The 43,315-nt window shown below is 38.1% G+C and carries 46 protein-coding genes and 1 tRNA gene; 26 read left to right on the top strand and 21 right to left on the bottom strand.

Features of this window, described 5'->3' with window-relative positions:
- Positions 1-112 precede the first annotated feature (112 nt).
- Positions 113-991 carry a succinate--CoA ligase subunit alpha gene (sucD, locus tag ACO1O5_RS14710; protein WP_486271473.1) on the top strand — a complete coding sequence of 293 codons (879 nt, stop codon included), beginning with the start codon at positions 113-115 and terminating at the stop codon, positions 989-991.
- A gap of 90 nt (positions 992-1,081) precedes the next feature.
- Here the strand turns inward: sucD and ACO1O5_RS14715 are convergent, their stop codons facing one another.
- Both ACO1O5_RS14715 and ACO1O5_RS14720 read right to left on the bottom strand, forming a co-directional pair.
- On the bottom strand, positions 1,082-1,738 hold the full coding sequence (locus ACO1O5_RS14715; RefSeq protein WP_486271475.1) for a heme exporter protein CcmB: 657 nt from the start codon (positions 1,736-1,738) through the stop codon (positions 1,082-1,084).
- A gap of 42 nt (positions 1,739-1,780) precedes the next feature.
- Positions 1,781-2,356, bottom strand: a complete 576-nt coding sequence (locus tag ACO1O5_RS14720) for a thymidine kinase (protein WP_486271476.1) — start codon at positions 2,354-2,356, stop codon at positions 1,781-1,783.
- A gap of 128 nt (positions 2,357-2,484) precedes the next feature.
- Between ACO1O5_RS14720 and ACO1O5_RS14725 the strand changes: the two genes are divergently transcribed.
- Complete coding sequence (locus ACO1O5_RS14725; RefSeq protein ID WP_486271478.1) at positions 2,485-3,225, top strand: hypothetical protein; 741 nt, start codon at positions 2,485-2,487, stop codon at positions 3,223-3,225.
- Here ACO1O5_RS14725 and ACO1O5_RS14730 read toward each other — a convergent pair.
- Positions 3,198-4,460: a 3-deoxy-D-manno-octulosonic acid transferase gene (locus ACO1O5_RS14730; protein ID WP_486271479.1), complete on the bottom strand. Its 1,263-nt coding sequence runs from the start codon at positions 4,458-4,460 to the stop codon at positions 3,198-3,200. The two genes, ACO1O5_RS14725 and ACO1O5_RS14730, sit on opposite strands and share 28 nt — an antisense overlap.
- A 115-nt stretch (positions 4,461-4,575) precedes the next feature.
- On the opposite strand from ACO1O5_RS14730, the gene ACO1O5_RS14735 reads away from it, so the two are divergent.
- The 21 genes from ACO1O5_RS14735 to ACO1O5_RS14835 all read left to right on the top strand — a co-directional run bounded on the left by ACO1O5_RS14735 (position 4,576) and on the right by ACO1O5_RS14835 (position 26,210).
- Positions 4,576-5,706, top strand: a complete 1,131-nt coding sequence (locus ACO1O5_RS14735; protein WP_486271481.1) for a DegT/DnrJ/EryC1/StrS family aminotransferase — start codon at positions 4,576-4,578, stop codon at positions 5,704-5,706.
- Positions 5,707-5,709: 3 nt separating this feature from the next.
- Positions 5,710-7,056, top strand: a complete 1,347-nt coding sequence (locus ACO1O5_RS14740; RefSeq protein ID WP_486271483.1) for a UDP-glucose dehydrogenase family protein — start codon at positions 5,710-5,712, stop codon at positions 7,054-7,056.
- A gap of 33 nt (positions 7,057-7,089) precedes the next feature.
- Positions 7,090-8,073, top strand: coding sequence for a UDP-glucuronic acid decarboxylase family protein (locus tag ACO1O5_RS14745; RefSeq protein WP_486271484.1), 984 nt, complete (start codon positions 7,090-7,092; stop codon positions 8,071-8,073).
- A 74-nt stretch (positions 8,074-8,147) separates the two neighbouring features.
- A complete protein-coding gene (locus tag ACO1O5_RS14750) occupies positions 8,148-9,437 on the top strand; it encodes a nucleotide sugar dehydrogenase (RefSeq protein WP_486271486.1) in 1,290 nt (429 codons plus the stop codon).
- A gap of 12 nt (positions 9,438-9,449) precedes the next feature.
- Complete coding sequence (locus tag ACO1O5_RS14755; RefSeq protein WP_486271488.1) at positions 9,450-10,454, top strand: SDR family oxidoreductase; 1,005 nt, start codon at positions 9,450-9,452, stop codon at positions 10,452-10,454.
- A 15-nt stretch (positions 10,455-10,469) separates the two neighbouring features.
- Positions 10,470-11,030, top strand: a complete 561-nt coding sequence (gene rfbC / locus ACO1O5_RS14760) for a dTDP-4-dehydrorhamnose 3,5-epimerase (protein WP_486271490.1) — start codon at positions 10,470-10,472, stop codon at positions 11,028-11,030.
- Between the two features lie 8 nt (positions 11,031-11,038).
- Positions 11,039-11,938, top strand: a complete 900-nt coding sequence (rfbD, locus tag ACO1O5_RS14765) for a dTDP-4-dehydrorhamnose reductase (RefSeq protein ID WP_486271492.1) — start codon at positions 11,039-11,041, stop codon at positions 11,936-11,938.
- 97 nt (positions 11,939-12,035) lie between these two features.
- Entirely contained in the window at positions 12,036-14,846 is a 2,811-nt protein-coding gene (locus ACO1O5_RS14770) for a M16 family metallopeptidase (protein WP_486271494.1), read from the top strand.
- Positions 14,847-14,980: 134 nt separating this feature from the next.
- Positions 14,981-15,307 (top strand): MmcQ/YjbR family DNA-binding protein, encoded by a 327-nt coding sequence (locus ACO1O5_RS14775; protein ID WP_486271496.1) that lies wholly within the window; start codon positions 14,981-14,983, stop codon positions 15,305-15,307.
- A 79-nt stretch (positions 15,308-15,386) separates the two neighbouring features.
- Complete coding sequence (locus ACO1O5_RS14780) at positions 15,387-16,478, top strand: LptF/LptG family permease (protein ID WP_486271498.1); 1,092 nt, start codon at positions 15,387-15,389, stop codon at positions 16,476-16,478.
- Between the two features lie 127 nt (positions 16,479-16,605).
- Positions 16,606-17,931 (top strand): citrate (Si)-synthase, eukaryotic, encoded by a 1,326-nt coding sequence (locus ACO1O5_RS14785; RefSeq protein WP_486271500.1) that lies wholly within the window; start codon positions 16,606-16,608, stop codon positions 17,929-17,931.
- 50 nt (positions 17,932-17,981) lie between these two features.
- Positions 17,982-18,058, top strand: a tRNA-Ala gene (locus ACO1O5_RS14790).
- 455 nt (positions 18,059-18,513) lie between these two features.
- Positions 18,514-19,059, top strand: coding sequence for a YHS domain-containing (seleno)protein (locus ACO1O5_RS14795; RefSeq protein WP_486271502.1), 546 nt, complete (start codon positions 18,514-18,516; stop codon positions 19,057-19,059).
- Positions 19,060-19,199: 140 nt separating this feature from the next.
- Positions 19,200-19,913 carry a YHS domain-containing (seleno)protein gene (locus tag ACO1O5_RS14800; RefSeq protein WP_486271504.1) on the top strand — a complete coding sequence of 238 codons (714 nt, stop codon included), beginning with the start codon at positions 19,200-19,202 and terminating at the stop codon, positions 19,911-19,913.
- A gap of 53 nt (positions 19,914-19,966) precedes the next feature.
- On the top strand, positions 19,967-20,437 hold the full coding sequence (locus ACO1O5_RS14805) for a GlcG/HbpS family heme-binding protein (protein WP_486271506.1): 471 nt from the start codon (positions 19,967-19,969) through the stop codon (positions 20,435-20,437).
- A gap of 71 nt (positions 20,438-20,508) precedes the next feature.
- Positions 20,509-22,167 (top strand): SMP-30/gluconolactonase/LRE family protein, encoded by a 1,659-nt coding sequence (locus ACO1O5_RS14810; RefSeq protein ID WP_486271508.1) that lies wholly within the window; start codon positions 20,509-20,511, stop codon positions 22,165-22,167.
- Between the two features lie 45 nt (positions 22,168-22,212).
- Entirely contained in the window at positions 22,213-22,902 is a 690-nt protein-coding gene (locus tag ACO1O5_RS14815; RefSeq protein WP_486271510.1) for an SDR family NAD(P)-dependent oxidoreductase, read from the top strand.
- Positions 22,903-22,968: 66 nt separating this feature from the next.
- Positions 22,969-23,679 (top strand): CPBP family intramembrane glutamic endopeptidase, encoded by a 711-nt coding sequence (locus ACO1O5_RS14820; RefSeq protein WP_486271512.1) that lies wholly within the window; start codon positions 22,969-22,971, stop codon positions 23,677-23,679.
- Between the two features lie 56 nt (positions 23,680-23,735).
- Positions 23,736-24,671: a CPBP family intramembrane glutamic endopeptidase gene (locus ACO1O5_RS14825; RefSeq protein WP_486271514.1), complete on the top strand. Its 936-nt coding sequence runs from the start codon at positions 23,736-23,738 to the stop codon at positions 24,669-24,671.
- Positions 24,672-24,780: 109 nt separating this feature from the next.
- On the top strand, positions 24,781-25,479 hold the full coding sequence (locus ACO1O5_RS14830; protein ID WP_486271516.1) for a phosphopantothenoylcysteine decarboxylase domain-containing protein: 699 nt from the start codon (positions 24,781-24,783) through the stop codon (positions 25,477-25,479).
- An 8-nt stretch (positions 25,480-25,487) separates the two neighbouring features.
- Positions 25,488-26,210 (top strand): hypothetical protein, encoded by a 723-nt coding sequence (locus ACO1O5_RS14835; protein ID WP_486271518.1) that lies wholly within the window; start codon positions 25,488-25,490, stop codon positions 26,208-26,210.
- 9 nt (positions 26,211-26,219) lie between these two features.
- On the opposite strand, the gene ACO1O5_RS14840 is transcribed toward ACO1O5_RS14835, so the two are convergent.
- The 6 genes from ACO1O5_RS14840 to ACO1O5_RS14865 are packed head-to-tail and all read right to left on the bottom strand — an operon-like array spanning position 26,220 to position 31,027.
- Positions 26,220-26,771, bottom strand: a complete 552-nt coding sequence (locus ACO1O5_RS14840; protein WP_486271520.1) for an NADPH-dependent FMN reductase — start codon at positions 26,769-26,771, stop codon at positions 26,220-26,222.
- 32 nt (positions 26,772-26,803) lie between these two features.
- Positions 26,804-27,634, bottom strand: a complete 831-nt coding sequence (locus ACO1O5_RS14845) for a hypothetical protein (RefSeq protein ID WP_486271522.1) — start codon at positions 27,632-27,634, stop codon at positions 26,804-26,806.
- Positions 27,631-28,701 carry a Rieske 2Fe-2S domain-containing protein gene (locus tag ACO1O5_RS14850; RefSeq protein ID WP_486271523.1) on the bottom strand — a complete coding sequence of 357 codons (1,071 nt, stop codon included), beginning with the start codon at positions 28,699-28,701 and terminating at the stop codon, positions 27,631-27,633. Before ACO1O5_RS14850 ends, ACO1O5_RS14845 begins: the two co-directional genes overlap by 4 nt.
- Positions 28,698-29,138, bottom strand: a complete 441-nt coding sequence (locus ACO1O5_RS14855; protein WP_486271525.1) for a hypothetical protein — start codon at positions 29,136-29,138, stop codon at positions 28,698-28,700. The genes ACO1O5_RS14850 and ACO1O5_RS14855 overlap by 4 nt, the downstream gene beginning before the upstream one ends.
- The gene (locus ACO1O5_RS14860) at positions 29,131-29,358 is read right to left on the bottom strand and encodes a hypothetical protein (protein WP_486271527.1); all 228 of its coding nucleotides are present in this window, start codon (positions 29,356-29,358) and stop codon (positions 29,131-29,133) included. The genes ACO1O5_RS14855 and ACO1O5_RS14860 overlap by 8 nt, the downstream gene beginning before the upstream one ends.
- A 4-nt stretch (positions 29,359-29,362) precedes the next feature.
- Positions 29,363-31,027 carry a S8 family serine peptidase gene (locus tag ACO1O5_RS14865; RefSeq protein WP_486271529.1) on the bottom strand — a complete coding sequence of 555 codons (1,665 nt, stop codon included), beginning with the start codon at positions 31,025-31,027 and terminating at the stop codon, positions 29,363-29,365.
- Between the two features lie 152 nt (positions 31,028-31,179).
- On the opposite strand from ACO1O5_RS14865, the gene ACO1O5_RS14870 reads away from it, so the two are divergent.
- On the top strand, positions 31,180-31,584 hold the full coding sequence (locus tag ACO1O5_RS14870) for a VOC family protein (RefSeq protein WP_486271531.1): 405 nt from the start codon (positions 31,180-31,182) through the stop codon (positions 31,582-31,584).
- 186 nt (positions 31,585-31,770) lie between these two features.
- Here ACO1O5_RS14870 and ACO1O5_RS14875 read toward each other — a convergent pair whose 3' ends face one another.
- The 3 genes from ACO1O5_RS14875 to ACO1O5_RS14885 all read right to left on the bottom strand — a co-directional run bounded on the left by ACO1O5_RS14875 (position 31,771) and on the right by ACO1O5_RS14885 (position 33,655).
- Entirely contained in the window at positions 31,771-32,649 is an 879-nt protein-coding gene (locus ACO1O5_RS14875; RefSeq protein ID WP_486271533.1) for a COG4315 family predicted lipoprotein, read from the bottom strand.
- Between the two features lie 81 nt (positions 32,650-32,730).
- Positions 32,731-33,177, bottom strand: coding sequence for a hypothetical protein (locus tag ACO1O5_RS14880; RefSeq protein WP_486271535.1), 447 nt, complete (start codon positions 33,175-33,177; stop codon positions 32,731-32,733).
- Between the two features lie 70 nt (positions 33,178-33,247).
- The gene (locus tag ACO1O5_RS14885) at positions 33,248-33,655 is read right to left on the bottom strand and encodes a hypothetical protein (protein ID WP_486271537.1); all 408 of its coding nucleotides are present in this window, start codon (positions 33,653-33,655) and stop codon (positions 33,248-33,250) included.
- 401 nt (positions 33,656-34,056) lie between these two features.
- Here ACO1O5_RS14885 and ACO1O5_RS14890 point away from each other — a divergent pair, with 401 nt between their 5' ends.
- Positions 34,057-34,689 carry a DUF4242 domain-containing protein gene (locus ACO1O5_RS14890; RefSeq protein WP_486271538.1) on the top strand — a complete coding sequence of 211 codons (633 nt, stop codon included), beginning with the start codon at positions 34,057-34,059 and terminating at the stop codon, positions 34,687-34,689.
- Between the two features lie 435 nt (positions 34,690-35,124).
- On the opposite strand, the gene ACO1O5_RS14895 is transcribed toward ACO1O5_RS14890, so the two are convergent.
- The 3 genes from ACO1O5_RS14895 to ACO1O5_RS14905 all read right to left on the bottom strand — a co-directional run bounded on the left by ACO1O5_RS14895 (position 35,125) and on the right by ACO1O5_RS14905 (position 36,808).
- Positions 35,125-35,628: a LytR/AlgR family response regulator transcription factor gene (locus tag ACO1O5_RS14895; protein WP_486271540.1), complete on the bottom strand. Its 504-nt coding sequence runs from the start codon at positions 35,626-35,628 to the stop codon at positions 35,125-35,127.
- Between the two features lie 125 nt (positions 35,629-35,753).
- Positions 35,754-36,182 (bottom strand): hypothetical protein, encoded by a 429-nt coding sequence (locus ACO1O5_RS14900; protein ID WP_486271542.1) that lies wholly within the window; start codon positions 36,180-36,182, stop codon positions 35,754-35,756.
- Positions 36,183-36,577: 395 nt separating this feature from the next.
- Positions 36,578-36,808 carry a hypothetical protein gene (locus ACO1O5_RS14905; RefSeq protein WP_486271544.1) on the bottom strand — a complete coding sequence of 77 codons (231 nt, stop codon included), beginning with the start codon at positions 36,806-36,808 and terminating at the stop codon, positions 36,578-36,580.
- Positions 36,809-36,943: 135 nt separating this feature from the next.
- On the opposite strand from ACO1O5_RS14905, the gene ACO1O5_RS14910 reads away from it, so the two are divergent.
- Positions 36,944-38,101 carry a TIGR03118 family protein gene (locus tag ACO1O5_RS14910; RefSeq protein ID WP_486271546.1) on the top strand — a complete coding sequence of 386 codons (1,158 nt, stop codon included), beginning with the start codon at positions 36,944-36,946 and terminating at the stop codon, positions 38,099-38,101.
- A gap of 255 nt (positions 38,102-38,356) precedes the next feature.
- Here the strand turns inward: ACO1O5_RS14910 and ACO1O5_RS14915 are convergent, their stop codons facing one another.
- The 6 genes from ACO1O5_RS14915 to ACO1O5_RS14940 form a co-directional block, all read right to left on the bottom strand.
- Positions 38,357-38,761: a LytR/AlgR family response regulator transcription factor gene (locus ACO1O5_RS14915; protein WP_486271547.1), complete on the bottom strand. Its 405-nt coding sequence runs from the start codon at positions 38,759-38,761 to the stop codon at positions 38,357-38,359.
- A gap of 87 nt (positions 38,762-38,848) precedes the next feature.
- Positions 38,849-39,247 (bottom strand): hypothetical protein, encoded by a 399-nt coding sequence (locus tag ACO1O5_RS14920; protein WP_486271549.1) that lies wholly within the window; start codon positions 39,245-39,247, stop codon positions 38,849-38,851.
- 74 nt (positions 39,248-39,321) lie between these two features.
- Positions 39,322-39,873 (bottom strand): 5' nucleotidase, NT5C type, encoded by a 552-nt coding sequence (locus ACO1O5_RS14925; RefSeq protein ID WP_486271551.1) that lies wholly within the window; start codon positions 39,871-39,873, stop codon positions 39,322-39,324.
- 487 nt (positions 39,874-40,360) lie between these two features.
- Complete coding sequence (locus tag ACO1O5_RS14930; RefSeq protein WP_486271553.1) at positions 40,361-40,642, bottom strand: DUF4242 domain-containing protein; 282 nt, start codon at positions 40,640-40,642, stop codon at positions 40,361-40,363.
- Positions 40,643-40,967: 325 nt separating this feature from the next.
- A complete protein-coding gene (locus ACO1O5_RS14935; RefSeq protein WP_486271556.1) occupies positions 40,968-41,324 on the bottom strand; it encodes a hypothetical protein in 357 nt (118 codons plus the stop codon).
- A 47-nt stretch (positions 41,325-41,371) separates the two neighbouring features.
- A complete protein-coding gene (locus tag ACO1O5_RS14940) occupies positions 41,372-42,913 on the bottom strand; it encodes a T9SS type A sorting domain-containing protein (RefSeq protein WP_486271558.1) in 1,542 nt (513 codons plus the stop codon).
- Between the last annotated feature and the right edge of the window lie 402 nt (positions 42,914-43,315).

The raw sequence follows: 43,315 nt of genomic DNA on the forward strand, positions 1-43,315 counted from the left end.
AAATTAAGCGACCTCGGGTTATTTGATGGCGACGCATTTGGTTTCATAAATTAAAACAGTAATTGAAAGGTAAAATCATACTTTCCTATATTTGCCTACTTAAAATTTATTCATGTCAGTATTAGTAAATAAAAATTCAAAAATTTTAGTTCAGGGGTTTACCGGAACAGAAGGCACTTTCCATGCAACACAAATGATAGAATATGGAACAAATGTTGTCGGTGGCGTTACGCCAAATAAAGGCGGAACATTACATCTCGACAGGCATGTGTTTAACACGGTTGAAGAAGCTGTGAAAGCAACAGAGGCGGATGTAAGCATTATTTTCGTACCGCCAGCATTTGCAGCTGATGCCATTATGGAAGCAGCCGATGCCGGCATTGGCTTAATTGTTTGCATAACTGAGGGGATTCCGGTGCAGGACATGGTTAAAGTAAAAAGTTATTTGTTGGATACTAAATCGAGATTGATAGGACCTAATTGCCCGGGCGTTATAACTGCAGATGAATGCAAAGTTGGAATAATGCCGGGTTTCATTTTTAAGAAAGGAAGGATAGGCATCGTTTCAAAATCTGGAACGCTCACTTACGAAGCAGCCGACCAGGTTGCTAAGGCAGGTTTGGGTATCTCAACTGCTATCGGCATTGGCGGCGATCCGATTATAGGAACTACCACCAAAGAAGCTGTGGAACTTTTTATGAATGACAAAGACACAGACGGAATTGTGATGATTGGAGAAATAGGCGGCAGTATGGAAGCAGATGCTGCCAGGTGGATCAAGGCAAATTCAACAAAACCTGTTGTTGGTTTTATAGCTGGTCAAACGGCGCCGGCAGGAAGACGTATGGGCCACGCCGGTGCTATTGTTGGTGGAGCGGAAGATACTGCAGCAGCTAAAATGAAAATATTGGCTGAATGTGGTGTACACGTTGTGGCAAGCCCTGCTGATATTGGAAAAACGATGGCTGAAGTGATGAAGAAAGGTAAATAGTAATCTGCTCACTGCTATAAATTCATTTAACGTTTATTGTTTTTTTTTTCGTCTGTACAAATATTCCAAATACTTAAATTAGTTTATTGGTTAATCCTTCCATAAAAAGGGAAACAATACGATTGCCAATACAATCACCAACAGATCTAATCCAATTAATAAAAGTAAAATTTGTAACAAGGCTCCTTCACGAAAAACTTCGCCAAATGCAGATTTTGAAAGCCTTATCAATAATAACAATTGCGGGATAATTAATGGGAATCCAAGTATAGCCATTACCGCCGCATTTTGCTGAGCCTTTGCTGCAATGGCCGCCATCAATGTAAACACAAGGCTCAAACTTATGCCGCCCAGGCACGCAATACCTATAAATTCTAAATAATGCTCTATTGGATTGCCAAGTAAAATTCGAAAAAGAATAAGGCTTACCAATACCATCAAAAGCATAACGACAGTGCTATAGATAAGTTTGGCAATAATGAAACTTACAGGACTTGCTATTGAAAAAAAATAAATCATGCGCCCCTTACCTTCCTGTAAAAAACTTTTGGCAACTGCATTGATACATACAAACAATTGTATCATCCAGAAAATGCCGTTATATACGGTGCTTTCCGGCTGGCCCATAGCAAGGTAAAGTACAAATATGGTAGAGGCGACATAAAGCAATATTCCAAAAAAAGTATGCTGTTGCCTTAGTTCAAGTAAAAAATCCTTTTTCAATAAAGTAAATACGGACGAATTCATTTCTACTTATTTTGGTATTTGCTATCCTTCAAAAAAAATCTGTTAAATCGTATCACCTAACGCAGCACACTCCCGACAGCGTGGTTCATAAATATCTTTTTCACCCAACAACACTTGTCCGCCGCCGGCAATTTTACGATAACTAACGTTTGCAATGTTGCCACACTTCATACAAATTGCATGAAGCTTGGTTATATAATCTGCAATAGCCAATAAGTTGGGCATTTGCCCGAACGGCCTGCCGCGGTAATCCATATCAAGCCCCGCGACAATTACTCTAATTCCTCTTAATGCCAGCTTTTCACAAACGGTTGTAATTTGATCATCAAAAAACTGTGCTTCGTCAATACCTACCACATCGACATCATTAGCGAGCATCAATATAGTTTGCGAATTACTAACAGGTGTCGACTGTATTTTATTTTCGTCGTGGCTAACAATTTTTACTTCATCGTACCGAATATCAACGGCGGGCTTAAAGATCTCGGCTTTAAGGTTAGCAATTTCCACTCTTTTTAACCTCCTGATTAGTTCTTCGGTTTTTCCGCTGAACATACTTCCGCAAATAACTTCTATCCATCCCCTTTTTTCACCGTTATAATTTGGTTCTATGAACATTTTTTGTATTTCATTTTGAATTCAATTTGTAACTTAGCCTGATTGCAAGGTTAAAATGATTTTGTGTGAAATCAAAAACAAACATTTAATATCCTGCAAAATTCTAATTTAACGCACATACCACCCACATGGAAAGAGTGTCTACACTCATAAAAAAATTGCAAAAGCAGCTTGATGAAAAAGCATCTCCGCAAATGCTGTTGCATACGGTGCAAATGTTGCAAGCCGAATTGCAGAGCCAAACCGTGTCAACAAAAGAGGTGAGGCAAGATAAGGCATCTGTCATTATGCCACTTGCCTACAGCTCATTTCAGCAGGTTGTAACCGGTGGCAGACTGCGTTCAAATATGCAGGAAGAAAAAGTTGTTGAAGTATTGCAAGTAGACGAAAAGGCGATTGAGGAGGAACTTGAGCAGATAAAACGTAATGCGGAAGCGGTTAATTCAATGGGTAATTTTGCAAGGCCCAGGTACGTCTATGATCCTATTGAGGATGTACCAACACTTTCGCATCAAACACCGCTGCCTAATTCATCACCCGGTGGAAATATTGAAAATGCCTTTGAATACGCTGAACTTAACGACCGTCTTAAGGAAAAGAAAACGGAAATTTCAGAAAAGCTGACAGACGCACCAATTAAAGATCTCAAAAAGGCAATCGGCATCAATGACAGGTTTCTTTTCATAAACGAATTGTTCAGGGGCGATGAAGCCATGTATGAGAGAAGCATTAAAACCATTCAGAATTTTACAATATTTGCGGAAGCGGAATTTTGGATACGTAGAGAATTGAAAGTTAAGATTGGGTGGCACGATAACCACCCGGTTGTAAAGCAATTTGATCAATTAATAAGAAGACGGTTTTTTTGAATATAGTCTACCACTTTTTGTGATGCACCTGCGTTGTTATATACGTAATTTTTTGACGCTATTCCCCGGGATTCTATTTCAGCTTCTTTATCCAATAACCCGTTTACAACTTTCTCAAGTTCCAGAGCGTTTTCAATGCTGATAGCCCCGGAACATTCAACCAATTCTTCAGCTTCAAAATTCTTTTCATATTCCGGCCCAAAAATTACCGGCTTTCCATAAACTGCCGCTTCAAGTATATTATGCAATCCGTTGTAACCAAATCCCCCGCCAACATAAGTAATAGTGGCATATTTATACAGTCTTGAAAGGATGCCTATATTATCGATGATAAGGCAGTTGGCCTTCCCAAACCCCTCCTGGGTGGGGGCTTCCATCAATTCTGAATAAAACAAGGAGCCGGGAAATTCTTTTCTTACGTCGGTAAGATTTTCATCATCAATTTCATGAGGAGCAATAATAAATTTTATCTCAGGATGTGTTTTTACAAAATGAGTCCACTCAGCTTCATCGTCTTCCCAGGTGCTACCTGCGACAACCACTTTATTACTTCCGCAGAAACTGGCTATGCCAGGAACTTCAATAAAATTTTCGGCAATGTTGATTACGCGGTCGCACCTGGTGTCGCCGGAAACGCTGATTTTTTCTTCAGCAATTAATTTTTGAATCTGGTTCTTAGAGGAGAGGTTTTGAACAAAGAAATGCGAAAAAGATTCAAGCATTTTTCTATATAAAGTACCATACCATTTAAAAAATATTTGGCTCTTACTATACACTCCTGAAATTAATAACAACGGGATATTTCTTCTTTTTATTTCTCTTAAATAGTAATACCAATATTCGTATTTTACCCACAGTACCAAATCCGGTTTTAAAATATCCAGCAGTTTGCTTGCATTTTCAGCAGAATCGATAGGCATATAATACACCTGCTTAAAATCTTTATCCCGTTTGGCAATTTCATAACCTGAAGGAGAAAAAAAAGAAATGACAATCGTTGTTTCGGGATAATTCTCTGCTATTTTTTTTAATACGGGACGACCCTGTTCAAATTCCCCCAGGCTGGCACAATGCATCCATACTTTTTTTCCAGCTCCAGCTACATAGGTTTCATTCAAATAATTAAACAGATTTTTTCGGCCATTAACCCACAGCTTTGCCTTCTTATTCCAGGCTGAAACTAAACGAATTCCGAGGGAGTAAATTACCAGGAAGAGATTGTACAATAAAATCAAGACGTATTATTTTATTACAAATCTAATTTCTTAATAATAAATAGATGCTTCCTAATTTTCGAAATTTCCTTTTCATGTATCAAATGCTATCTTTGCGCCTCTTAAAAACATTTGTATGAAACCAATTCAAATGGTTGATTTGAAGCAGCAATATTTTAAAATAAAAAATGAAATAGATGCAGCCGTTATGGGTGTTATTGAAAGCACTTCTTTTATTGGAGGTCCCCAGGTAGGGGCATTTGCTCAAAATCTTTCGCAATACCTCGGCATTAACCACGTAATTCCCTGTGCTAATGGCACCGATGCACTTCAAATTGCCATGATGGCGCTTGGTCTTGAACCTGGAGATGAGGTTATAACGCCTTCTTTCACCTACATTGCCACAACCGAAGTAATTGCCCTTTTAAAATTGAAACCGGTATTTGTGGAAGTAGATACTCAAACGTTTTGCATAGAACCAGAAGCAATTAGAAAAGCCATTACTCCAAAAACAAAGGCCATCGTTCCGGTTCATTTATATGGCCATTCTGCCAAAATGGAAGAGATAATGGCAATTGCTAACGAGCACAATTTATTTGTGATTGAAGATAATGCCCAGGCAATTGGCGGAGATTATTATTTTAAAAATGGTATTTCAAAGAAAACGGGAACTATCGGCCATATTGGATGTACATCTTTTTTTCCCAGTAAGAATTTAGGTTGTTATGGTGATGGAGGCGCAATTTGTACGAACGATGATGAACTTGCTGAAAAATTAAAAATGATTGCCAACCACGGACAGAGTAAGAAATATTATCATGATGTGGTAGGATGCAATTCCAGGTTAGATGCGCTACAGGCCGCAATATTAAATATCAAACTGCCGTTTTTGGACTCGTATATTGATGCCAGGATAAAGGCTGCTGACTTTTATGATAAAGCATTTGCCGGAAATGAAAAAATTACCACTCCCTATCGTGCAGCGTATTGTAAACACGTTTTTCATCAATATACTATGATACTCAATAATGTAAATAGGGAAGAATTGGTAAGCTTTTTAGCCGAAAATAATATTCCATCGATGCTATATTATCCTGTGCCGGCACACAGACAAAAAATGTTTGCTTCATTTGGCAGCAGTAATATTAATCTTGAAAAGACTGACTGGCTAACCCATAGAGTAATATCATTGCCAATACATACGGAGCTTGATGAAGAACAACAAGATTTTATTACTCAAAAAGTTTTAGAGTTCGTAAAAAAATAGCCCATGAATATATCAGTAATAGGGACAGGTTATGTAGGATTAGTAACAGGCACCTGTTTTGCGGAAACGGGGAATATGGTAACGTGTGTAGACATAGACGAGAAAAAAGTAAAGAAATTATCATCAGGCAAGGTTACCATTTACGAACCCGGACTAGAAAAGATATTTGAGAGAAATGAAAAAGAAGGGCGCTTAAAATTTACTACCTCGCTGGAAGAAGGAATAAAAGATGCGAGGATCATATTTCTCGCTTTGCCCACGCCGCCCGGCGGAGATGGCAGTGCCGATTTAAGTTACGTATTAGATGTTTCAAAAAACATTGGCACTTTATTACAAAAAGGCGATTATAAAATTATTATAGATAAGAGCACCGTACCGGTGGGTACCGCCGATAAAGTGCACCACAATATTTTAACCAATTTACAGGCAAGAGATATCAGCAACCCGGAAGAACTATTTGATGTAGTAAGCAACCCCGAGTTTTTACGGGAAGGCGTAGCCGTAGAAGATTTTATGAAGCCAAACCGCGTGGTAATCGGTACTTCATCAGAGAGAGCCAAGAAATTGTTGGGGGAATTATATGCGCCCTTTGTTCGGCAGGGAAACCCGGTTATTTACATGGACGAAAGATCAGCAGAGCTTACCAAGTATGCGGCCAATTCTTTTTTGGCAACAAAAATTTCGTTTATGAACGAAATAGCCCAGCTATGCGAAAGGCTGGGCGCCGATGTGGACATGGTAAGGCGTGGTATGGGAAGTGATGAAAGGATAGGCAAGAGATTTTTATTTCCAGGCATCGGCTATGGTGGCAGTTGCTTTCCCAAAGACGTACAGGCACTGGCGCAATCAGCAAAGCAGGCCGACTATGAATTTAAGATATTAGAGGCGGTGATGGAAGTTAATGAAAATCAAAAAAAGCATTTGCTTCCAAAAATATATTCCTATTTCAACAATGATTTAAAAGGGAAGAAAATTGCCTTATGGGGATTAGCGTTTAAACCCAATACCGATGATATTAGGGAAGCCTCTGCGTTGAAATTAATAGAAGAACTCACGGCAGCTGGTGCAACTATATCGGCCTACGATCCTGAAGCTATGGCCAATGTAAAAAGAGAAATAGGAAATAAGATTATCTATGCCGACAATCAATACCAGGCACTGGAAGAAGCAGATGCCTTGCTGATAGCTACGGAGTGGAGTGAATTCAGGACACCGGATTTTATTAAGATAAAATCCTTGCTAAAAAAGCCGGTAATATTCGACGGAAGAAATCTTTTTGAATTATACCAGATGGAAGAAAGAGGATTTCACTATGTAAGTATTGGAAGAAAAACAATCGAGTTAACATAGAAGAAAAGAATAAACAGTTTAAAATAAGATAAAGTGGCCAAACAAAGAGTACTGATAACAGGTGCAGCCGGATTTTTAGGTTCCCATCTTTGCGACCGGTTTGTAAAAGAAGGTATGCATGTAATAGGCATGGATAATTTAATTACCGGAGATTTAAAAAACATTGAGCATTTATTTAGACTGGAAGACTTTGAATTTTATCATTGCGATGTATCCAAATTTATCCATGTATCAGGCAAGTTGGATTACATTTTAAATTTTGCGTCACCTGCCAGCCCGATCGATTATTTAAAAATCCCGATACAAACTTTAAAAGTAGGATCGTTAGGTACCCATAATTGTTTAGGATTAGCGTTGTCAAAAAAAGCAAGAATATTAGTGGCATCAACAAGTGAAGTGTACGGTGATCCGTTAGTTCATCCGCAAAACGAAGAATATTGGGGCAATGTAAATCCTGTTGGGCCAAGAGGAGTTTACGACGAAGCCAAGCGATTCCAGGAAGCCATTACTATGGCTTACCATACTTTTCATGGATTAGAAACAAGAATAGTAAGAATATTTAATACCTATGGCCCACGGATGCGGTTAAACGATGGAAGAGCCTTACCCGCGTTTATAGGCCAGGCGCTTCGAGGCGAAGACCTGACCGTATTTGGCGATGGCAGCCAGACAAGAAGTTTTTGTTATGTAGACGATTTGGTAGACGGAATCTACCGGTTATTAATGAGCGATTATGCCAGGCCGGTAAACATAGGCAACCCCGACCAGATAACGCTAAAGGAATTTGCCGAAGAAATAATAGCCCTTACCGGCACCAAACAAAAGATAGTATATAAACCATTACCACAAGACGATCCTAAACAGCGCCAGCCCGACATTACGCTTGCCAAAAAGTTATTAGGATGGGAACCAAAAGTAAATCGTGCCGGAGGATTAAAAATTACGTATGAATATTTTAAATCTCTACCAAAAGAAGATTTATTTAAACAACCTAAAGAGTTTGAAAGTAAAAGATAAAATGGAGTTCTACATAGAGACCTCCGGATTCAATTATATATTATTAATAAAAATTTAGAACCCAACCCTTAAAAATGTACAGTGAATTAGTTGATAAGAAAAAAAAGCTGGCCGTAATAGGCCTTGGCTATGTAGGTCTGCCTATTGCACTTGAATTCTCTAAAAAAATATCAGTGATTGGCTTTGATATAAATGCAGCCAGGATCGAAATGATGATGAATGGTATTGATCCAAGCAAAGAATTAGAAAAGGAAGCTTTTAATAATTGCGATATAGAATTTACCAACAGCTTGGATAAGTTGCGGGAAGCAAACTTTTTTATAGTGGCTGTTCCAACACCTGTTGATAGCGATAATGTTCCGGATCTTGTTCCGGTTATTAAAGCAAGCGAAACCGTAGGTAAAGTTTTAAAAAAGGGCGACTATGTTGTCTATGAGAGTACTGTTTATCCTGGCTGCACCGAGGAGGATTGCCTTCCAATAATGGAAAATCTATCCGGGTTAAAATTAGGTACGGATTTTAAATTAGGTTATTCGCCGGAAAGAATAAATCCAGGAGATAAAGAACATACATTAAGCAGCATTGTAAAAGTGGTAAGTGGTTGCGATGAGGAAAGCCTTAATAACATCGCTAAAGTATATGAATTAGTAGTAAAGGCTGGCGTTCATAAAGCATCCAGTATTAAAGTTGCCGAGGCTGCAAAAATTATAGAAAACACACAGCGTGATTTGAACATTGCATTGATGAATGAGCTCTCAATAATTTTTGAGAAAATGAATATTAATACTTTTGAAGTATTAGAAGCCGCCGGAACAAAGTGGAATTTCCTAAAGTTTCAACCGGGGCTTGTTGGCGGCCACTGTATTGGTGTTGACCCGTATTATCTTACCTATAAATCCAACAAGCTGGGTTATGATGCACAGGTAATTCTTGCCGGGCGTGCAATAAATGATGGAATGGCCGCACACATAGCAAAAAAGGTTTTGCAGCATATTATTCAAACCGGTATCGATGTTAAAACAGCTAAAGTGTTAGTAATGGGTGCCACTTTCAAAGAAAATGTAAGTGACATCAGGAACTCAAAAGTGGCGGACGTAATTAAAGAATTACAATCCTATTTATTACAGGTTCATGTAACGGATCCTCATGCTAACAGTGATGAATTGAATCACGAATATGGTTTCTGTCTTACCCCAGATCTGTCCGATAATTATGACGCTGTAATAATAGCCGTGCCTCATTTAGCTTATATGAGTATGGATGATGAAGCGTTTGTTGCAATAACTAAAACCGATGGAATTATTGCAGATGTAAAAGGAGTATATCGGGACAAAATTAGAAGCCGTAAATATTGGAGTCTATAAATAAATATAAAATTGGATAACATATTTCACAACGAAGATCTTAGTAATTCATCTTTTTTAGTTACTGGTGGTGCAGGTTTTATCGGTAGCCACATTGCAGAATATTTACTAAAAAATAAGGCTGGGAAAGTAAGGGTATTGGATAATATGGCAACAGGCCTTACATCTAATCTTGCAATATTAAGATCATACAATACATTCGAATTTATTGAAGGTGATATCAGGAACATCGATACTTGCAGAGAGGCCTGCAAAGGAATTCAGTTCGTTAGCCACCAGGCGGCGTTGGGTTCGGTACCGCGTTCTGTTAAAGAACCATTTGCAACAAACGATGTAAATGTTGGCGGGTTTGTTAATATGTTACAGGCAGCAGTTGAAAATAAAATAAGTCAATTTGTTTATGCATCTTCATCATCGGTTTATGGGGATGAGGTCACTCTGCCAAAAAAAGAAAACAGAATCGGTAAATGCTTATCACCTTACGCCGTTAGTAAAATGGCCAATGAATTATATGCTGATGTCTTTTCAAAAGTTTATAATATTCCTGTTCTTGGTTTTAGATATTTCAATATTTTTGGTCCGCGCCAGGACCCGAATGGACAATATGCCGCTGTAATTCCGCTCTTTGTAAAAGCGATTATCAATAAGGAAACTGCTTATATTAACGGTGACGGAGAACAAACCAGGGATTTTACTTACATTGAAAACGCTGTTCAGGTAAATATTAAAGGACTACTCAGCACCAATGACGAAGCCAAAAATAAAGTATATAACGTGGCAGTAGGCGAGAATTATTCAGTAAATTATTTGTACAATACAATACGGGAATATTTAAAAAGTGATATGAATGCCATTCACGCTAAGCCGAGGGAAGGAGACGTTCGAAATTCTCTTGCAGATATTTCTTTGGCAAAAGAATTACTTAATTATACTCCCACAACTAAATTCGATGGCGGACTCATAAAAACCATTGAATTCTTTAAGAAAATGTATACAGCCGAAAAGACAAACGTTTAAAATTAATTTCTTCGAATGCCATTTACAAAGACTATTTTTCCGGGATTACTAATTTATGAGCCGAAAGTTTTTGGAGATAACCGCGGCTACTTTTTTGAAAGTTATAATCAAAAGGTTTTTTCCGGAGAAAACATTGATATTGATTTTGTCCAGGATAACCAGGCGAGTTCTACATTTGGCGTAATACGTGGCCTTCACTTTCAACTGCAGCCGTATGCGCAAACAAAATTACTAAGAGTATTAAGCGGTAAAATTATAGATGCTGTCGTTGATCTCAGGAAAAATTCACCTACTTACGGCAAGGCATATACGATAGAATTATCTGCCGAAAATAAAAAGCAGCTTTTGGTTCCAAAAGGTTTTGCGCACGGTTATTCTGTAATAAGCGAAACGGCCGAAGTTTTTTACAAGTGTGATACTTTTTATAATAAGGAAAGTGAAGGAGGAATAGCATGGAACGAGCCATCGCTTAATATTAACTGGCAGGTTCCTGCAGAAAATGTAAAGGTCTCAGAAAAAGATTCCTTTTATCCTTCCCTCGAAAATTGTAAACATAATTTTGTATTTAATGGCTGAAAAATAACATGACTTTCTCCAGCGGCAATCATAAAACCACCATACTTGTAACAGGTGCAAACGGCCAATTGGGCAGCGAAATACGGCAGTTGGCAATACAGTATCCAAAGTATAATTTTTTATTTACCTCTAAAGATGAACTTGCTATTGAGAATGTTGGTGCTCTAAATAGTTTTTTTGAAAAACAGCAAATAGATTACTGCGTTAACTGTGCTGCTTACACCGCCGTTGATAAAGCGGAGACTGAAAAAGAAAAAGCTTTCCTTATAAATGCTGATGCTGCAGGTTTCCTGGCATCCATCTGCAACGATAATCACACAAAATTAATTCATGTTTCCACAGATTATGTTTATGATGGAACTTCACACCAGGCCTTAAAAGAAGAAGATGCAGTAGCACCTTTAAACGTTTATGGTTGGTCGAAGCTTAAAGGTGAGGAACTTGTATTGAAGAACAATCCTTCAGCACTTATTATAAGAACATCGTGGGTATATTCAATTTATGGAAGCAATTTTGTAAAAACTATGCTGCGTTTATTTAAAGAAAAGGAAAGCCTGAATGTTGTAAACGATCAGCAGGGATGTCCAACCTATGCAGCAGACCTTGCGCAAATAATAATGAACGTGATTGAAGGAACCGAAAATCATAACGACTATAACGGTATTGTAAATTATTGTAACGGAGGAGTAACTACCTGGTATGATTTTGCTTTGGCCATAAAGGAATTTGAAAGCAGCTCTTGCAAAATATTCCCGGTGCCCACCAGTCAATATCCAACACCCGCAAAACGGCCACTTTATTCAGTACTGGATACTTCCAAAATAAAAAAAATGCTTAATACTGATATTCCATCATGGAAAGAAAGTCTTCACAAATGCCTCAAAGCATACCACCAAGCAGGTAAGTAACGTATAGCGATAATACCCTTTATCCTTTTTAGGAAATTTTTGTTTTCTGTTCAATTATATTTGCGACTTCAATATTTTTTAAATCAAAACAGATATCATGAAATGTGCCAGGCTAATTATTTTCTTTCTTTTTATTTCCGTGTCCTCAACGTTTGCTCAACAAAATCTTAACGATACGCTGCCTGTTGATCCAAATGTAAAAATTGGAAAACTCAGTAACGGACTTACTTATTATATACGTCGAAATAAAAAGCCGGAGCAAAAAGTTGAATTACGGCTTGTAGTTAATGCAGGGTCAATTCTTGAAGACAACGACCAACAGGGCCTTGCGCATTTCAGTGAACACATGGCGTTTAACGGAACTACACATTTTAAGAAAAATGATATCGTTTCATTTCTGCAAACAATAGGTGTTGGTTTCGGTAATGATTTAAATGCCAATACTAGTTTCGATCAAACGATATATATACTTCCTATTCCTACGGACAAGCCTGAAAACATTAATAAAGGTTTTGAAATATTGGAAGATTGGGCTCATAACGTAACGTACGATACTGATGATATTGATGGTGAAAGGCCGGTAGTACTTGAAGAAAGCCGTCTTGGTAAGGGGGCTAACGATCGCATGTATCGCAAAATTTATCCTAATGTTTTTGCGGGCTCACTCTATGCAAACCGTCTTCCAATAGGTTTAGACAGTATTATTAAAAATGCAAGCTATGCAACCATAAGAAGATTTTATAAAGATTGGTACAGGCCCGACTTGATGGCTGTTATTGTTGTTGGTGATATCGATCCTGCCAAAGCGGAAGAACTTATAAAAAAACATTTTGATGGCCTTACAAATCCGGAAAATGAAAGGCCAAGAATTCACCCTGGCATGCCACCGTACACGAAAGACCAGGCCCAGGTAGTTACCGACAAAGAGGCAACGAGTTATACCACTATTGTAAATTATTCCGCGGAACCAATACATCCGATAGTAACTCTTGAAGACTATAAAAAAGACCTTACCAAACAGATATTTACTACCCTGTTCAATCAGCGCCTGCGTGAACTTACGCAAAAAGAAAACCCGCCTTTTGTGTATGCATTCACTGACTTTGGTTCTTTTGCCCGTGGCTATGAATCGTTCGGTGCAAGTATTGGAACCGGTAGTAACGACTCTGTGACGGGCCTGAAAGCCTTTGAAGAAGAATTAGAACGTGTAAAGAAATATGGTTTTACGAAGCCTGAACTCGACAGGGCAAAAAGTAATTTGCTTAACCAGATGGACAAAATGTATAATGAAAAAAATAAAACAGAATCTGCGGATTATGTTTCTGAGTACATTCAAAACTTTTTGACTAAAGAACCGATTCCAGGTATTGAAAATGAATATAAATATTATAAAGAATTGCTGCCGCAAATTACAATTGACAATGTAAATGACATAAGCAAACAATTGCAGCAAGATCCAAAGCAATTTATCGCACTTCTTGGTCCTGAACCCTCATCCTCAAAGAGCTTACCCACAGACAATGATTTACTTGCTGTTGCATATGCCGCGGAAAAAATGGATGTTAAACCATACGAAGAAAAAGCAATTGCTTCATCTTTGATGACAACCTTGCCAAAGCCTGGGAAAATAATAAGCAGCAAAAAAAACAGTGAATTAGGTACTACAGAATTTACTTTAAGTAATGGTGTTACTGTTACCATAAAGCCAACCGATTTTAAGAACGATCAAATATTGATGAGTGCGATAAGACCCGGTGGAAAAAATAATTATGGACTAAAAGATAAGTACAATGCGCAATACGCTACGTCTGTAGTATCCAGTATGGGTGTTGGAAATTTTTCTCCCATCGATCTGCAGAAAGCACTGTCAGGTAAAACCGTAAAAGTTAACCCGGTAATTTCTGATATATCTGAGGGAATAAGTGGCAGCAGTTCCGTAAAAGACCTGGAGTCCATGATGCAACTAATGTACTTATATTTTACTGCCCCGCGTGTTGATACAAGTTTGTTTAAATCGTTTGTTCAAAAAAATAAAACGCAGCTTGCTTTTTTAAGTGCAAATCCGCAGGCTGTCTTTGTTGATACATTATATAAAGAGTTGTATCATAACAGCCCGCTTGCCCCTGTTGCAGTTCCAAAACCGGAATATTTTGATCAGATAAACCTTAACAGGTTAATGCAGATATACAAGGAAAGATTTGGAAATGCAAATGGCATGCATTTTACTTTTCTGGGAAGTTTTAAAGAAGATGAGTTGAAGCCCTTGCTGGAACGATATATCGCAAGTCTTCCTTCGTCACCAAAAAAATTCAGTTATGTTGATAATAAATTAAGACCTGCCCAGGGTAAAATTGATTTCACATTAAATAAAGGTAAAGAGCAGAAGAGTCTTATAGTGGGTGTTTATAGTGGCGATGTTCCTTATAGTGATGCACTTGATTTGAAAGCAGATGCCATAAGCGAAATATTAAACATCAGGATAATTGAAGAATTAAGAGAAAAAATCCAGGGAATTTATGGAGGAGGAACACAGGCGCAGGTTGAAAAATACCCTTATTCGCATTACACGTTTTTTCTTCAGTTGCCTTGCGGTCCGGAAAAGGTTGATACACTTTTATACGCTGCCCATAAAGAAATTCAAAACCTGATTAAAGACGGTCCTTCCAAAGAGAATCTTGAAAAAGTACAGCAGCAATGGAAAGAACAATATAAAACAGATGTAAAAGAAAATGGCACGTGGCTATCAGAACTTCAAAGCTTTTATTTTCCAGGCACCAATCCTGATTATTTTATCCATTATGAAAAACATGTAGATGCACTAACGCAAAAAGATATACAGGACGCTGCAAAATTATTGCTCACAACAAAAAATGTACTAACGGGAATTTTAATGCCGGAGAAAAAATAGATAATTGTCTTTAAATTAATCTCGACAGAAGCCATCTTAAGGGTGGCTTTTTGTTTGTATTTAGGAGGCTTTCTTCGCCGTATTCACTATTAGTACGCTGCGTGCTGGTGCCAGAGATTTTTTAAGTTTGCAAAATGAATATAGAAGAAATAAGAGAATATGCGCTTTCACTAAAAAATGTTAGTGAAGGTTTTCCCTTCGGAAATGATACACTCGTTTTTAAAGTAAACAACAAAAAAATTTTTTTGCTGGCATCTCTTTCATCAGAAGTTTTGCAATTCAATGTAAAATGCGATCCGGAATATGCTGTGGAATTGCGTGAACAATATTCGTGTATACTACCAGGTTACCATATGAACAAGGAACACTGGAACACAATAATTGTGGATGGGCAGCTCTCTTCTGCGCAATTGAAAGAATTCATAAAGGCCTCTTATAATTTAGTTGCTAAGAAGAAATAAGTGGTTTTAACAGACACTTCAATTTTCAGTTTAAATTTTAAATTACATTTGGTGCTCACTATTCACCGCTGAGTGTTGTATGAAAATTATAGATTGGTATATACTCAAAAAGTTTTTTCTAACTTTTTTCTTTTTCATTATAGCGCTTACCGTTTTAGTTATCATTGTAGACTTAAGTGAAAAAACTGATGACTTTGCCAAATCAAAGCTTCCTTATCAAACGATAATTACCCAATATTACTTTGGTTTTATTCCTCGCATTGATGCAATGCTTTTTCCACTTTTTATTTTTCTTTCAGTGATTTTTTTCACTTCAATTATGGCCAACCGTTCAGAGATTATTGCCATACTTAGTAGCGGAGTTAGTTTTAGCCGCTTCCTAAGGCCTTATATTTTTGGCGGATTGCTATTTACTATTTTCCTGTGGTGGTGTAATCAATATGTCCTTCCGGGAGCAAATCAAAAATGGGCAACATTTACTTCAAAATATATTGATTATAATTATGGAGGCTATCAAAACACTTCTACCATAAGCAATAAATATTTCAAGCTCGATTCATTTTCTTATGCAGGAGTAAGGTATTACGATACTATTAACCGTACAGGAAGTAATTTTTTTATACAAAGATTTAATAATACAAAGCTTGTTTATAATTTAAGGGCACAATCTTTTTCCTGGGATACGGCGACAAGACAATGGAAACTAGATAATATTATTGAGCGGCGCATTAATGGTTTGCACCAGGAGGTAAAACAGATTCCCGAAATGAAGATGAATTTCAATTTTAAACCACGCGACTTGCAGATAGACGAATACATGAAAGATAAACTTTCTACACCCGAATTATCTGAATTCATTCAACTTGAAAAATTGCGTGGCGCTGAGGATGTTAATACCCTGCTACTAGAAAAAAATAATAGGAACGCAAACCCGGTATCGGTCTTTATTCTTACGATTATTGGCGCGTCGGTCTCATCAAAAAAAATTCGTGGTGGAAGTGGCTTTCATTTGGCAATTGGCGTTATGATTTGTGTGTTATATATTTTAGTCGGTCGGTTCTCATCAGTGTTTTCAATGAAAGGAAACTTTAATCCCTTTGTAGCGGCATGGTTGCCCAATGCAGTCTTTGGCGCACTGGCATGGTATCTCTACCGCCGCAATTCAAGATGATGATTATTTACTTTACGTTATTAATAAGTGCAAATTAATATTTCATTTGTTTAACATTCTGTGTAATGTTAACTTTAGGGCTATTCGACTTTCACGAAATGCAATCACAATTTTAATTTTTTTAGCAATGGGTGTTATAAAAGATAAGTTTAAAGAAAAGGCTGATATTTTAGCTGCAGAAGTAAAAGATATTTTAAAAGAACATGGTGAAAAAGTTATTGGAGAAGTTAAGCTTGCTCAAATTTACCAGGGTATGCGGGGCATGACAGGCCTGGTAACAGAAACGTCGTTACTCGATTCGCAACAGGGCATTAAGTTTAGAGGTTATTCGATACCCGAATTGCGCAAGAAATTACCGAAGGTAGATGGTGGAACGGAACCATTACCCGAAGGCTTATTTTATTTGATGCTGGTGGGCGAATTGCCTACCGACGAAGATGTGCATCATGTTACTAACGTATGGCAACGTCGCAGCCATGTGCCGGGCCATGTATTTCATACAATCGATGCCCTGCCTTTGAGTGCTCACCCGATGACACAATTTGTGGTAGCCATCATGGCATTGCAAACAGAAAGCCATTTTGCAAAACAATATGCCGCGGGTATGAGTAAGAAAGATTATTGGGCAGCGGTTTTTGATGACTCCATGGATCTTATTGCCCGCCTGCCACGGATAGCTGCGTATATCTATCGCCGTAAGTATAAGATGGGAAATCATATCCAGCCAAATGGCTTGCTCGACTGGGCAGGAAATTTTGCGCATATGATGGGTTTCGAAGATGAGAGTTTCAGGGAATTGATGCGTTTATATATGACCATACATTGCGATCATGAAGGAGGTAATGTTTCTGCACATGCAACGCATCTTGTGGGATCTGCCCTGAGCGATCCTTATCTTTCATTTGCGGCTGGCATGAATGGCCTCGCCGGACCTTTGCACGGCCTCGCTAACCAGGAAGTGATAAAATGGATCTTTGAAATGCGTGAGGAACTCAAGACGGAACTGCCCACTAAAAAGCAAATCCAGGCTTACGTGAAGAAGACGCTTTCAGAAGGAAAAGTGGTTCCGGGGTATGGACACGCGGTATTAAGGAAAACCGATCCCCGTTTTGAAGCTCAAATGGATTTTGGTAAAAAGCACATGCCTGATGATCCTTTGGTGCAAACTGTTTGGAATATTTATGAGGCAGTGCCGCCGATTTTGCAATCTATTGCTAAAATAAAAAATCCATGGCCGAACGTAGATGCACACAGTGGTGCTTTGTTGGTACATTATGGGATGGATGAATATGAATTTTACACAGTATTATTTGGCGTATCGAGATCATTGGGTGTGCTGGCAAGCCTTTGCTGGGACAGAGCGTTGGGCTTTCCACTTGAAAGGCCAAAATCTGTTTCGAACAGGTTGGTAAAACTTTGGTTGGAGGGAAAGGGGGAAATTTGGGGCGATTGATAAAAGTTTTTTATCAACGATTTTCAATTCTATATTTGCGCAATTATTTTGGGGGGTTAGCTCAGTTGGCTAGAGCGCTTGCATGGCATGCAAGAGGTCGTCGGTTCGACCCCGATACTCTCCACCAGATATTCAATGCATTATATATTAAATGAGAGTGCAATTTTTGGTAGGTAGAACTCAGGTAAAACCAAATTGAATAAATAGTCACTAAGTATTTAATCAAGAAGTCATTTAATTCCTCCTAAGATAATTTTATCCACATCCCGTTTTTTATTCGATTTTCTAATATTTATAGCGATTACAATATACCTTCAGCCAGATCAAATAATAACAAAAGCCTTTTAAGTATTCTATTAAGGCCAAATTGTTTTAATACTTACAGAATTACTGACACTTTTCTTTATGAAGAAATTTTATCCCATTTTTCAATTATTTGAGGCTTTATATTCTTCGTCTGTGAAGGATTATTGAAATTTGATAACTACAATATAAAACAACATCTGGGATAAATCTTTTCCTTTCTGTAAAACAACTGACATCATTTTTTTTCTCATGCATGTTCCTTTGCAGGAAAAAATTATGAAAAAGATTTTCTTTATTTCACTTCTCGTAACAACTGTTGCCATAGCAGTCTATTTAATTTTTTTTAAAGAGCCTGTCTTCCATGCGAAATCAGGGTTTCTTAACAACATTAACGATAAAGGCATTATTATGGAAGGGTACGACGCAGTTGCTTATTTCAGTGATAATAAACCGGTAAAGGGAAAAGCACAATTTTCTACGGAATATAACGGTGCTATTTATTGGTTTGCGTCACAGGATCATTTGGATCAATTTAAAAAAGAACCGCAAAAATTTGCACCACAATATGGAGCCTTCTGTGGCTACGCTGTAAGTATCGGCAAGTTAAGACCGGTGGATCCCACAATCTTTCAAATTGAAGAGGGACGTCTCATTCTTCAACATACTAAAGAAGCGTACGATCTTTTTAATGAAGATCTTAAAGGCAATACTGTAAAGGCCGATAAAAACTGGCCGGGCATAGTTGCTGACCATGTAGGCAAACCTGTGAAGTATGATAAGCAAGCGCCCGCTCCAACCGCATCAACAATTTCTTCTAAATAGTATCCCGTCTTTACAATCTCCTATTTGTAAGAAGCCTGACATTTATCAGGCTTTTTTTATCGTCTGCGATGAGTATTGTAAAGTAACCGACAGCAGGGGCTTTCATCTTACTATTTCTTTGCTGAAAAATTATTAATAAAATGAAAACAAATATTATGACATCGCAATTAAATGAATTGGTTAAAGAAAAAACAAACAAAAGCCGGGCTCTGAGAATGGTATCTATGATGCTGTTTGTAATACTCTGCGCTTTTATTGCACTTAATGTAAACGCCCAAAAATATCATGGGAAATTTTTAAATAACGTTGATGCAAACGGTGTAATCATAAACGGTTATGATCCTGTAGCATTCTTTACAGACAACAAACCCGTTAAAGGAAATGCGTCTTATTCATATAATTATGAAGACGCCACTTACTATTTTGCTTCACAAGAACATCTTGATCTTTTTAAAAATAATCCCGAAAAGTACAAACCCCAGTTTGGTGCATGGTGCGCTTATGCGGTATCGTTAGGAAGGACTGCTCCTATTGATGTGAAAACATTCAGTATAGTAAATGGCCGCCTGGTAATTCAACACAATCAAAAAGCAGTGCGGGGCTGGAATGATGATGTGCAGGGAAATCTAAAATTGGCTGACAGATACTGGCCGAGGGTAACTGCAAACGGCGGCAAACAAATTGCAACAGACGCAGAAATTAAAATGATATTATCGATATCGCTTGGGGCAATCATTGCTATCATAATTGCGGTTCGCTTAATTCAGATGTCTAAAAGATCAAGAAGAGCAGCGTACATAAAAAGTAAGGGCCCAAAACTACCCGAGAATTATTTTGAAGAAGTAATGTTCTAAAATAAAAAATTCGGTGAATTAAAAATTACTGATCACTCACTCAAAAATTTTATATGAAAAAATTATTATCGGTTTTAGCCCTCGTGGCGTACATCTCGTCGGCGTGTTTTGCTCAAACAATTACTTCAAAAAATATTACACTTGATGCAGCAAAAAAGGTGGTAGCCGAAGCAGTTAGGTACGCAAAAGAAAAATCCGCTCCCGGCAGTTCCATCGCTGTTGTCGATAATGGTGGCAACCTAGTTTACCTGGAAAGGTTGGATGGAACCTTTGCAGCCTCCGCCGAAGTAGCTATTAAAAAAGCAAATACGGCAGCCACATTTAAAGCGCCATCTTCTAAATTAGAAAATTCGATTAATGGTGGAAGACAAGCATTGATTACAGTAGGCCATACTTTTTTGCAGGGCGGCGTTCCTATTATTTATGGTGACGAAGTTATTGGTGCAATTGGCGTGAGCGGTAGTGCCAGCGCCCAGCAGGATGAAGACATCGCGATTGCCGGAAGCAAAATAAAAATTGATTAATTGAATATAAAGAGGAAACAAATTGTGCTTAATCAAACAATTACTTAACAACAATCACAATTAATAAGTCAATGATAAAAGTATATTCAATAATAAGAATCTATGTTATAATTCTTATTCTCTTGTTATTATCAGTCTTAGTTTTCTGCCAGGAAACGAGGCAACTCGCCAATGGCAGGCCTGACGCAATTGCAGATTTGAAAACCATAGAAGGTGCACAGTTAGTAAATGCTAAATGGTTTGCACAACCTGCTCACATAGAAGAAGCAAGTTTTAAGGCGCCGGGCGCCGGCGCCACTGATGCGATGAAGTTGTATCCGACCGGCATGAAAATAAGTACGCACACTTTGCATCCGCAAATAAATGCTTCTGATTTTGACAATGGCCTGGTTCCAATAAAACCAACGGATCTCGAAATGCGGGAGGGCATGGGATTAATTTCCGCAGCCTGGTATAAGGTTGAAGTAACCTTGCCTCAAACCGTAGGCAAACTTGCTGTAAATGGCTCCACTGCTGTGTTTGAAATAACGGTAGATGATTATAGCGAAATATGGGTTAATGGTAAACAGACGCGTGGCTTTGGCCAAAGTGGTAATGGTGTGATAAGTGGCTACAACACACGCAATCGTGTTATTCTTACGGATCATGCAATGCCGGGCGATAAATTTTCTATTGATGTTCTTGGTATTAATGGCCCGCTTGGAATGATACCTGAAAATTATATCTGGGTTCGCAATGCTGTTATTGATTTTTATAGAGAGCTTCCAGCAAATAAAGACTGGAAAAGTATTGGTAGAATTTATTCGATTGATGATAAGCTAAATACCATCATAACGCCGGGGACAAACGTAGAAAAAGTTGCAGACGGGTTCTCTTTTACCGAAGGCCCCGTTTGGCATCCCGATGGATATTTATTGTTTAGTGACCCAAATACAAACGTAATATATCGTTACGATCCCTTAAGTCATGATGTTTCTGTTTTTATGAGTCATAGTGGATATACAGGTGTAGATATTGGTGATTACGGGCAACCAGGCTCTAATGGTTTAACTATAGATAAAGAAGGAAGATTGATTGTTGACCAACATGGTAACCGCCGCGTGGTAAGGTATGAGAAGAAAGGCCCGGTAACTGTCCTGGCAGATAAGATCGATGGCAAACGTTTTAATAGCCCCAATGATATTGTATTAAAAAGTGATGGAACAGTTTATTTTACTGATCCCCCTTACGGCCTACCGGATTTTTTTAACGATAAAAGAAAAGAACTGGATTACTCGGGCGTATTCATGATAAAAAAAGGTAAGGTGCAACTGGTTTCAAAAGATTTGGGTGGCCCTAATGGCCTGGCATTTTCGCCCGATGAAAAATATTTTTATGTAACCAATTGGGATATCCGCGATATTCATCACACCAAAACATTATGGCGCTATGAAGTGCAGCCCGATGGAACGTTGAAAAATGGAAAGATATTTTTTGACTTCAATTTTACAGAAGATGATGAAGCGTTGGACGGAATGAAAGTAGATAAACAGGGAAATCTCTTTGTGTCAGCGCCGGGCGGCGTTTGGATTCTTTCGCCCGATGCAAAATTGTTAGGGAAAATAGTAACACCAGAGCGCCCCGCAAATATGGCCTGGGGCGATGAAGACGGGAAAACATTATACCTCACTGCGCATACCGGCTTATATAAAATAAGAATCAATACCGGTGGAAAATTTAGCTGGCAATAATATAGACCTAACGCGGAACTGTAAACGAAAATTTAAAATAACAAAATGAAAGTAGCTATAGTAACAGGCGCCTCAGGAAATATGGGGCAGGCGGTAATAAGAAAATTTATTTGTGGCGGATATTATGTAGTGGGGACGATTATACCAAATGACCAAACTCCTTTGGATTATCCTGCTGATAAGTTTGAGAAGGTTGTTGTCGATCTGACAGATGAAAATGATTCGCAAAAGTTTGTTGATACTGTTACTGAAAAGTATGGCAGTATAGATGCAGCGGTACTAACAGTCGGCGGATTTGCATTAGGAAAAATTGAAGAAACAAAAACAGCGGATATTTTAAAACAATATAAATTAAACTTTGAGACAGCCTATAATGTTGCCCGCCCCGCATTCTTCCAGATGATGAAAAAAAATAATGGAAGAATTTTTATTATAGGATCAAAACCCGGCCTTGATGCGAGAGATGGAAAGGGGATGGTTGCGTACGGGCTCGCCAAATCTTTGGTTTTTCGTTTAGCCGAATTGATGAATGATGAGGCAAAAGGAAAAAATGTGGTTACGACCGTGGTAGTGCCTAGCACGATTGATACGCCATTTAACCGAAAATCAATACCCGGCGCTGATTTTAACGACTGGGTAAAACCGGAGGCAATTGCAGATGTTATACACTGGCATTGCACACCTGAAGCTAACTCACTTCGTGAGCCTGTTTTGAAAATTTATAATAACGCATAAACTATTAGAATCTCTGAATTGAAGTCTGAATGCTGCATTATAAAATGTCATAACAAACAGAAAAACATGAAACAGTTAAGCAAGTTTAATGCAATTAGCTTTCATCTTTATCCCGGAATTATCATTACAATTGGATTTATTTTTTTGGCGCCATTCGTAATGCAATTTGGGTTTCCTCCGCAGTTTGGAATGTTACTTTCAATTATATTGATTGCTGTGCCTTTATTAGTTGTTCACATGTTTAGTGCAAAAAAAAGTGAAAACAAAAAAAATATTTTTGAACTGAACAGATACAACCAAAAACTTCCTATAAGCAAATTAATATTATACTCTGTTGGCCTTGTGGTATTTGCTTTTTTGGTATGGGGCGGTACTCAACCTTTGAATATCATTATTAGTCAAAAGTTATTGAAATGGTTTCCCGCGTGGTACACCGGGCAGAGCCTTTCGGGGTATGGTAAGAATAAAATTTTAATTACACTAATTTTCAATTTACTGCTGAATGGTTTTTTGGCACCATTTATTGAAGAGTTCTATTTTCGCGGGTATTTACTTCCACGAATGCATAACTGGGGCATATCTGCATTTGCTTTGAACGCTGTTCTTTTTACATTGTATCATTTTTGGCAGCCTTATATTTATTTAACCCTTTTTTTATCACTTTTGCCAATGACATGGTTGGTTTGGAAAACAAAAGACATACGACTTTCTATTCTTACCCACAGCCTGTTAAATCTCATCGGTGCACTTTTATCATTTGGATTACTCTATAAATAATTCCTATGCAATTTTTAGGAGGCATCAAATGTTCCAGAAGCTTTTGAAATAAATTTATGAACAATGCAACAAGGAAATATGCGATCTCTTTTTTTTTCATCTATGTGATTGCTTTTCTAACTGCAATATTTATTTATAAACTTTCCTTTCCTGATTTAGTAACTACCATGTTATCTGTAGGTATAGGCTTTTCGTTTATTGCGTGGCTGCTTACAAAAAATATTCAACCATTCTTGCCAGACAAACCTGCACATAAAAATGAAAGTATAATATTATTGTCATTGATTGGCTGGATTATCATATACATTACCTACGGCGGAACTTTTATAAATAATTTATTTGCAAAAGATATTCAACAGAATGGGCAATGGCAATTCTTTATAGTAATCGTTAGAAAGCTATTAGTGTTTGTAATAGTGCCTTTCCTGGTATATCGCTCATTTGGTTTTAAGATAGTTGATTTTGGTTTGCGAATTCCATTGCGCAAGATTTTTACAAAGAGAAACATGCTTATTTTTTCAGTGATGTCTCTTTGCATTTTACTTTTTGAATATTTTTTTAGCGGCGGAGCGCAACCATTGCGGGATGGAAGCTTTAACCTGGTCCAACTACTTACTGGCCTACCGCTTACTTTCTTATGGTTGTTCATCGAAGTCGGGCTTGTGGAAGAATTTTTTTTCCGGGCTCTTTTGCAATCGAGACTGACGGTAATCATAAAATCTCAGTGGGGAGGTATTTTAATTACCGGGTTAATTTTTGGGCTGGTGCATGTGCCGGGCCTTTATTTACGGGGCTCGCAGAGCGAAGGCATTACAGAACAATTGCCGATATGGTTTTGGACTTGCTACTGCATCGTGAACATGTCCGTTGCCGGCATCTTCCTGGGAATTGTTTGGGCAAAGACAAGGAATTTGTACCTGGTGATGTCGCTTCATGCAATGGTTGATCTGTTGCCTAACGTGGCCAGTTTCACTCATACATGGAAAATATAAATTGCCTGTTAAGAAATCTTTTTGTTCTTGTAAAACAACGGACATTTTCAGATTTCCTTTTAAAAGATATTTATGCTTAATAACATTGTTCATAATAAAAGCCATGAATATGATGCAGAACATTTTTAGGAATAAGAAAGTACTTATCACAGCAGGCCCAACAAGAGAAGCTATTGATCCTGTTCGTTACATCAGCAATCATTCAAGCGGTAAGATGGGTTATGCTATCGCTGAGCAATTTTTACAACAGGGTGCCGAGGTTTTTTTAGTGTCCGGTCCTGTCAGCATAGAGCTGCAACATCCGCAACTAACGTTGATAAAAGTCAATTCTGCACTAGAGATGGATCTTGCCTGCTGCAATTATTTTGAAGAGGTTGATATAGCTGTATTTGCAGCAGCAGTTGCGGATTATAGACCGGAGCACATCGCAAAAAATAAAATAAAAAAAGATGAACCATCTTTCACGATCAAAATGGTAAAGAATGTGGATATCGCTTATGAATTTGGTAAGATAAAATCATCCCGCCAGTTATCGATTGGTTTTGCCCTGGAAACAAATGATGAATTAACACATGCTACCGGCAAACTGATAAAAAAGAATTTTGATATGGTTATATTGAACTCTATGAATGATAACAAAGCTACCTTTGGCTTTGATACCAATAAGATAACGATCATTACAAAGGATTTTACTCAAAAACAATTTTCTTTAAAGCACAAAAATGAAGTAGCAAGAGATATTGTGGAAGCAGTGTTCGAATTGTACAAAAAGCGTAAAGTACATCTGCATGCGATGAATTTAAACTAATCGTCTGAATGAAAAACGAAAAGCGTTTAGTGTGTTATTGTGTTGGTTTCTTATGCTGCTTCGTAATACCGTTTTTTGGCTTTGGCCAGGGCCCTGTAAAATCATTTACTCCCGGAATATATTCTGACGCTGACTATGTAGCTTTAAAAAACGCAATAGGTCGAAATAAAACGATTCCTCCCCAATATGAAAAACAAATTCTCCTGGCGCTAAGCTATTTTCCTGAGTTAGTCAATACCGATATTGAATTCAGGTTCAAACATACCAACACTTCTTTTTCAACCATTCCAACAGCAACAAGCATATTGCAACGCCACAGCTCCAGGAAGTATGTAATTACTATTAGTGATAGTTCTGAAAAAATATTAGTTCCGCTTCAATTAAAGAATTTGCCTTTTAATGCCCAGGTTGGTATTATAGGTCATGAGCTGAGTCATGTGGCAGACTTTGATTCCAAGAAATTCTTTGGATTAGTTCGAATTGCGGCAGGTCATCTTTCCCAACAGTTCCTTGACAAGTTTGAACGCAGGACCGACAGCCTTTGTATCGCTCACGGTCTCGGCTACCAGCTATTAGCATGGAGCAGTTTCATACGAACAACAATGCATTGTGAGAACTGGACCGGCTCGGTTAATATAGATAAAGGACCAATGTTAAGAGAAAAATATATGAATCCTTCCACGATAAAAGAACAAATTGCAAATAATCCTATATATGCAAATGCGCAATAACGGAAAGGTTTAATCCTGTAAACTCTCCTGCTTTTTAGCTTTTCGAATTGTTTTAACAAGTGCGTCTACGACAGCCGTTAGTGATCGATTCGTTTCGGGATTGACTACTTTTCCTTTATCATTCAACTTTGTCCGTACAAAAGGGATTAGTAAGGCGGCATTTCCCACTTTTGATGACAACGCTTTAAGCGTAAGCAGCATAGCTGCATGTGCTTTGTCGCCCCCGGTAGCTGCGGTAATCAAGGCAACAGGTTTGTTAACCAATTCGCCGGAAGATACCGTCCAGTCTAATGCATTTTTTAATGAACCCGCAACTCCGAACGCATATTCCGGTTGACATATAACGATACCGTTACTTTCCCGCAGCAGTTTTCTAAATGAAGTTACCTCGTTACTCACAATGTCGCTGTCATCGAAATGAGGAAGATTACCTATCCCTTCATATAAAGTAAAATCAATTGATTGGGGAAAAGATTTAATGATATATTGTAGGATAAATGCAGCCGAAGAATTTTTACGGAGACTTCCTGGTATCGCCAGAACTTTTAATTTTTCTTTCATTCGTTAAATTTACTAAACTTCTTTAGGCCATGTCATTTACAACAGCCAGTTGTGCATTCTTTAACATCATAATGTATCGGACTATTTGTGCTATTTACATACATAACGATCCAGTCATCATATTGGACAAGTTTGCCTGTTAATTCAATAGGTTCCGCAACATAATCCCGTACCGCTTCATTCATTCTTTCACCATTAGGGCCGACGATTATATAATAAATAGTTTCTCCATGTGAATTTTGAACATGCAATAACGGCGTTATTCCACCGAGAATACACCGGATGGCACAGTCCCTGTGCGGCTTACCCAGGCCAGGTTTCATTACTCCAAAATAACATTTGGGGTCAATAATTTCTCCCTTTACTTTTTGGACCCCAAGATTTTTTACATGTGGTACCAGGTCAGCAGAACTGACGATGTCGCCTATACGCACAAGCGGTTTGTCCTGGACAGCAATTTGGATAACCAGTTTCCCATCATTATACAACAAAGTTCCTTTTACTGTAATTTCCTTTTTTTCCAACGATGTTCTATTTTCTTTTTCAAGATCACTGATAATTCCGTCAGCGCCATGTTTACCATAACCCACCAAAATGGCGGTGATATAAGTTGGATTTCCCCAGATATCTTTGCCACCAATAATTTTGAGATTCGGCACCGGAGTTTTTGAAAGAATGCCTTTTACTTCTGTTAGCGTTCCAAATTCAAAATTACCCGTATCAAACTTTTTTTGAGACAATGCCAAGACAACACTAATGGTTATTATCAGTAAAGCTAAAATCAGCACTACTTTTTTTACGTGCTTTGCAAATTTATCCGGAGCCTTCGGCATCCAGCCTATATAAAATTCACTCTTGTTCATAATTGCATTTTTAATTTTCCAATGTTTGATTTAATTGCTATCACTGCTCCTGGTCTTTCCGTTCCTTCGGGGTAAGCGGAAGGATGTACCCATACTTTATCATTCTCAATTTTCACATCATAGGTGCTGACTCTTTCCTTAAAGGGTGGGGGAGACTGGCCGTTTTGCGGAAGGTATTGGTAGCCGTGCCACGGACAGGTAATGCATCCGTCTAAAATTTTTCCTTCACCCAATGGCCCATTCTGGTGCTTGCATACATTATTTACTGCAAATAATTTCCCCTGTGTTTTATAAACAGCAATTCTTTCTTTGTCAATGCAAAACATTTTTGCCCGGTCTTCTTCAATATCATTTACATCGCATACCATTACATATCCTTCTTTTGATACATCATATTTTACATTATCTTTTTTTACCTCTTTGTAACCAGCAATGAGATGAAGCGTGATAAGTGTTGCGGAACCCAATGCAAGGATGATGATAAAAACAGGATTGGTTTCATATTGTATAACACCCAGCATCACGTGCATCACAATTAAAAAGTAGGCAACATAAACGCCCATGTGAAGCGTCTTCCACACTTTGGGGGTAAGATTATGCAACCAGAAATCGTGACTGGTAATGGCCATTAAAAAGAAAATCAACAAAGCGCAGAAACCCAATGCCTGGAATGGGAACGATGCAAGTGAATTAAATCTCGTATTGGATGTGAGCAGTGAGACTATTGGATTTACATTTCCCAAGGAATGAAAATGAATGATACCAAAAACTCCGTGGACCGCAGCGATGCAAAACATCGTAACACCAAGGTGACGGCGATTGTATAATAAAGGAAGAAATTTTTCATTAAGTCTTGTGAGCGGCCCGATGCTTAAAATAACATGCAGCAATAAAACTGCCAGGGTAGAGGTAGAGCGAACCAATAATGTTTCAAAGGTTACCTGCGGATTGAATACAACATTTAAAGAAATAAAGAAGACAAGATAGGTAACGCAGAACCCAAAAATGATCCAGTCGTATATTTTCTTTTGCCGGTTCCATCCAACGGCCTTGTAAGATGCGCTCATGGTGTAAGGTTTATTGAGTCAATTATTTGCTTATGGATAAAATCATATAAAATGAAATGATAATAGTGAGTCGAATCTTCTCTTAAATAAAAATGATACGTTCCCTTCGATTCAATTCTGCCGATAAGATCCCCGCTCTCAACATCTTTCCTGCCTGCAATAGTTTTGTAGATAACGGCTGTTGGAACCGTCAATGCTGTTTTGTTGATCCATTCAATTTGTGAGGGGGTTTGATCGTTGCCGCGAAGACTTACGGTATAATTTTCTTTGTTGATTGTTTTAATAATGTTGGGTAACGCAACTGAACTATTTGGTTGCAATAGACTGTTGGTTGCAGGCTTTGGTATTACGATTGTTGCTGAAATAATTCCTGCTGGTATTAATATTAGCAGCGCAAGCCATATTTGAAAATGCCTTCTTCTTAATTGTCTAATCATTGTTTTTATTTTTAGCGGATGCTATCCATTTCTTTAATAAAAGAGGCCAGAAAACCATCGTAGCAGGAATAATGATTATCTTAAAACCCAACGTCGTTTCATGCGCACCTTCGTCAATTGCATTGGCTCCCTTAAGAACAAAAGGAACTGCAAATACAAATCCACAACAGAGGTAGATTGCAACAATCATTAGGATTATGTTTACAATAATTATAGCCATTGTATTAGTTTTCAATTCTTAAAATACTGTTGAATCCAATAAAGCCATCCGGCTCACGGTATGGATTCTCTACATCTTCCATCCACATTTTTTCGTCGACAAAAAATTTATATCGATAAGAACCATCTGGTAACATAGGTATTTCAATCTTCCATAAACTGTCCATGCAAGGCTCCATGAGCAGAACATCAGGCGTCCATTCATTAAAGTTCCCTGCAAGGGAAATTTGCGATGCGTAATCGCTTTGCGTGTAAAATTCAATTGTATTTCTTTGACGATTTACATAAGGAGAAGCAACCGTTTTTGCAATGAACTCTTTTTTCAAAACTTTGATGATGGCTTTTCGTGCCTGAACATAACCGAAGCCCTGGCGCTCTGCGGCAACACCCTCAATGCGCTTAGCTGTAGAGAAAAGAATGCTTCTGATTTGCGCCGGTGTTAATCCGGGATTTACTTCCAACAGTTGAGCAATTATCGAACTTACTAACGGTGCCGCAAACGAAGTGCCGTCTACGTGCATGTAATAGGGCGAAATATATTTGCAGGTGCGGATTCGTTTTATGATTATCTCACGCAAATACTTAGCATCTCCTGTTTGCAAAACAGCATTGTCTAATTGTGTTTTGGAAAACAATACATGTAATTCTTCCTTCAGATTTTCGTCGTCAAGCTGTAACAGGTAATGTAGTGTTTCAGATTCTTGTTGTTCTTTTGTGCCAGGCAATATTGGCGCTGCAATCCAGATAGCCTGCGCAACCAATTCGGGTTTTACAAGACCGTCTGTTGTTGTGCCATACGTTGAATGATATAGTTTTGATAAAGGCTCCTCCAGCATGTTTTCATCGTCCACGCCACCCACTGCAATTACGTTCAGCGAATTTGCCGGGGGTTTTATCATTCCGTTTTCATCATTACCAACAGCAGCAACAATGCTGATTCCTTTTTCAATTAATTTCTCAGCGAGCTGGTCCACTGTGCTGTCCTTATAAGAGGCAACTTCATCGTCGCTGATGCTCATATTCACAATACGGATATTATATCCCGCATGATTTTCTAAGATCCATTGCAATGCTTTGCAAATATTTTCCGTGGATATCCGGCCGTCTTCATCCTGTACTTTCAGCAAAACCAGTTCGGCATCACTGGCAATTCCTTTATATAAACCGTTACTTAAATATCCATCACCTGCGCACACCACGCTGGTCATAGTTCCATGCCATTGGGAAGCCCCATCTAAATCCTCCCGGAAGGGGAGGACCTGTGAGCCGGTTTCCATGAGGTTGATATCAATATATTTTTTTATTCTTTTCTTATTCATTACTAAATCGGGATGCGGGTAAAAACCGCTGTCAATAAAGCAAATGGTGACACCTTTCCCGGTAAACCTCGGATCGGCATTAAGACGTAGCCCCGTTGGTATCACAATGAAATCGTCCATTGTTTTAATAGAAAAATGCGGCCCGATTGAAGGAAGTACTTGTTGCTTCATCACAATCTCGGAATTAAAGAAATCCACGCAACGGGAACAGGCGCCGTCATTGACAGTCCACTCAGGGAACTCGTGCTTTATCTTTTCAATTACGCTTCGCTCGCTATCATGATGAAAGCGGTACACCATCTTACTAACGGTATCCTTGCATAGAGGGCATATAATGGTTCCGCTTGCCATTTTTTTATGATAGATTGTTTATGCAAAGAGAATAAAAGATGAGTTTTTAGTTTGTCGGGTGGATGACTGACAGACAATATTTTTAGAAATACTTTTATATAAAAGCTGAAAAAATCAGGTTGTATCTTTAAGAAAATATAAATAAGAATAATATGACATTAGAACACGTCGCTATATGGACTGAAAATCTTGAAAAATTAAAGGACTATTACACGAAATATTTCGACGGTATCTCCAATGAAAAATACATCAACGAGAAGACCCGGTTTCAAAGTTTTTTTTTAACTTTTAAATCAGGGGCAAGACTTGAGATCATGTTTATGCCCAACATCCCCGCAAATAAAAATGATACAATAGATGCTCAGCACAAAGGGATCATCCATTTGGCTTTTGGTGTCGATACTATCGAGGAAGTTGAAGAAAAAGCAAAGCAATTGCAAACGGATGGTTTTAAAATATTAAGCGGACCAAGAAAGACGGGAGATGGATATTATGAGTTTGAGACGTTAGATCCCGATAATAATCGGCTGGAGGTTACCTGTAAATATCAAAAATAGAATGCGCTTTATTACGGATCAAAAGAGTTGATGTTAAACCCCGGGTATTTATACCGAAAACTTTAATGTAAAATTAATCTGGCTATGCATTTGTTTACAATGCATATTAAATTGATCCGTATAAAATAAGATCCAGGACTGCGATGAACGCCTGCCCTGGATCTCAAGAATTATTGAGTATCAGATTTATTTTTTCGGATCTGTGATATCCTTAACGGCCACAGGCCATTTTCCTGGAGCAGGTACGCTAACCGCAAGGGTTAAGCCACGCATGCTGTCCTGCGCGAAATGGTATAAGGGCCAACCTTTATAAGTCATTTGTGTTTTTCCTGCAACATGAATATTTGCGAACAAAGCTTTATTTAAAATAGAAGGGACCACTATTTTCTCCTGTTCATAAATCGGAAAAACATTGTTATTCGATAAATCCGGCTTCGTGAATTTGTTGATGTTGAAACTATCATTTGAAAATGTATAGATAGTTCTGCCATTGCCGTTAGTAAAATATCTTGTTTGCCCCGTGCCAATGGTATAGTCACTTTTATAATTATTGCCGTCGAGACCCATTAATTGTTTATTAGCAAGCATAATGCTATAGTCTGGTTTAGCAATAAACCATGTTTCGTCAACCCCATCACCACTTGTCGATCCCGGTGCTTCCGGCACGTTACGGGTAACCCCGCTTCCATTAGTATATAAAGGAGAGTATGTATACAACGGCCATCCTTTATAGGTAATTTGTTTTTTCCCGCCTGTGTTGGTAATAGTGGAGAAGTCAGCCTTTACCAAACCGGTATCAAGTTGGGCCGTTACCAGGTCAATATTAAATGCAGGCCAGAAGTTTTCGCAGCCCCCGTTGCATGAGCTGTTCCCGTCTGCATCATTTGCGAACATGTACAGAGTAAGCCCTGCACGGGTTGATAAATATTTACCAAATTGAGCGTTAGATGAAAGATTGATATCTTTTCTTAATATAACGGTGTCGACTGTACTATTTTTTTTACAGCTGATAAATATAAGAACTGTTAAGGACAATAAAATGCCTTTGAAAAATATTTTGTTCATATATCGATTTTATGTAAACGATTTTAAAATTTGTATTGCCCTTTTAAAAGGGCAAACAAAAAGGATGTTCAGGATTCCGGGTTATGGCTTCTGCTTAATTGAAGAAAAACGAATAATCTGGCCGTTGACATCTGTTTTAGCATGATATCTTTTATTACCCTTTTCAAGTGTTAGCCAATAGGATGTTCCTTCTGCATTTGTGATCTCCGTTATCTCGAAAATTTCAAAACCTGCTAAATGTTTGTCGAAAGATTGCAATACAGAAAGAGGCAGGTGGTCCACAATGATATTACGTGCGGAGCCAAGGAGGTCGCCGTCTTCGTTGAAATAGGCTACTACAAGGCTTTCGTGGAAGACAAACGTTGCTTGTTGATAATCTTTCACTTTGGTCCATGTTACCGATTCGCATCCTGCAAATTGTTTGTTTAGTGCAATTTGTATTCTGCTGTCTACTTCAGGTGTGCCATCCGCAAATGCCGCTGTTAATCCCAGCATGATAAAGGAAATTGTTACGATAATTGTTTTCATGATTTGTTAAATGATTTAATGTTTGTTTAAAAAATTGATTTAATGTTTGTTTACTTGCTGTTAGATGTTTTTATTGAAAATTGAAACTGACAATTTTTAATATTTGCCCCGCATTACTTGAATCAACATACCCTGCGTGCCCAACGTTATCTATGATATAACGAAAGCCGACTTTTAATAATGAATTACTATGTTCAGGTACTTGTTTTTCTATCATTAATGCATTTGCTGAGTCCGGGATATCTTTTATTTGCATCGGCGGCAGCGTTGAGTCCCAGAGCACCTTTGTTGAATCGTTAATAAATACACTGAAGGAAATGTTGCCCTGGCTGTTTGAAAAATCTTTGGTCGTAAATAAATTGAATCGAATTACTCCCCGGGAATCGCGATCATTTATAGGACCGTTAGTATACTTTTTGCACGACGTTATACTCAGTACTAAAAATATGCAGTATAGGAAAAAAGTTATCTTGTTCATTTTACTTAGCTTAATTTTTTCGAATGTTGCTGAATACTCTTGTTATATTTCTTCATCGCATAATCTTTAAGGTGATTAATGAATGCAAATTTGCATCGACTATCTCCGCTTCTTGTTAGAGGAATTCCCTATTTATCGTTTTAATGTTCCCCATTTTACTATTCAAAAAAATTATTGCCAATTGTTTTTGCGGAGCATGAAAAATTTGCACCAGCTTTACATTGATTGGGAGTGAATGCAATTTTTGTTTGCATTTCTAAAGTAATATGTTACCTGGTATTTCGAAAAGTAAAACGAGGATGCATCTATTTTAAAATAGGGAAAACCTCTTATTAAATCGTCCTGGATAGAAAGTTGTTTTGCAGTGAAATCAATATTTAAAAATTTTAAAATTATTAATTATGAAAATGATCATGGTATCATTAACTTTCTCTGCACTTGCATTTATACCGCTTAATATGATGGCTCAAACAAGCAAGGGAAAAACTATCAGTAAAACAAAAAATGAAAATCTTTATATAGATGTTCATCAATTGGAACCAGGTAAAGTAAAATATGAAGATGTAGCGAAAGCGCATGCTAAAGATTTAGCGACCGAAAAAAAATTCGGCGTACACTTTATTAAATATTGGGTAGATGAAGACAAGGGATTAGTCTATTGTCTTTCGTCCGCTCCTGACTCCGGATCGATAAGGAAGACACATGCTGAAGCCCATGGATTATTGCCTCAGAATATTTATAAGGTTACGGACGGAAGTCCATCAACAATCACCGGCGAAAAAAATTATTTTCTTGATGTTCATTATTTAGGTAAAGGAAATGTAACAGCAAAAGATGTGGCAGGCGCCCACCAAAAAGACCTGGCGGTAGAGAACAAATATGGCGTGAATTTTATTAACTATTGGGTGGACGAAAAAGAGGGAGTGGTTATGTGTTTATCGCAGGCTAAGGATTCAAACTCAGTAATACAAACACATAAAGAAGCACATGGTTTGTTGCCTGCATACGTTTTAAAAGTTAAAGAAGGTGAATAAGTAACTGAAGTATATTTAATTGAAAATATTTTAATACCCGGAAGCGTCCCGTTAAGAAACGAACGCTTCCGGGTATTTTTATTGGTGGTAAATCACGGGTAACAACCCCGTCACAGCATCAGCAAAGGTTGCTTTCATAGTTGATGATAGGCCTTTTTCTCAAAATCTGTTGCAGGTTTTGTTTGCTTTAAGTGAATTGCTTTTTAGCGCACCCTCAGAGATTGTTAATTTTTCGGCGAATTCCGCGTGTGAAAATCTTTCCGTTACATATAAATTTAAAACTGACCTATAAGCCTGCTATATATCGGAAGCCTCCGAGAATGTTATCCAATTGCTTATTGTTCATTTTGTGATGATTGATGTGTCATAACTTATCAACATCAACTTCAAAAAATGATAGTCAACTACAATAGGAGCATAAATTTTTAATTTCTCCTATGCGTCTAATATCCATCTCTTAAATGCCGGTGCTGTTTCCTGGCTGATAACGATTGAATGATTTATTTCCCGAATGGTAAGACCAATCATCAACTTAACTCTTTCATAAGGCTTGAAGCTTCTGATGTAATTTATGTTGACGAGATACTGGCGATTAGCACGAAAAAAAATGGCGCTGTCCATTTGCTCATCAAGTTCGGCAAGGGATTTATCGCAGATATATTTGGTTAAAAATTGGTCAATGACAAACACCAGTTTATTTTGGGTATAAATCAAAACAATATCTTCCAAACGCAGCGGAATAATTTCATTACCTTTTTTTACTAAAAGTCTCTTTTTTTTTCGCCCGAAAATCAGATCCTCGTAGCTGTCTGAAAATTTGTTGCCGAAGTTTGTTGCCGAAGTTTTTATCGGCCTGTTAAAATTTACTAACGCCTCATTAGGCTCTTCTTTGCTTATTGAATTGATATAATTAGTACCATTGTTTTTGAAAGCCATCATTATTCCCTTATCCTTGTTTTAAAATAATTTGCAATAACAAAAATGCCGGAATTGTCTTTACCGGAATACAGGAATATTCCCTATTTATTTATAAAATATTCCCTATTTTATGATCGTTAGTAAACTTAATAGGCAGGTAAAAAACCGATTGAAGAATAGAGCCCGGTTAATTTCAAAGAAAAATCTTTCGACAATTTGAAGAGCCGGCTTGCGTTTATATTATAATCTGAAATGTGAAATCGGTACGGCGCATTCCCATCCATTTTTTTAACTTGCCAATCGTAACCCATATTTACCTGGAGCCTCACCCGCCTGGCTACATTGACTGGGAGTGAAATAATAGTGGTGGCAAATTTTTCATTTTTAAAACTACTTGCCGATAAGCTTAAGACGTGGCCTAAATTATGAATTCTGTTTTTTGGGAAATGAGAATATTCAATGAGAGGACTTTTATCTTCATGATCACCAACATCTGAAAATCTGGTTTGACCGAAAACAGCTTGTGTTGGTCTTAAGAGGGCAACACGGGCAGATTGTAAAAAATTTTCGTTCACATTTTTCCCTATTCTGTGAAAACTGGACTGAGCATTCAATGACCGACAGTTAACGATGCAAAAACTCATTATTGAAAGTAGTAACGAAAATTTATTTTTCCGCATTGAATTTATAATTGTGTTGTGGATGGTGTTGCCTTTAAAAAGTTATCAATGAACGGTATTTTGATATTTAAGATTCGTGTAACCCACTACGTTATAATTAAGCATGGCCTAGCCCTCTCTCCCGATTGATCGGTTCTTAGTCCAGGTCCTGCTTGCCATTTCGAATAATTTTGCGCGACTACAAAATTGTAGAGACTTTGCCTGCGTGATAACAGGTGTATTCCCTATTTAAGCGTGATTGATTCCCCATTTTAAAACTCACATAAACGCCTGCAGAATTACTACTACTATTAAGTCCTGTTGGCTTTGCGAAATGCCAGCGACGGAGGTTTCGCTGATTTTTTTATAGCTGTCTCACCAGTTTGAAAAGTCCCGTTCGGAAGATGATACTCGTCGTTTGGAAGAAGATACCTCCAAACGGATACCTGAGTATATAGGTTTGCAAAACAGTTTAAGGAAGGTTGAGTCGATCTTGCAAGCGAAGACGCATTGTCTTTTGGATCCATTGACTCTTCTACCAATTGCAATTATTTCATTAAGCAATCGACCCGGTGCGCACCGATGTTGTTTTTTGATCATTTTTTAACTGCAATAGCATTGGATAAAAGCGATGCGCTGCCCGTAGATTATATTATTAAAATAAAAAATTTTCAAGCATGAAAACTAAAAAACAAACACGTTTAATTTTGAAGCCGCAGGCATTTTTGCTGCCTGCAATTACATTGCTGGCAGTTTCCATTGGGTGTCACAAGCCAGCCATCCATCCTGCTGACCTTAAGAATTTTAAGCAGGTAAACCTTGTAGCCAATACATCGGAATATCAACCGGTGACTGTTGATCCAACACTACTAAATGCGTTTGGCATTGCATGGTCTCCTAATGGTATAGCCTGGGTAAATTCTGTCGGTGGCCACGTGAGCGAACTTTATAGCGCCGAAGGGACCATCGTGCGAACTCCCGTAAACATACCATCGCCGGCGGATACAATTGGCGGTCTGCCTTGCGGCATTGTATTTAGCGGAGGCCAGGGGTTTAATTTACCTAATGGTCCTTCTTTGTTTCTTTTTACGGGCTTCGATGGGGTTCTATCCGGCTGGAACGGTGCCTCTGGTAATAATGCCCAACGTCTTAAAGCCGCTGCGGGTAACAGTTACACGGGCCTTGCAATTGGTGTAAATGCTGGCCACAACTTCATTTATGGAGCCAACTTTGGTGCTAAAAGAATTGATGTTTGGGACACTGCATTCCATCGCATTCCAATGTCTTTTACAGATCCCGGACTGCCAGAAACGTATTCTCCCTATAATATCCAGGCGGTGGGCGACTATCTTTTCGTGATGTATGCTGAGCTGAGTACTTCCGGCAGTACCGCGGGACATGGTATTGCAGGAGCTGGTAAAGGATATGTAAGCGTGTTCAATACAGACGGTTCTTTTGTGAAAAGATTTGCCTCAAAAGGAACACTCAACATCCCATGGGGTGTGACCTCTGCACCAGGAAGTTTTTTGGAAAACAAGGATATGATTACAAATGTTAAAGGAGGAATAAGCAGTAACGAAAGCAGCGTAAATCGTGATCCGAAAGATCCGGTAATATTGATTGGTAATTTCGGAGACGGGCGTATTAATGTTTATAGTGAGGACGCTACGTTCTTAGGCCAACTTCAAAGCCATGATCAAACAATAGTAATAGATGGGCTTTGGGCACTTTCTTTCGCGCCCTCGTCTACAAACATCGATCCGCACAGATTGTATTTTACGGCAGGGCCAGACCATGAAGCTGATGGCATTTTTGGATATCTTATTAAACAATAATCAAGAATATACAAAACGATACGGCTCTCCGGGGGAGGGCCGTTTCTTTTGTATAAAATTCAATTTAAGAAACAAGCCGTTAAAAAAGCGGTCTGTAGATACTTCATTAAATTTACTTTTGGGAAATTGCCTAAGAACCCAGATGTGCATGATTATGATTGACCGAATTGAATGCGCTGTACCTGGCAGCTCATGGAGTGTCTCTAAATTAAGTTACCGTCTACCGGGATAAAGCGACCTTAATAATTACTGCAATTAATTATTATCGTGAATAAAAAAAGATTCTTTCACTTTTGAAAGGAATTGATCTTTCTTGCGTCGACTTACTTCAATGTCCGCTCCATTGCTCATGATAAGAGTGCCACCATCACCGCGTATATACTCCTTTGCATGAAAAAGATTAATGAGAAATGATTTATGTATGCGAAAGAATGTTGTTCCCGCGAGTAACTTGTCATAGTCAAATAAAGGTTTTGAAATCGTCATCGTTTTATTATTAGCAAGATGAAAAATAGTGTAGCTCCTTTGGGCTTCGCAATACACTATATCTTCAAGCTTCAAAATAATAAATCCTTTAAAAGTAGGCAGGCAAAGCCTCATATTTATTGGTAAAACACTTCTTTCGCCAACATCGATAAAAGTTTCTAAATTCCCGGTCAACATATTAATTTTTATAGGTGTTTAGTTTTGATGGTAGCCGAATAAGCTGTAAGGGCGGCTGAGTTTTATTTATTGGTTCTGCTTTGATTACTCATTGATATATTCCTCAGGTGAATAATAAAATTTTTCGTCTACGGGTTCATTAATAACTGCTGAATATTTTTCAATAAAATAAGTTGCATGATTCGCATTTTGATCATAGAACATTTTTAGTTTCTGCTGGCCAAAAGCAACAATCAAATCATGTAAAGTTTCCACGTTATAAGTGTTATCCTTCCCGTTGCGGAATGTTTCCCAATCGATAATTTTGTTATGATACTGATCATAAAACTCTTCAGCCCAGCCGAGAATTTCTGCAAGTCCCCCAACCTGGGTTGAATAATTTATTTCTTTAATCGATGCAAATAGTGGTTGAATAAATTTTTCAGCTAATTGGTTCGCAATCATTTTCACAAGATCAAATTGTCGGAGGTTATGTGTGTTCACGAATTCTTTTTGAATGTTAGATTAGTGCGTGTGATATTTTGCGTAATTGGCGCCTTCCGTGGATAGATCGTTGATCAGGAAAACAAAATCTCGCCGATCTTATCCCATGTATCTACGCGACGATGTCTGCCTGGATTGGCCAGCTGGTTATGTGGTTGTGTAAATAGTAAAGTTTCGCCGGTAAAATAATCAAGGTTTTTGAAATGATCATCGATCATTATGTCGGCATTAATAATTTCTTTTGAGCCACAAAAGACGATTTGCTCCCACTTAATAAAAGGAAAGTTTTCACTAATCCATAATTTTTTTTCATTAAGACTCAATGGAAACTGCATCGCTGCAGATACAATGAATAAATCATAATTTTCATTTATGGTTTTAATATGTTCCCGGGCTCCGATTATCATTGGTAACGTGCGAAAAAAACCACATAGATTAATATGTTTTGCAACATAAGGGAAGGCTTCAACTTCCGTTTTCCCAATTGTGTCTTCAAGCGTTATTAACTGCCCTGATTCTTCAAAATGCATTTTAATATATTGGCTGTACACGTCGGCCAACACACCATCCATGTCTATCGCTATTCGTTTCAAAATATTCTGTTTTTGATTGAGTGCTTTTTTCATATCAAGAATTTATTAAGAAATCACATTTACAAAATTGTAATCATTACTTCTACACGATAATAGGGGGTATTCCCTATTTATGGACTAAAGATTCCCCATTTTAATGTATTGAAGATTTCATTATGGTTATTATGACAGAGGGCTAACGATTTCTTGATGTAAAATCGAATGCCTCACAGTTTTTCGTCCAGCCCCAAACTGTATCCCAATTCCTCAACGGCATCCTTTATTCCTTCGGCAATGGCTTGAGAATAAAAATTGGTTTGGTTTTTATTCTTGAGAAAAATTCGCCTGATAAATTTGATTAGATTCATTTATTAATTGCATTTGTGAATCAAGGCCCGGTATAAAGGTTTCTTTATATCCGGGCTTTGGTCAGGCAGAAACGGTTTAAAATCTTTTATCAGATCCCAAATAGATTGTTATCTAAATCCGGATAAGCCTGGATTAATTGAAATAATTAATGATTACCTGCTTAGTATTCTTTTCATTTGTTAGCATTAGCGGTAAGCGGATCTATTATGGCCTGCACTTCAGATACCGTATTTATTGGGAACCTGCCGAGCCTGGCATGTTCACGTATCACCTCTTCACTTTCTGCAATGTGTATACAGTAAATTTTATCGCCTGCTATAAAAGATTGTATCCAGTGATACGGCTTGCCCAATTGGTCAATAACTTCGCAGGAAGTTTGTGAAATAGCCTGTAATTCTTCTGCTGAAAGATTGCCTGCGCCTGGCAGGTTTCTTTCTACAACAAATTTTTTCATGTATTAATTTTTAATGATGAATAATTAATACAAATATGCAGATAGCGTGATCGAATGATCTAAGAGGTGTTCCCCATTTATCATAAAGTATTCCCTAAATAATCTAAATCAACTTTTGTATTAACGGATTAAGTATAGTAGTAAGGTTATCTCGCCTGCACCTTTTTATGGCATACCTGCTGATAAACTGACTTAAGGGAGTGTTTAAAGAAGTGATTGCAAATTGACAACAGCATTAGGTTGATTTCATATACGGGTCACCGTTACTTAATGAAAGGTGTTACCGCTCTGAATTGTCTTTTTTATTCTATTTGAACAGGTTATGCTATTTTGCATCCGGCACATCCTCCAAATGGTAATAAATTTGCAATCCCCTTTCCGTTGCGAGTCTCACATCCTCATCTGCACCTTTTGAAGGTCCGGCAATGCGAAAAACTGCATCGCATTTTTCAAGAAGTCCGTGTGCCACGGGGTATTGTATTTCTTCCCATGCTTTATCACCGGGCCTGGTGGAGCCAGCGAGGTGAATGAGCGGTAAAGCTACCCATTCGCCTATCATGGGAATGTGTCCTTTTCTAAACAGCGGTAATGCAACCGATTCAAGATTGGCCAGATTTTGTTGCATTATTTGGGGCTCATCATTTGTGCCGCTTCTATATGGCCCGGCAATAAGTATCAACATATTTATGGGTTAGTATATTAAAATAAAGATATGGTCGCTTATTGTTTCTATTTTTTAAATAGCCGGATTACGTTGTCTTCTTGTCCATTTGCCCAGGATACCGTTAGAAAATAGATGCCACTTGCAAGCGAATTTACATCTATACTAAACTTATTAGAGCCTTTTTTGGCAACTACCTTTTTTAATTTCATCATTGCTCCGTTCGCATCAATCACTTTAATTAATGCCGCCGATTCGTTGCCGGTAACAATAGTAATAAATACGATATCGTGAACCGGATTTGGCCATATCTTAAATTTTTCCGCTGCATTACAAGATGGCTCTAATATTTTACTGTATTGCACTTTTCCATCAGGGTCGTATTCAACAATGCGATAAGAATTATCTTGCAAAGGAGTATTGTCGGTAAAAGAATAACTTCTTTCCGTAGCGCTGTTTGCAGTTACAGATAAACTGCCAATTAGTGTCCATGTGATACCATCGGCGCTTTTTTCAATATTGAAATGACTGCTGTTATGTGCTTGCGCTGTTTTCCAGGTAAGCGTTACTTTATTGGTTTCGCAGTTTGAAGTAAAAGAAATAAAATGCAACGGCAGTACAGTAGGAACCGAATCATCAACCGCGGTTATCCCCGGTAAATCGGCCAAATGCATAAAAAAAAGTCCCTTGTCAGTAGCGTCCCAAAGTTTATCTCCGAGGATATCAATTTTCCAGGTAAAGAGATTGGGAACAACACTGAAGTTCACAAAAGGACTCTGCAATGAGTCTTTTTTTAGATAATAAAAGGCATTGATAAAATTAGCACCATCAAAAAAGTACCTTGACACGAGCAATGCCTGCTTTGCATTCACGATCGAATTGTTACCTGTCGTAAGCCGGTTCCCAAAATGATTCCAGTTTAGCCCGCCGTCGGTACTCATATAAAAAATGCCGGTGCGGCCGGGCCAAATCAAAGTATCGTGCGCATTAATAAAATAAAAGACGCCTTCATTAACACTCACCGGAGGGGGAAGCATTCGTTCCTCCCATGTATCAGAACCTGGAGCGAGGTAATCATAAAGGCCATTATTTAACGTGCCTGCAATCATTGCATTGCCGTTGCTTATCAGAGAGGCGGCAGCCAGGCTTAAACTACCAATGCCTTTACTGAATGGCGACCATTTATTGCGAGTTACCGGATCCAATTTGTAAATGGAATTTGAGAACGTAGAGGCATATAAATCTCCCCGGAATTCACAGAAATCAGAGACATCCAATGTGTCTTTACCCGAAGATATTTTTTGCCAAGTTGCACCGCCATCCGGGCTTTTGAGTACACCTCTGTTTGCAGCAGCGGCATACAATTCATTTTTAAAAACTATAATACTGGTGACCAAAATAAACTCCGGAATAGTACTTGTAGAATCCCAGGTTAATCCCTGGTCCCTGCTGAAATAAATGATATTTGCTCCGCCTGCATAAAGAATATTGTCCTTATGATAAAGGGTAGCGATAAAACCGGGGGGTATTTGTTGAACTCTTGTCCATTGACAAAACGATGTTGAAAAAGAAAAGAGCAATGCAAATGCTGCTAAAAGCCTGGCTATCATTTTTAGATATTTATTGATCAACAATTCCAGATATAATTAATAATTGCAAATTTGCGCATGCAATTCATACCGGATGACAGGGCTATTCCCTATTTTGCAGATAATGGATTACCTATTTTATTAATGATATCTAAGGTTGGCGCCGATGCCCCATTTGGCATTTGATGGCATACAAAAAATTTCGTATCAGATATCGTGGGCTGTTTACCCTGGCAGCTATTCTTTAAATTGGCTACTATTATTTTTTCGCGTTTTTCTTTAGGACAAAGAGGACAAAAATAGTTGGTAAAATCTTTTGAAAGGTTGTACTGGAAAGGGTTTCAATGAAGTAAATTGAAACCCTTTTCAATTTCGGATATTATGACAAAAAAAATCTTGCTGGGGTTGCGGTAGTAATAAAGT

Source organism: Ginsengibacter sp. (assembly GCF_057362405.1).

Bases quoted from the DNA above. Each gene is read 5' to 3' on its own strand.
- ACO1O5_RS14870 (WP_486271531.1), top strand. From the start codon at position 31,180: ATGACATTAGAACACGTCGCTATATGGACTGAAAATCTTGAAAAATTA.
- ACO1O5_RS14845 (WP_486271522.1), bottom strand. From the start codon at position 27,634: ATGAACAAGAGTGAATTTTATATAGGCTGGATGCCGAAGGCTCCGGAT.
- ACO1O5_RS14860 (WP_486271527.1), bottom strand. From the start codon at position 29,358: ATGGCTATAATTATTGTAAACATAATCCTAATGATTGTTGCAATCTAC.
- ACO1O5_RS14935 (WP_486271556.1), bottom strand. From the start codon at position 41,324: ATGTTGATACTTATTGCCGGGCCATATAGAAGCGGCACAAATGATGAG.
- ACO1O5_RS14895 (WP_486271540.1), bottom strand. From the start codon at position 35,628: ATGATGGCTTTCAAAAACAATGGTACTAATTATATCAATTCAATAAGC.
- ACO1O5_RS14740 (WP_486271483.1), top strand. From the start codon at position 5,710: ATGAATATATCAGTAATAGGGACAGGTTATGTAGGATTAGTAACAGGC.
- rfbD (WP_486271492.1), top strand. From the start codon at position 11,039: ATGACTTTCTCCAGCGGCAATCATAAAACCACCATACTTGTAACAGGT.
- ACO1O5_RS14885 (WP_486271537.1), bottom strand. From the start codon at position 33,655: ATGAACAAGATAACTTTTTTCCTATACTGCATATTTTTAGTACTGAGT.
- ACO1O5_RS14835 (WP_486271518.1), top strand. From the start codon at position 25,488: ATGAAAAACGAAAAGCGTTTAGTGTGTTATTGTGTTGGTTTCTTATGC.
- ACO1O5_RS14815 (WP_486271510.1), top strand. From the start codon at position 22,213: ATGAAAGTAGCTATAGTAACAGGCGCCTCAGGAAATATGGGGCAGGCG.
- ACO1O5_RS14825 (WP_486271514.1), top strand. From the start codon at position 23,736: ATGAACAATGCAACAAGGAAATATGCGATCTCTTTTTTTTTCATCTAT.
- ACO1O5_RS14840 (WP_486271520.1), bottom strand. From the start codon at position 26,771: ATGAAAGAAAAATTAAAAGTTCTGGCGATACCAGGAAGTCTCCGTAAA.
- ACO1O5_RS14800 (WP_486271504.1), top strand. From the start codon at position 19,200: ATGAAAACAAATATTATGACATCGCAATTAAATGAATTGGTTAAAGAA.
- ACO1O5_RS14830 (WP_486271516.1), top strand. From the start codon at position 24,781: ATGATGCAGAACATTTTTAGGAATAAGAAAGTACTTATCACAGCAGGC.
- ACO1O5_RS14780 (WP_486271498.1), top strand. From the start codon at position 15,387: ATGAAAATTATAGATTGGTATATACTCAAAAAGTTTTTTCTAACTTTT.
- rfbC (WP_486271490.1), top strand. From the start codon at position 10,470: ATGCCATTTACAAAGACTATTTTTCCGGGATTACTAATTTATGAGCCG.
- ACO1O5_RS14820 (WP_486271512.1), top strand. From the start codon at position 22,969: ATGAAACAGTTAAGCAAGTTTAATGCAATTAGCTTTCATCTTTATCCC.
- ACO1O5_RS14785 (WP_486271500.1), top strand. From the start codon at position 16,606: ATGGGTGTTATAAAAGATAAGTTTAAAGAAAAGGCTGATATTTTAGCT.
- ACO1O5_RS14865 (WP_486271529.1), bottom strand. From the start codon at position 31,027: ATGGCAAGCGGAACCATTATATGCCCTCTATGCAAGGATACCGTTAGT.
- ACO1O5_RS14850 (WP_486271523.1), bottom strand. From the start codon at position 28,701: ATGAGCGCATCTTACAAGGCCGTTGGATGGAACCGGCAAAAGAAAATA.
- ACO1O5_RS14875 (WP_486271533.1), bottom strand. From the start codon at position 32,649: ATGAACAAAATATTTTTCAAAGGCATTTTATTGTCCTTAACAGTTCTT.
- ACO1O5_RS14720 (WP_486271476.1), bottom strand. From the start codon at position 2,356: ATGTTCATAGAACCAAATTATAACGGTGAAAAAAGGGGATGGATAGAA.
- ACO1O5_RS14940 (WP_486271558.1), bottom strand. From the start codon at position 42,913: ATGATAGCCAGGCTTTTAGCAGCATTTGCATTGCTCTTTTCTTTTTCA.
- ACO1O5_RS14925 (WP_486271551.1), bottom strand. From the start codon at position 39,873: ATGAAAAAAGCACTCAATCAAAAACAGAATATTTTGAAACGAATAGCG.
- ACO1O5_RS14715 (WP_486271475.1), bottom strand. From the start codon at position 1,738: ATGAATTCGTCCGTATTTACTTTATTGAAAAAGGATTTTTTACTTGAA.
- ACO1O5_RS14750 (WP_486271486.1), top strand. From the start codon at position 8,148: ATGTACAGTGAATTAGTTGATAAGAAAAAAAAGCTGGCCGTAATAGGC.
- ACO1O5_RS14855 (WP_486271525.1), bottom strand. From the start codon at position 29,138: ATGATTAGACAATTAAGAAGAAGGCATTTTCAAATATGGCTTGCGCTG.
- ACO1O5_RS14810 (WP_486271508.1), top strand. From the start codon at position 20,509: ATGATAAAAGTATATTCAATAATAAGAATCTATGTTATAATTCTTATT.
- ACO1O5_RS14775 (WP_486271496.1), top strand. From the start codon at position 14,981: ATGAATATAGAAGAAATAAGAGAATATGCGCTTTCACTAAAAAATGTT.
- ACO1O5_RS14795 (WP_486271502.1), top strand. From the start codon at position 18,514: ATGAAAAAGATTTTCTTTATTTCACTTCTCGTAACAACTGTTGCCATA.
- ACO1O5_RS14910 (WP_486271546.1), top strand. From the start codon at position 36,944: ATGAAAACTAAAAAACAAACACGTTTAATTTTGAAGCCGCAGGCATTT.
- ACO1O5_RS14890 (WP_486271538.1), top strand. From the start codon at position 34,057: ATGAAAATGATCATGGTATCATTAACTTTCTCTGCACTTGCATTTATA.
- ACO1O5_RS14880 (WP_486271535.1), bottom strand. From the start codon at position 33,177: ATGAAAACAATTATCGTAACAATTTCCTTTATCATGCTGGGATTAACA.
- ACO1O5_RS14735 (WP_486271481.1), top strand. From the start codon at position 4,576: ATGAAACCAATTCAAATGGTTGATTTGAAGCAGCAATATTTTAAAATA.
- ACO1O5_RS14930 (WP_486271553.1), bottom strand. From the start codon at position 40,642: ATGAAAAAATTTGTTGTAGAAAGAAACCTGCCAGGCGCAGGCAATCTT.
- ACO1O5_RS14725 (WP_486271478.1), top strand. From the start codon at position 2,485: ATGGAAAGAGTGTCTACACTCATAAAAAAATTGCAAAAGCAGCTTGAT.
- sucD (WP_486271473.1), top strand. From the start codon at position 113: ATGTCAGTATTAGTAAATAAAAATTCAAAAATTTTAGTTCAGGGGTTT.
- ACO1O5_RS14770 (WP_486271494.1), top strand. From the start codon at position 12,036: ATGAAATGTGCCAGGCTAATTATTTTCTTTCTTTTTATTTCCGTGTCC.
- ACO1O5_RS14805 (WP_486271506.1), top strand. From the start codon at position 19,967: ATGAAAAAATTATTATCGGTTTTAGCCCTCGTGGCGTACATCTCGTCG.